The organism is Streptomyces sp. NPDC001222 (genome assembly GCF_042896945.1).
Taxonomy (GTDB): Bacteria; Actinomycetota; Actinomycetes; order Streptomycetales; family Streptomycetaceae; genus Streptomyces; species Streptomyces gibsoniae.
In genome coordinates, this window is sequence record NZ_JBIAXT010000047.1 from 1 (window position 1) to 51086 (window position 51086).

Here is a 51086-nt window from a genome sequence, read left to right on the forward strand (position 1 = left end):
GAATTCCACCGTGCCTGAGATGACGTAGAAGGATTCATCGGCACTCTTGTGCACGTGCGCGATCGGCCCGCCGCCCGGAGGCAACCAGCAATCGGTGAAGCCCAGGATGCCGCCGGTGGACTCGGCCGGTGCCAGGGTCGAGTAGACGTCGCCGGACATCCACTTGACCACGCCCTTCTCGGCGGGGACATGTACGACGCGCGGACGGAAGTAGTCCGCCATCTCGGTGTCGTTCGTCTCGGTGTTGTTGTCCGACGGTGCGGAACTCATGTCTTCTCCTTGGGGGTTCGGAGCGTTCGGGGAGTCAGCGGACGCCGTACTCGCGTGCCAACTGGGCGGCGGCTGCGATGCCGCCGGTGAAGGGCTCGCCGTGGCCGGGTAGCAGCACGCCCGCCGCCGGCAGTTCGTCGAGCCGGTCGAGAGCAGCGAGCGCGGCGCGGCTGTCGTGGGTGAAGCAGCGGCATACCAGCGTGGGCCCGCTGTGGCCGGAGAACGCGTCGGCGGTGACCAGGGCGTCACCGGTGAAGAGCAGCCCGTGGTCGGCGAAGAGGTACGCGGTGCTGCCGGGCGTGTGTCCGGCCATGACGACGGCCTGCGGGGCGCCCGGGAGGTCCTTCAGCACCCGGTCGGTGTCGAAGACCCGCGCCCCCTGCACGGCGGGGGCGGTGAAGGCTCCGGAGCGGGCCAGCTGGAGGGGGAGGGCGAGCGCGGAGGGCCGGCGCAGCAGGTAGGGGAGCATCGATCGCTCCGGCTTGGCATGGCGGTTCGCGCTCCGCGGGCCGTCGCACAGGATGCAGGCGTCCCGCTCGTGGATCCAGATGTCGGCGCCGTCCTTTTGGAGGGTGTGGGCCAGACCGGTGTGGTCGAGATGGCCGTGGGTCAGGAGCACGGCACGGATGTCGGCCAGAGGACGGCCGAGGTCGTCCAGCAGCGCGCCGAGCTGTTCCAGATGCGTGGGCAGCCCCGCGTCGACCAGGACGAGGCCGTCGGGGTCCTCGATCAGGTAGAAGTTGACGCCGTGATCACCGAGGCGATGGACGCCGGGTGCCACCTCGCAGGACGGGACATGAGAGCCTCCGGCTACGGAGCTGGATATATTCAATACAGCGGACTGTAACAGATTCAGAAGGTGTGTCGATGGCAGACGAGACGCCACGCCGGCCCTACAACTCCGAGCGTCGGCGCGAGGCCGCGCGCCGCAATCGTGCCGCGGTGCTGGAGGCCTGCCGCGAGCTGCTCTTCCGGGACGGCTTCCACGCCACGACCATCCGTGCGGTGGCCGAGCGGGCGGGTGTCTCGGCCGAGACGGTGTACAAGTCGTTCGGCGGCAAACCGGGCATGGTCAAGGCCCTGTGGGACATCACGCTGGCCGGCGACGACGCACCAGTGCCCATGGCGGACCGCCCCCAGACCCGCGAGATCCTGCGGACGGCGGACCCGGTCGCCAAGCTCCTGCTCTACGCCGCGTACGTGCGCGGCATCCATGAACGGGTGGCCGCGCTGTTCGCCCTGCTCACCGAGGCCGGGCCGGACGTCGGGGAAATCCTGGCGACCGCCGAGCGGGAGCGGCTGGCCGGCGTCACCGCGTTTGTCACGCACCTCGCCGAGGCCGGTGTGCTGCGTCCAGGGGTGGATCCGGCCCGCCTGGTGGATGCCGTCTGGGCGCTGGCCGGACCACAGCTGTTCACCCAGCTCACCGCGGGACGGGGCTGGTCGGCCGACGCCTACGAGGAATGGCTGGCCGACACGCTCACCGCCACGCTCCTGCCGCTGGCGTCCCGGGAGGAGTGAGCCGCGGGGCCGGTCGCGGCAGGACGGCGCCGAAAGGGCGAGAGCCGTCAGGCCACACAGTAGGTGCGCAGGCTGTCGACCGCGAGGTTGTACGCGGAGTGCAGCCGGTGGAGGGGTGGACTCGGACCAACAGTCGCTGATCTTCGCGGCTGACTGGCCACCGACCCGCCCACCATCAGCCCGAACAACCGAAACATCCCGCCAGAGAAACCGACGGACCGTCACGAAAAATCAGGCTGATCCCATCGGCGGCCTCATCCGATGGGATCAGCCTGCTAGTTGCTCACGGAAGCGACGGCAGAATCCTAGATCTCTTTGCCCTGGACGAACCTCGGGATGATTACGAGACTCCCGTCTTCCCGAACTGCCCACTTGATCGTCCCTGAGGTGATTGCCGCGTCAAAGGCCGCAGATCCGACGGCGGCAGGCTTCACGCCCAGATTCTCCGCGAGCGCCAGCTCCTGAGCGAGAGTCCCCGGCATGGTGTTGGGGAAAAGACAAACACCGCTGTTGTGCACCAACACAGCCGTGGTACCCGCCAGCACAGAGTACGTGTGGAGGCTGTCAACTGTGAGGTTATAGGCCGGGTGGAGCTGATGGTAACGGTGGACGCGGACCACCGTGACGGTCTCGCCGTTGCTGGTGCGCAGGGTATGGCCAGCCTTGAGGTCGCCCGCGTCGTTCCAGCGGTGGGCACTGGGTGACCAGAAGGGGTGGTGCTGTGTGGCGGTGATCCGTGCCTTGCCGACGTTGATGGTGATGTCGACGAAGTCGGTATCGTTTGGCGTGTAGATGGTACGAGTGACGGTGTGGCCTTCGGTACGACCCGTTTCGGGAGCGGTGGCGAGGACCACATCACCGATCCGGACGTCGTTGATCGTCTTGGTCGTGCCGTCAGCCGTCAGAACTCGCGTGGTACCGGGGAAGCTGTTGCGCTCGCACGCCTTGGCAATTGCCTCACAGCACGCGGCCAACGCGGCCGGCTACGTCGCCGACGCCCGCACCTACTCCGAGGACGCCCTCGGCTACGCCGCCGACGCCGCCAAGGCAGCTTCCGCCGCGGCCGCCTCACTGGCCCGCACCATCGACTACGACCAGCGTCTTTTCCTCGGCCTCGGCGGCGAGCCGCTGACCCGCCTGGCCGCAGGGGCTGTCGGCACCACGAGGCAGGTCCCGACGGCCGGCTCACTCCTGGACGGGCGGACATGTCCACCGGGCCCTTCGGAGAGGTGACGGCCGCGACCGCACGGCACCTCCATCACGCGTACGGGCGACGCACCGGCGGTGTGTCAACCGAGAAAGAACGAATCGTCAACACGACGTCGATGGGTCGTGGACGCTCCAACGGTTGGCTGGCCATGGCAACAGCACGGCCCATGGCTGCCCGCTTCGGCACCCGGGCATGCACGTTGTTGCCCACTCGGCCCGGCGCGTCCCGGCGCGCTGTGCGCAACGCCGGCTCGCATGGATACGACGGGAAGTCAAATGACGCGTTCCTACGCATCTCTCGGCCTGGCCGCAGCGGTGACTGGTGCCCTGTTGCTCACCGGATGCGGCAGCTCCGACAGCGGATCCGCGTCCACGGCCGCCAGTGTGCCTGCTTCGGCCCCCGCGGCGGCCGGATCCGCCGCTGCGAACGGGGGTGCCGGATCCAACGGTGCCGGGTCCACCGGCGCCGGGAGCGGAGCGCCGGCCGGTCAGCCGTCCCGGCTCACCCAGTACTGGACACGCACCCTTTTCGGCTCATCGGTCACATGATCTGCCGCTGCAGTGCAGTCATGGCTGTCGGGTCCACCACCGGCGGCAACCGACCACCCGCCCCGAACGGCGTGATCGCGGAGGTGGAAATGTTCGCGGTCCTGAAACACCACTGTGCCCTGCGCGAGACAGCAGCCGTCGTGCAGGGAACCGTCCGTCCTGAATCACCTGGGGATTTTGCGCAGGGTGTCGAGTGCGTAGTGCTGCCGGGACTTCACCGTGCCCTCCGGTATTCCCAGAACATACGCGGTCTCCTGAAGGGATCTGCCGCAGAGATATCGATGCACCAGCACCGCACGCTGCTCCTCGCAGGCTTTCCGCAACAACTGCACGACTTCCAGTCCGTCGAGCACGCTTCCGACGTGATCGTCCTGAACGGCTTCCGGACCGTCCGCGTCCGCGAACTCCCGCTGGGACGCGAACTTGCGGCTCTTGTCGATCAGCAGATTGGGCGCCACGGTGCGGAGCCAGCCCTGCACCGACCCGGTCGTGCAGGTGGTCGGCGTGCAGCCATGCCCGCAGGAATGTTTCTTGCACGATGTCCTCCGCCGCGTGACGGTCGTGCAGCAGACGTGTGACATAGGCGTGAAGCGGCTGCTTGTGGTTCGACACCAGTATTTCGAATGCCGATGACTGGGGCGCATTCATTGGGATTACGGGTTCTTGTCCATCGTCAAAGGTTGCTGCACCGCCGCAGCCTCGGTCCGAGATCCACGTGGTTACTACAGCTCTTGCGCAAGCATAATCCCTGACGTCGTCGAAAAGGCCCACCGGCCCGGTTCCGGCATTGCTGTTCTGTGCCGGTGGCGTTCGTATTCCATTTTTCCGGAGACGGAATCGCTGCGTCGGCGTCCGGTCCTTGACGGTGAAGGTCAGGCCGGGAAATATTGCGTACGCGTCGCGGGTTGAAAGCGGTGCCCAGCCCTCTCGTGATTGCCTGCGCCGAAGAATCGGGGCGGGCGCGTCATGCGTACGAGGCACTGGGCGGAGGACACCGTCCCGATGAGAACACCGCGCGTAAGCGGCCCGCCACAGCGTACGTTCACGTAAGCACCCATCTCGACGAAAAGTAGCATTCACAGCATGGTTGACTTTCCCCCTCGCATCGGACCTGCGCATGAGCTGCTGGGTCGAAAGCGGGAGATCACGGTGCTCAAGGAGTTCGTTGGCGCGGTGCGTCGCGGCCAGAGCCGGGCACTGATGCTGCGGGGTGAACCGGGTGTGGGCAAGACGGCCTTGCTGGAGCACCTGATGGAACAGGCCGAGGACTGCCGGGTGCTGCGAGCGGTGGGCGTCCAGTCGGAAATGGAGCTGACCTTCGCCGGTCTGCACCAGTTGCTCGGGCGCCGGCCGGAAGGACTCGACCGGCTGCCGGCACCGCAACACGAGGGCTGAGCGCGGCGTTCGGCATCACCGCAGGGCCGCCTCCGAATCGCTTCTTCATCGCTCTGGCGGTGCTGACCCTGCTGTCCGAGGCGGCGGAGGAGAAGCCGCTGATCTGCGTGGTGGACGACGAGCAGTGGCTCGACCGCGCCTCGGCGCAGGCACTGGCCTTCGTCGCGCGCCGGCTGGAGGTGGAGTCGGTCGGTCTGCTCTTCGCGGCACGCGAGGTCAGCGACGAACTGAGGGGGCTGCCCCAGCTCGTGGTCGAGGGACTGACCGAGGAGGACGCCGGTGGCGTGCTGGACTCGGTGTTCACCGGTGCGGTGGACTCCCGGGTGCGCGATCAGATCGTGAGCGAGACGCGGGGCAACCCCTTGGCCCTGCTGGAACTGTCGCGCCAGGTGACGCCGGCCGAACTGGCCGGCGGCTTCGCGCTGCCGGGCGTGCTTCCGCTCACGGGCCGGATCGAGGAGAGCTTCCGGCATCGCCTGGAGGCCCTGCCGATCCCGACCCGGCGGCTGCTCGTCCTCGCGGCGGCCGACCCCACGGGCGAGCCGTCACTGGTGTGGGAGGCGGCCGGGCGGCTCGGGATCGAAGCGGACGCGGCGACCCGCGCGGTGGAGGAACAGCTGGTCACGTTCGGGGTACGGGTCCAGTTCCGCCATCCCCTGGTGCGGTCGGCTGCCTATCGGTCCGCGTCGGTCCACGAAAGACAAGAGGCGCACCGGGCCCTGGCCGAGGCGACTGATCCGCGGACCGATCCGGACCGCCACGCCTGGCACCGCGCCCAGTCCACGTCCGGCCCGGACGAGGACGTCGCGGAGGAACTGGAGCGGTCGGCGGACCGGGCGCAGGCCCGAGGGGGGCTCGCCGCCGCGGCGGCCTTCCTCGAGCGTGCCGCCGTGCTGACGGCGGCGCCGGGTCCCCGCGCGCACCGTCTGCTCTGGGCCGCCCGGGTCAAGCGGGACGCGGGTGCTCTCGACGCCTCGCTCGGGTTGCTCAGCGCGGTGGAGGCCGCTCCCGACACCCGCATGGGCGCCGAGGTGGACCGTAACCGCGGCCAGATCGCCCTGGAGACGGGGCGTGGTACCGAGGCCGCGCGGCTGCTTCTCGGCGCGGCGCGGCGCCTGGAGGCGTTCGACGCCGCAGTGGCCCGGGAGACGTATCTCGACGCGCTCGTCGCCGCCATGTGGGCCGGCGTCCCCGAACGGGTGTCGGCTGCTGCGCACGCCGCGCGTTCGGCGGTCGACTCCGGGGACCCCGAGTGTGCGGTGGATGTCCTGCTGGATGCGCTCTCGACGCGCGTCACCGGGGGCTACGCCGCTGCTGCCCCCGCGTCGGCCCGAGCCATGGAACTGGTTCTGGCCGCGCACAAGCGCCCGGACGACACCGGTCCGTGGCTCCGGCTGAACCGGGCCCGGCCGAGCGTGACCCTGGCCATGGAACTGCGGGACGCCGATGCCTGGCTTCTGATCAGTGCCCGCCAGGTCGACTTCGCCCGGACGGCGGGCGCACTCGCGCAACTGCGCATCGCGCTCAACTACCACGCATGGACCTGCTTCGTGGCCGGTGACGGATCCACCGCGACCCTGCTGCTCCAGGAGGAGCGCTTGATCGCCGAGGCGATGAACGATGTCCCAGCGGTGCACACCAACATGCTGATCGCGGCCTGGCGGGGGGAGGTGGGCAGAGCCCGCGAAATGATCGACACGGAGAGGCGGCAGACGCACGCCCATGGCCTGGCCCGCTTCGCCACGCTGGCCGACTACGCCGGGGCCGTCATGGACAATGCGGCCGGCCGGCACGACGCCGCGTGCGCGGCCATGTGGCGCGCGTTCCAGCGCGAGGACCTGGCCTACGGACCACTGATCGTCCCTGAGCTGGCAGAGGCCGCGGCTCGCTCGGGTGACCTGGACCGGCTGAAGGCCGTGGGCGCGTGGCTCGGTGAGCGTACGCGCGTGGCACCGACTGCCTGGCTGCTGGGTATCGAGGCCCGGGTCAGTGCCCTGGCCGGGGAAGAGGACGCCGAGCGCCACTACCGCATGTCGGTGGAGCACCTCACCCGCACCGGACTGAGGACCGAGCTCGCCCGTACGCACCTGCTCTACGGCGAGTGGCTGCGCCGCAGGCACCGGCGGGGCGACGCACGTGTGCAGCTGCACCGTGCCCATGAGCTGTTCGCGGCCGTGGGGGCCGAAGTGTTCGCCACCCGTGCCCGCCGTGAACTGCTCGCCACCGGTGAGACGGCACGTCGGCGGCACGCCGCGACGCGTGGGGACCTCACGGAGCAGGGAACCCAGATCGCGGTGCTGGCCAGGGAGGGGTTGTCCAACCCCGAGATCGCTGCGAGGCTCTTTCTCAGTCCCCGCACGGTCCAGTACCACCTGCGCAAGGTGTTCGCCAAGCTGGGCATCAGCTCGCGAGCCCAGCTCGATCACGCGTTGTCCTCGAACGAGTCGGCCGAAGAGTCCTTGTGAGGCATGCCGGAGGCCGAGGACGTGCACGGTGCGTGCCATCGTCGGCCGGTGGCGTACTCCCGAGCCGGCCGAGTGAGGGGCAACCAGCCAGTCCGGCTGGCCACTGGCGGATGTGAACGGCGCCCGGTGCGGTAAGACTGCCCTCATTACCGTTGCCACCGGCCGTCAAGGGGGATCGGATGGCGGACCGGCCCGAGGAGCAAGAAGTGCGAATTCCCGTGACCCGACTCTGTCGGACCGCCTGTGCCTCCTTCTGTTCCGCGCACCCGACCGCAATCTGACGAACACCGGCTGGTACAAGGTTTTTTGCCCGGCGTCCACATCAGGAGCCAGGCGCAGGGCCGCACCGCTTATGTCTGATATATTCCTGGAAACGACCGGTCGCAGCGCCTCTCGCGAAGGCATCCGAAATGGTGGGTCCGGCACCGACCACTTGAGGATGCTCGCATCGCTGAGAATCGCTCCACAGGGGATGTCGAGTGCTCAGCAACTCCTCCGTGAATGGCGCCCGAGTCTGTTCGCCCACCTGACGGATCTGAAGCTGCCCTCCTATCGGGGAGAGCGGGGATTTCGCTTCGACACCTACGGGTATCGCGTGGGCGACGTCGTGTATGCGAATCAGTACTCGGATTCCATAAGCGGTGTCTCGGGCGGAGGGGGCGGGCCGGAGCCGACGGTTGCGCAGTTCGTCCTGTCCGGCTGGATCAGGTTCGAGAATCCCACTCGTTCTTTCACCGTCGGCCCCGGGCACATGTGCGTGAGGGACACCAGGGAGCCGTGGCGCTTCTGGTACGGGCCCGGGACGGTGCATCGATGGATCATGCTGCCGCGCCCTCTGATCATGAGCCACCTACGCACGCCGAGCCTGCTCGGGGCGGCAACCGTGGGCGCCAGTTCGTCCCCTGAGGCGAGAACCCTGATCTCCTATCTGGAAATGCTCAAGGCGCAGGATCAAAGGGCCCTGACCCCGGCCGGCCGGCGGGCGATCGAAGAATGCGCGGCGATCCTGCTGGCGGGAGTCGTATCCGGCACCACTGCGGCCGGCCGGCAGGAATCCGAGAACGCCACCTGCGAGGCGGCGCGGCTGGTGATCGACCGCAATCTGACGAAGGCTGACCTCTCTCCCGCCACCGTTGCACGCGACATGGGCATCTCGGTGAGGACTCTGCACCGCGCTTTCACCGCTGTCGACGACTCCGTCATGGGCTATGCGCGTCGCCGTCGCACGCAGGAGGCGCATGCCGAGCTGGTCAGGGCCGGCGGGGCGGCGAAGATCTCAGAGATCGCCGAGAAATGGAACTTCTCTGACTCGAGTCACTTCATCCGCCAGTTCAAGGAACTGTACGGCGAGACGCCCGCCGCCTATGCGAGGGGTGTACGGAGGGAATCGATGGAATAGACCCTTCCGTGCAATGGGTGAGCAGTACGGCGGGCCGATCCGCCGAGCTGGGGGCGGCTTGTCGGCGGGTGTAAAAGGAAGTCTGTTGAAAGAGACATTGCGGTTCGCCGTCCTCGGCCCGGTCAGGGCGTGGCGAGGAACGGACGAGATCGACCTCGGACCACGCGGAGACAGCCCTGGATCTCAGCCGCGCAAGCGGCGACGCCGCGACCACGGCACGTTCTCTCAACGCGGTCGGCTGGTACCACGCCCTGCTCGGACAGTACGAGCAGGCCCTGGTCCACTGCCGGGAGGCACTGCCCCTGCACCGGACGGCCTCCGACGTGTGCGGCTCGGCGGACACGCACGACAGCATCGGCTACGCACACCAGCAACTGGGGGAGTACGACCGGGCCGTCTCGGCCTACCGAGAAGCCCTTGCCCGCTGTCGCAGCAGCGACGTTCTGTACGGGAGCGCCGACACCCTCGGCCGGCTCGGCGACACCTACATGACCATGGGACGTCCGTGGGACGCGCGAGCCGCCTGGGGCGAGGCGTTGGACGTCTTCGACGCCCTGGGCCATGGCAGGGCCGACGAGATCCGGAACAAGATCAAGGAATCGCATGCGGACGGCTGACGGCACAGGACTCCTTCCCGCGCATCCCCCTCGCAAGATCCTGATGGCTCTGACCAGCCACACGCAGCTCGGCGACACCGGGCGCACCACGGGTTTCCATCTGCCGGAGGCCGCTCGTCCCTGGAAGATCTTCACCGATGCCGGCTATGTGATCGACCTCGTGTCCCCTCGGGGAGGCGGGCCCCCGATGCACGGGGCCGATGTCACCGACTCGGTCCAGATGGCCTTCCTCGACGACGCGTCCATCTCGGAGCAGCTGGCGAACACACGGCGCCCGGCCGAGGTCACGCCGAGCGACTACGAGGCGATCCTGTTCGTGGGCGGGCATGGTGCCATGTGGGATTTTCCCGGTGATGCGGCCCTGGCTCGCGTGACCAGGGATGTCTACGAGGGAGGCGGCGTCGTCGCTGCCGTGAGCCACGGTCTGGCGGCTCTGGTGGACGTCAGGCTCTCGGACGACTCCCATCTGATCGACGGCAAGCGGCTCACGGCCTTCACGAACGCGGAGGAGGAAGCCGTGGGACTGACCTCGGTGGTGCCCTTCCCGCTGCGGTCCAGGCTGGAGGAACGAGGCGGCAGGCACGCTGCTGTGTCGCACTTCGAAGCGAACGTCGTCGTCGACGGATCCCTGGTCACGGGGCAGAATCCGGCCTCCGCGGCCGGCGTCGGCAAAGCGACGGTCGCCGTGCTGTCGCAGCTGTCGGGTTGGGCAGCAGTGTGACGGTCGCTTCGGCTCCGGAGCGGGGCGTGCCCTCTCGGCACCTGGTCATCAAGCAGGAGATCGTCGTCGGCCACGGCAAGACCGTCCCCGCCGCCAAGGGCTGACCCGTCCTGGCCTCCCCCTGGTCAGGACAGAGCCTCGACGAGCTCTTTGGCGAGAGGACCCGAGGAAGCGGGGTTCTGCCCTGTGAAGAGGGTGCGGTCCACCACCGTGTACGGCTCCCAGGCGGGACCCCGCGAATACTGGGTGGGCAGCTTCTTCAACTCGTCCTCCAGCAGCCACTTGGCCTTGTCGGCGAAACCGACGCCGGCCTCCTCCTCGTTGCAGAACCCCGTCACACGGTAGTTCGCGAAGGGCGTGTCGCCGTTCGCGTCACGGGTCGCGAGGAGGGCGGCCGGGGCGTGGCAGACGATGCCGAGGGGGTTACCGGAGGCGAGTGCCTTGCGCAGCAGTGCTCCGGAGTCGGGGTCGACCGAGAGGTCTTCCATCGGCCCGTGGCCCCCGGGGTAGTAGACCGCGGCGTAGTCCTCGAGGCGCACTTCCTTGAGGGAGATGGGATGCCGCAGCTCGTCCGCCGACTCGATGACGGCCTCCTGCCGGAGGGCGTTCTCCTCGCCGCCAGCCATACGGGGCTCCAGGCTCATCGTGTCCACAACCGGGACGACACCCCGCGGAGTTGCCACGGTGACCTCGTGTCCGGCGTCGGTGAACACGGTGTACGGAGCCACGAACTCCTCGGCCCAGTACCCGGTGGGGTGTCGGTGCCCGTCCTTCAGGGTCCAGTAGCTCGCGCCGGTCAGGACGCAAAGGATCTTGGCCATGGGACGCTCCTTCCGGAAGACGTTGCGCTGGAATCCCTCCTAGATGATGTCGAGGCGGTCGAGGAACGATGTCGCGGCGGATGCGTCCCCCGTGATGCGGCAGTGGTCGCGCCAGGGCTTGCGGGTGGTGGCCCACGCGATGAAGTCGAGTGCCGTGCTGTGGACCTGGGTGGTGGCGTCCGCACCGGGTGCCACGGTCAGCTGCCCGTCCGGCCCGGTCGCGGGGAGGACGGTGACGGTGGTTGCGCCCGGCCCGGTCAGGTCGAGGACGAGGGGCCGGTCGACGGTGGCGGTGAGTTCGGGCCCCTGCATCTGAGGGAGGCCGGCGAGCATGAACTCGACGGCGGGGGCGACCTGGTCGTCGGTCGCGTCCGGCAGCGTGAACGGGAGGGGGCCGTCCGGGGCGAGCATGTCGTTGCGCAGGTGGCAGAAGACGTTGAACGCCATGGTGTTCGCCAGGAGGTGGCGCGGGTACGTCCCGAGCCCGGGCACGTCGACGGGCTCGTCGGCCCCGGGCGGTTCCTGGGCCGCCTCCAGGAGGTCCAGCTGCCGGGGGGTGCTGCGCCGCCACTCGTCGAGGACTTCGGCATGGCTCCGGCCACGGCGTTCGTCGACGCGCAGGTCGTGGTAGCGCTCGCGGTTCTTCGGCAGCGAGGGGTCGGGCGGCGGAGGGTCCACCGCCTCGGAGGCGAGGGCCGCGAGATGGGCCACCACGTCGATGACGCGCCAGCCGTCGCACGCCGACGGCAGCTCCCACTGCTCGTCACTCACCCGGGGGATGATCTCCGCCAGTTGCGCCGTGCTCGAACGCGCGGCGGCGAGGCCGGCACGGGTCATCGTTCCTCTCTCGCCTCCCTAGAAGGGACGGTCCGGTCAGGATGTGGCGTGGCGGGACACGCGGTAGGTCGCGGCGACGTCGGCGCGGCCGAGTCCGTCGTCGGCCGCGCGGTCGAGGCGTTCGCGTACGACTTCCGCGATGCCCAGGTGCAGGCCGGCGGCCCGGGCGGTGTCGGTGATCAGGCCGGCGTCCTTGTCCGCCGCTTCGAGGGGGAAGGAGGGGGTGTCGAGGTCGTCGTCGAGCATCTTCGGGCCCTTGTTCTGGACGTACGGGCTGTTGAGGCCGCTGCCGTCGATGACGTCGATGACCAGGTGAGGGTCCACCCCCAGGGTGTCGGCGAGGGTGAGGGACTCCGCGATGCCCTCGACGGTGGTCAGGACCCAGGCGTTGTAGGCGAGTTTGAGGCTGCTCGGTTGGCCGACCTCGTCGAGCCACACGGTGCGTGAGGCCACCGCGTCCAGGACCGGTCGTACCTTGTCCCGTGTCTCCTGCTGGGGGGAGGTGGCCAGGACGGTCAGGGTGCCGGCCACGGCCGGTTCCTTGGTGCCGAGAAGGGGGGCCTCGACGTACGGGACGTTCAGGCGGGTCGCCTGTTCCGCGAGCCGGCGACCCCCGTCCGGGGAGACCGTGCAGGTCTGCACCCACACCGGGTGGCCGCCCAGGCCGTCGCGCGCCTGGTCCATCACGTCGGCGACCACCTTCTCGTTCGCCAGCGCGGTCAGTACGACGTCGGCGCCCCGGCAGGCCTCGGCCGGTGTGTCGCACACCGTGGCGCCGACGTCGGCCAGCGGTTCGGCGCGGGCGCGGTTGCGGTTCCACGCCCGCAGCCCCAGTCCCGCCGCCGCGATGTTGCGTGCCATGGCCTCTCCCATGGTGCCCGTGCCGAGCACCGCGACCACGGGCCTCTGCTGTTCGGACGACGGCGTCCGGTTCGCTCTGCTCATCGTCGCGCCTCCATGCGCTCCGCGGGCGTGCGCGCCGCGACGTCCGGCGCGCATGACCGCGGTGTCGACTGCCGCAAGGTACCCGGGGGTTCAGGCGTCCTGGCCGACCCAGACGGTCTTGGCGTTCATGAACTCCCGCATGCCGAGGTCGGACAGCTCGCGTCCGTAGCCGCTGCGTTTGACGCCGCCGAAGGGGATCTCGGGGTAGCTGGTCGTGTTGCCGTTGATGAAGGCCATGCCCGACTGCACGTCGCGGACGAACAGTTCGCGTTCGTCCTGGTCCTCGCTCCACAGGTTGGACCCGAGGCCGTAGGGGTGGCCGTTGGCCTCCCGCAGGGCCTCCTCCAGGGAAGGGACCGTCCACACCTGCGCCACGGGGCCGAAGACCTCCTCGTGGTACATCTTCATCTCCGGCGTGATGCCGGTCAGCACGGTGGGCGGGTAGAACCAGCCGGGCCCGTCCGGGCGTTCGCCGCCGAGCAGCACCGTCGCGCCTTTGCTGACGGCGTCGTCGACGTAGGACTCCACGTCCCGCCGGCCGGACTCGGTGGCCAGCGGACCGACGTCGGTGCCCTCGTCCATCGGGTCGCCCATCACCAGCGAGTCCATCTTCGTCACGAACATCTCGATGAACGCGTCACCGATGTCCTGGTGCACGAAGAACCGCTTGCCGTTGATGCACGACTGCCCGTTGTTCAGGCACCGCGCCTTGACCGCGACATCGGTGGCCCGCTCCAGATTCGTGGAGGGCATGACGATGAACGGGTCCGAACCGCCCAGTTCGAGGACCACCTTCTTGACCTCGCTGCCGACGATGGTGGCCACCGACCGTCCCGCCGGTTCACTGCCGGTGAGCGTCGCGGCCGCCACCCGCGGGTCGCGCAGCACCTGCTCCACCCTTCCCGCGGAGATCAGCAGCGTCTGGAACACGTCGTCCGGGAAGCCCGCCTCACGGAAGAGTTCTTCCAGGTACAGGGCGCACTGCGGCACGTTCGAGGCGTGTTTGAGCAGCCCCACGTTCCCCGCCATCAGGGCGGGAGCGGCGAACCGCATGGCCTGCCACAACGGCAGGTTCCACGGCATCACCGCGAGCACCGGACCGATCGGCTGGTACGTCACGAAGGTCTGCTTCGCGCCCACGCGCCCGCTGTCACCGCTGAGGTCCCGCAGGAACGCGGGGCCCTCGGTGGCGTAGAAGCGCAGCCCGCGGACGCATTTGGCCACTTCCTCCTCCGCCGCACGGAAGGTCTTGCCCATCTCCGTGGTGATCATCCGGCTGACGCTCTCGATCTCCTTCTCCAGGCGCTCGGCCGCATGCTGCAGCCATCCCGCTCGTTCCTCGGGGCTCGTCAGCCGGTACGAGGCGGCCGCGGCCGCCGCCCGGGCGAGCTTGTCCTCCAGTTCCTCGGGACTCAGTTCGTCGAACCTCCTGAGGACCTCCCCTGTCACCGGACTCGTCGTTGCGATAGCCATGAATCCACCGTAGGACCACTTGACCAGACCGGCAATTCACCTGTTTGCCGCAATCTTGCCCGCCCCGCGCCCTCATTGCCGATCATCTGGCACGGACCGGAAATGCGTGGCAGGTGCAGCCACGCGACGATGGTGATATCCGCAGCGGCGGCCGCGGTGAGCGACGCCAGAACCCGTTTCCTGCGCAAGCCGCACGGCCCGGGCCGCTGTTCCGCTTGCCGGCGAGAGCGAGGCGCACGTGGTGCAGATGAGAGCAGCCCGGATGTACGGATACCGGGAACCCCTTCGCATCGAAGAGGTGCCCGTGCCCCGGCCCGGGCCGGACGAGATTCTCCTGAAGGTCGCCGCCACGGGAATGTGCCGAAGCGACTACCAACTCCTCGACGGCTATTTCAAGGGCCCGTTCCCCGTCGCGCTTCCCTACATCCCCGGGCATGAGGTCACGGGCCGAGTGGCCGGACTGGGCAGCGGCGTACCGAAGGAAGTGGGCTACTCGGAGGGCGACATGGTGGTCGTCAATCCCAGCTGGGGAGACGGCACGTGCCGGCAGTGTCGCGAAGGCAACGAGCAGTTGTGCAGCGGTAACGGCCGGTGGGTGGGCTTCGGCCCGCCCGGGGGCTTCGCCGAGTACATGGCCGTGGAGTACCGCCATGCGATCCCGGTCTCGGAGGACGCCGCGAAAGCGCCTGAGCTCCTGGCCCCCATGACCGACGCGGGCATGACCCCGTACCGAGGGATGAGAAAGCTCCGGGACGCAGGCAAGCTCGGCCCGGGACGCACCGTCGCCGTCACGGGCATCGGCGGGCTGGGCAGCTATGCGGTCCAGTACGCGAAACTGCTCGGGGGCGGCGCGACCGTGGTGGCACTCGCGCGCACGGACAGCAAACTGGACGTGGCGAAGGAGAACGGCGCGGACCACGCAATCAACGTCAGGGACAGGTCCGCCGACGCCATACAGGACGAACTGGAGCGGCTGACCGGCCGGAGAACGATCGACGCCATTCTGGACTGCGTCGGCAGCGAGGCGTCCGTGTCCATGGGGTTCGACCTGCTGGGCCCCGAAGGCGCGCTGGCGGCCGTAGGCCTCATGGGCCACCGCGTCGAGCACCGTCAGTTCCCCTTCGTCGGCATGGAACTGTCCTACCTGGGTTCCTTCTGGGGCAACCACATGGACCTCGTCGAGGTGCTCTCCCTCGCCGAAGCCGGCCTCGTCAGGCACAACGTCACCAAAGTGAGGCTCGAGGACATCAACGAGAACCTGGAGGCCCTGGGCCGCGGCGACGTCGTCGGACGCCAGGTCATCGTCTTCGAATGAAGCCCGCCGGGGGCGGCGTGGACGGTCTCCGGCGCGGGGGTGCGGCCTCTCCTCGTGGAGGACCAGCCGCACCCCCCTCGCACCGGGCGTCCGGCGGACCCGGGCGCCTTCTGTCTCACTTCACCGAGATCGTTTTACTGAGCAGCCTCATTGCGAGGCCCCGCGTGAGCGGATGTAGCGCCATCCGAAGTAGAGCACTCCCGACAGTCCTGCGACGGCACCGGCCCCGCACAGCGCTGTTGCCCACGCGGCCATGTCCTGTGTGATCCACAGCAGGCTCACCACGGCCAGTGCCACGGCGATCAGGAATCGCTCTCCATAGCCCGCGCCGCGGCCGGTCAGTCCCCGGTGGCCGTGCACTTGTAGGTCACGCCTTTCATTTTGATGTCCCGGTACCCGATCCGCAGGTTGACGGGCGCGACATCGCCGCCACCGCCACCGCCGCCGCTCTTTTTCTGGCAGTAATATCCGAGTGCCTCGAGCTTCTTGAGGTCGCTTTTCCTCTGGTACTCGTTGTACGCCTTGGTCATGGCGGCTTGCTTTTCCTGCGGCGTCACCTGCTTTGCCTTCGAGTACAGGTAGCACCCGATGCTGGCGCCGATTCCCACCCACGACGCGCCCTTGGCCAGCGCCTTGGTGAGGCCTGCGGCACCACTGCCGATTCCGATGACGGCGCAGATCTCGTCGGCCCCGGCGCGGAGTTGACCGTCCGTCGCCGTCTGTGCGACCGCCACGACTCTCTCGTTCCCCGTCGGAGCCGCGTATGCCGTGTTCGCGCCGATGCCGCATATCGTGCTGGTCGTGGCGCAGGCGATGACGGCGGAAATTCCCTTGCTTCGCATGTCCACGAAGTGGTTCCCCCAGTATTCAGAAATTGCTTGGTCAGAGCGAGAACGAGGCTACCAGTGGGGTCATGTGTAAGCAATGGTGAACTTTGCTTTGCCGGGTGGATTTCTTCGGGAAGCCGACTCTGTGGAATCGGATTAATCCCGCATAGTTGGTATGGCGCTTTTTGGGTGCTGATCGGGGTATTCCGAGGTGCGCGGAGCAAGGCCCGCCGCCGGGGCCAGGCACGCGAGGACTTCGTGCTGGAGACGGTGCACTGGGACGCTGGCACCGCCCGGCTGTTGCCCCGGCTGTTGAAGGGCCGCACACGCGGGCCGGTGTTCGTCACCCACCGCGCCGCCCGGGGTCGGGCAAGGTCGTCAGCCCGCGTGACGTGTGCCCGGACACCGGGCTGTCCGGCTGTCGCTGCGGATTCGGCAGTCATGCGTCCTTCAGTACCGCGTTCGGCAGGAATCCGGCATGACACCGCGAGATGCCAGGACCAGTGCGGGACGTGCCCGAGGTCGCGGCGAGGTGCCGCAAGGGCCGTGAGGCGGAGCACCGCGAGCGGTTCGCGGGGGCTCGCGGCCCGGCTGTCGGTGGCGAGCACCAGGGTGCCCGTGACCACTGCCTCACAAGCCCCACGCGGGACAACGCCGCCACCCGGTGTGAGGGGCGCTGTCCCGCGTGGGGCCGTGGATCACCGTCGCACCCGGGGGACTGGAGGAGACGGGCCGGCAGCTCAGCCGCCACCCGCAGGTCCGTTTCACCTCGGCCACGACGGGGCCGGCCAACCTCCTCGTGGCCGTCGCGGCGGCCGACCTCGACGCGCTCTACCACTTCCTGAACGACACCGTCGGGGCCCTCCCGCACGTCGCCACCCTCGAGGTCGCCCCCATCCTGACCGGGGTGAAAAGGACCGGCCTGGTCCGCCCGGGCAGCCTCTGAGCCGACCACATCCCGCCCACGACAACGCCCTCGCCGCCGTCTCCCCGTGCCCCGCCGCCTACACCGGCGCCAACTTGTCTGAACAAGTTTGGTTGCGGTTCTTCCGGTCGACAGGGGCGACCGATACCCATGTCCCGTTCGTGACGCCAGGTCAGACCGAAGTGCCGACACCATCCTTACGGCACCCTCATCTACGGGACGAGGTACACACATGCGACAGCGATGGAGAGCCCTCGGCGGGCTGCTCGCCCTCCTCGGCGCACTGCTCGTCGCCGCTCCCGCCCCCGCCCGGGCGGCGGGGAGCAGCGGCAATCTGATCGTCAACGGGGACGCGGAAGCCGGCGGCTACTGCACCGGCGACTGGGGCGCGGCCACGACCGTGCCCGGCTGGACCACCGAGGCCGGTGGCCCGGACGTCATGTGCTCCACCGTCGGGTCCTTCGGGCTGCCGGGCGACGGCAAGGCGCCCGGCAAGGCCTTCTTCGGGCCCGGCAACTTCGGTGACGGCGCGATGACGCAGACCGTGGACGTCTCCTCGGCGGCCTCGGCGATCGACGGTGGGGGAGTGAACTACAACCTCTCCGGCTGGCTCGGCGGCTGGACCGTCTACAGCGGCCATGTCGCGGTCGGTCTGCACTTCCACGACGCGAACGGCCGGCCGCTCGGCGCGACCGCCCCGCTGCCGACCGTCTCCGCGAGCGACCGGGGCCTGGCCACCAAGTTCCTCTCGCGCAGCGCCACCGGCGCGGTCCCTGCCGGAACCCGGTCCGTCCAGGTCGAGGTGCAGTTCCTGTCGACGTCCAACGAGACCGGTTACCTGGACAACCTCTCGCTCACCCTGAACACCCCGGTCGCGGCGCCCGCTCCGGTCGCTCCGCCGGTGTCGAAGGTGCCCGGCTACGACCACGTCTTCGTGGTCATGATGGAGAACACCGACTACTCCCAGATCATGAACGATCCGGCGGACACGCCCTACATCCACAGTCTGATGGACCAGGGCGCGACGCTGACCGACGCGCACGGCGTCTACCACCCCAGCGACGAGAACTACCTCGCCGTCGCCGGTGGCGACACCTACGTCAAGGGCGCCACCTACTGGCCCGACATCAACTCCCCCCAGCGCAACCTGGGTGACACCCTGGAGTCGGCCGGCAAGAGCTGGAAGGCCTATGAGCAGGGCATGGGCACGCCCTGCAACACCAGCACCGCCTACGACCGTTACTACGAGCCCGACGACGCGCCGTTCATCAACTACACCGACATCAGCGGCAACGCGTCCCGCTGTGCCGCGCACCTTTTCGACACGACGCAGCTGACCACCGACCTGAAGTCGGCCGCGACCACCCCGAACTTCTCCTGGATCGCCGCCGACGACTACTACGACGGCGAGGCCTCCGGCAACGGCAGCGCCACCAGCCTGAAGACTCAGGACGGCTGGCTGAAGCAGACCCTCGCCCCGGTGCTGGCCTCTCCCGCCTGGACCCAGCAGCGCTCGCTGCTCCTGCTGACCTGGGACGAGAGCGACAGCGAGGCGTACAACCACCTGGCCACCGTGGCCGTCGGCTCGCAGGGCACCGTCCCGGCCGGGACCAGCAGCCCGGACCACTACGACCACTACGGCATCGGCCGTACCGTCGAGGCGGCCCTCGGCCTGCCCGGCCTGACCGCCAACGACACCTACGCGACACCGCTGAACGCCGCCTTCGCACCGTCCACCGCCACACGGCCGACGCTCACCGGCACCCTGAACGCGGTCGCGAGCGGCGGTAACGTCACCTTCCGGTACGCGGTGCCGTCCGCCGCGCAGGTGAGTGCGAAGAACTGGATCGGTGTCTACCCGGCGGGGGTGACCCCGGGCCGGCAGTCCTCGCTGACCTGGTCCTACGCCCCCAACGCCAGCGGCGCGCTGACCTTCTCCACGGGGAAGCTCAACGGGGCGGGCACGTACGACGTGTACTACCTCGCCGACGACGGCTACTCGGTGCTGGCCGGGCCGTTCTCCCTGTCCGTCGGCTGATCGCCCGGTAGCGGTACGGGCCCGCGCTCCCCGCCCACCCGATGTCGCCGCCCGGCGGGACACCGGCGGCCGGGCGTGCAGGTCCGTACCCGCACCAGGACGAAGAGCCGACGAACTCACCCTTCACCGGTGCTCCCGGCGTGCTCCGCGCACAGGCACCCCACGCCCCGCTCGATCCACTCCCGCCCGGCCCATTCCGGATGACGCTCGATCAGCAACGCCCGCACCTCGGCCACGATCTCGTCCTCGCGCATCGCGGAGTCGCGCCGCCGCCAGGTCTCGTCGCGCAGTTCGCGCAGATGGTCACGGACGCCGGCGAGCACCTGCGGGCCGCCGAGGTCGCCATGCCCGGGCACGACCACCCGCGGCCCGGCGGTGAGCCCAGGTCGCGACGGCCGTGTGCGCGACCGAACCCGGTGCCGGGCATCCCGTAGGGCGACCGGCCTCCCGTGGCTTTGCCTCCTCTTTGCAACCCGGTTCCTGGCTGCCTCGTCTCTCCGCTCGATCCGTACGCCAGCCCGCCCGGAACGGCCGGGCCGACGAAAGAGAGCGATTCAATGCGCCGAACCGTCTTCTACGGCATGGCACTCGCCTGCACCGCCGTGCTGGCGGGCACCGTGCCCGCCTCCGCCCACGGGGCGAAGCCCAGCCCGGTCCCCACGGTCCGTCCCACCGCCACCGTCGCCCCGACGCGCAGCGCCTCGCCCACCCCCGCGCCGACCCGTGGCTCCGCGACTCCGAGTGCCGTGCCGACCGAGGCCTCCGCGGTCCCGAGCGCCGCGCCCGTCCGGGGGTCGTCCCGGGGCCAGGTCTCCGTCGTGCCGAAGGGCGCGCCCAACACCGGAGTGACGGCCTCGTCCTCTGACTCCGGGGCCGAGGGCGGGCTCATCGGCGGGGGCGCCGCCGCGGTGCTCGTCGCGGGTGGCGCGGCGGTCTTCGTCGTACGTCGCCGGCGGGCGACCGGGGCATGAGCCCCCTCTCCAGGCGCGCCCTCGCCACCGGGATGCTGGCCGCCCTGCTCGTGGGCTGCGGCGGTCCCGCATCCCACCGGACCGCGGACCCCGGCTCCGGCAGCGCACCGCCCCCTTCGCCGGCCTCCGCCAAGGCGGCGCAGAACCTGGCGCGTTCGGTGCCGGTACGGTTGCGGATCCCGGCCATCGGGGTAGACACCCCGGTCGTCCGGCTGGGGCTGGCGCCGGACGGCACGGTGCAGGTGCCACCGGTCACGGCACACGACCGTGCGGGCTGGTACCAGCACTCGCCGACGCCGGGCCAGGTCGGCCCGTCGGTCATCCTCGGCCATGTCACGGTCGGCGCCTACGGGGACGGGGTCTTCCGTCACCTCGCGGGGCTGCATCGGGGCGACCGGATCGAGACGCGTCTGGAGAACGGCACGACGGCGGTGTTCACCGTCAGCGCGGTCCGCACGGTCGCCAAGGCCGACTTTCCCGTCGACGACGTCTACGGGAACGTGGACCGCCCGGAGCTGCGGCTCATCACCTGCGGCGGCCCCCGCACCGGCGACGGATACCTCGACAACGTGATCGTCTTCGCCGCGCTGACCACCGAGCCGAAGACCCCGCACCCCTGACCCGAGGTCATGGATCCCGGACCGGCGGAACGTACGCCGTCGGCCCGGGGTCCTTTCCCGTGAGTGCCCTGACGACCCTGGAGAGCGTTGAAACGGTCCCGTGAGAGGGCGGCGTCCGAGCTGTTCGCCGCCCTCTACCCGCGCCTCGCCGGCTGGTGCCGCCGTCTCGTCGACGACGACGAGACGGCGCACGAGATCGCCTCGGAGGCCTTCACCCGGCTCTGGGCCCGCTGGACGTCAGTGGAGGAGCCCCGCGGCTTCCTCTACGTCACCGCGGCCAACCTCGTCCGGGACCACTGGCGCAAGCTGGAGCGCGAGCGCAGAGCCGTACGCCGGGTCACCTCGGAGGTGGCCGTGCGCCCCCACGCCGAGCAGGCCGATCCGTCGGTCCGTCTGCTGGTGCAGTCGCTGCCGGAACGACTGCGTGTCCCGATCCTGCTGCACTACTACGCTGACATGCCGATCCGGGAGGTGTCCGTGCTGACCGGGCGCAAGGAAGGAACCGTCAAGGCCGATCTCCACGCGGCCCGAGAACTGCTCCGCGTCCATCTGAGGAGAAGCCTTGACCACACGCTTTGACGACGGCCCCGACGGCCCGGAGTTCGGGCCCGACGACCCCCTCGCGGTGATCCTCCGGCCCGCCTCCGAACATCTCGGCCCGCCCCCCGGCCGCTACGAGGCGATCCGCCGGGCCGCGGCCCGCCGCCGGGTGCTGCGCGCGGCGGCCGGGGCCGGCGTGACCTGCGCCGTCGCCGTCCTCATCGGGCTCGGGGTCCAGCTGACGACGCCTCAGTCACCGGCGTCCCCCGTGGTCCCGCTCGCGCCGCCGCCCGTCGGCGGGCGTACGCCGCCGCCCACCCCGTCGGCGTCCCCCTCGGTGACGAGGCCGCCCGGACCCGCGAGCCCCGAGCCCACCAGGACGCACCGGTCCGGCGCGTCCGTCACCCCGACCAGCGCGGCGGTCCCCACCCGCAGGCCGTCGGCGACACCGACCCCGGTGCGGGCCGAGCCGTCGGCGAGCGCGACCACCCTCGTCCCCGGACCCGGGCGCGGCACCCGGCGGTAGCCCGGCTCCGGCCTCTCCGGGCCGCCCGGGGGTGGCTGACCGCCACCCCTCTTTTGAACATGTTCAACTCATGAGTACGCTCCATCATGAGCGACAGAGCCGCCCTCGTGAAGGGCATTCGCGCCTGGCTGGTCTTGTTCGTCGTCTGCCTCGTGCTCAGCGGGGCCACGGCCTTCCCCCTGGTGCACGAACTGCACTGGGCCGAGGACCTGCTCAGGTCCCTGTCGGTGCCACGGCATCTTCCCGGCCTCATGGACTGGATCGAGCGGGTACGGCAGGGGATCGACGCCACCGACGCCCGCTACCCCTTCGTGCTGTACGGCACGGACTGGCTGGCGTTCGCCCACCTCGTGATCGCGGTCGCCTTCTACGGGCCCTACCGCGATCCGGTCCGCAACATCTGGGTCGTCGAGTTCGGGATCATCGCCTGCGTGGGGATCATCCCGCTCGCCCTGATCTGCGGACCGATCCGTGGGATCCCCTCCTGGTGGTCCGTGATCGACATGTCGTTCGGGGTCTTCGGCGTGCTCCCGCTCTACGTGGTGCGCAGGAAGATCAAGCGGCTGGAGGGGCTGACGGCACCGGCCCCGGTGGCCCCTCGCGCCGTGGCCGTCGGCGAGTGAACGACGTGGCCCGCGGTCGGCTGCCCAGGCCCCGAAGGACCTCAGTGCCCGCGCACCGCGTGCAGGGCGTCGAGGCGGTTGGTCGTGATCGAGTCCACGCCCAGGCCGAGAAGGCGCCGTATCGAACGGCGGGTGTCGGGGGTCCACACGGACAGCAGATGGCCGCCCCGGTGCACCCGGGCCGCCAGCTCCGCGCTCACCAGGGGGAAGCGGTAGTTCAGCCAGCGCGGGCGCACCGCGTCCAGCACGGCGGGCCGCGGCGGGGCGAGGGTCGTCCAGGTCAGGGCGATCTCCGCCGCGGCGTCGGCGGCCCGGACCGCCAGCATGGTCTGCGCCCCCGCGCAGTAGTACACCCGGTCCTGGGCGCCGCACTCCCGGACCACGTTCACGATCCGGCGCACGGCCCGGGCCGAGGGGCCGCCGGGCAGGTCGATCATCACCCGGCTTCCGTCGGTCGCGGCCAGCGCGTCCGCCAGCGTCGGCACCCCGCCCGCCGTGAGCCCCTGCACCTCGGCGCAGGAGAGCGCGGCGAGCGGCCGGTCCCGCTCCCACAGCCGCTTCAGGCTCGCGTCGTGCAGCAGGACGGGAACGCCGTCCCGGGTGAGCCGGACGTCGATCTCGACCGCGTCCGCGCCCCGTCGGAGCGCGGAACGCAGCGAGCCGATCGTGTTCTCGCGGTGGTGGTAGGGGTCGCCGCGATGGGCCACGGCAGTCACGGTGCGCATGAGGCTCATTGTGGCGGTGGGGTCAGGGTGCGAGCCAGGCAGTGGTGTAGGTGTCGATCTCGGCCGCCAGCTTCTTCTTGCCGGTGTCGTCGAGGAAGGACGCCTCCACCGCGTTCTTGGCGAGACCGGCGAGTCCCCGCTCGTCGAGGTCCAGCAGCCGTGCGGCGACCGCGTACTCGTTGTTGAGGTCCGTGCCGAACATCGGCGGGTCGTCCGAGTTGATCGTCACGAGGACACCGGCCCGCACGAACTCCCGCAGGGGGTGCTCGTCGAGGGTGCTGACGGCGCGCGTGGCGATGTTGGAGGTCGGGCAGACCTCCAGCGCGATGCGGTGCTCGGCGAGGTGCGCGAGCAGCTTGGGGTCCTGGGCGGAGCTGGTGCCGTGCCCGATGCGCTCGGCGCGCAGCTCGACGAGGGCGTCCCAGACCGTCTGCGGTCCGGTCGTCTCACCCGCGTGCGGCACGGACCGCAGACCGGCCGCGATGGCCTGGTCGAAGTACGGCTTGAACTGCGGCCGGGGGACACCGATCTCGGGTCCGCCGAGCCCGAACGAGATGAGTCCCTCGGGGCGCAGCCGGTCGTCGGTGGCCAGCCGGGTCGTCTCCTCCGCGGACTCCAGGCCCGCCTCGCCCGGGATGTCGAAGCACCAGCGCAGCACGGTCCCGAACTCGGCCTCCGCCGCCTTGCGGGCGTCCTCGATCGCGTCCATGAACGCGCGCTCGTCGATGCCGCGCCGCGTGGAGGAGAAGGGGGTGATGGTCAGCTCGGCGTAGCGGACCTGCTGCCGGGCCATGTCACGGGCGATCTCGTACGTCAGCAGACGCACGTCCTCGGGGGTCCGGATGAGGTCGACGACGGACAGGTACACCTCGATGAAGTGGGCGAAGTCCGTGAAGGTGAAGTAGTCGGCCAGGGCCTCGGGGTCGGTGGGCACCTTGGAGTCGGGGTGGCGCGCGGCCAGCTCCGCGACGATACGGGGGGAGGCGGAGCCGACGTGGTGCACGTGCAGTTCGGCCTTGGGCAGTCCGGCGATGAAGGCGTGCAGGTCGCGCACGGCACCGGTGTCGCGGTGGTCGGTCAAGGTTCCTCCCCGGAACGGCGCCCCGGCGCCTGGTGAGGGCGGGACGCGGGTGATCGGCTGATCGATGACTCGGGGACGATCCTAGGCATATGGTCCGGCCCTTCGGACAGGGGCCGTCCGGTCGCGGCCGGGCGGGGGCGACTGCAGCGGCGGTGGGGGCCGGGCCTTAGCATGACGGTCCTAAGGATGAGGGGGGCTGGTCGTGGCCGAGGACATACGTGGGGGACAGGACGCCGCAGGGGGTGCGGACGATCCGTGGGCGCCGCCGGAGCGGAAGGTGTCGATGGACAAGCCCCCCGCCGCGCCGCCGCTGCCCGGTGAGCCCCCGATGGGCGGGACCCTGTCCTCCTTCCACGACCACCGGACGATGGGCGGGGCGGTGCCGCCGGGGGCCGGGTTCGCACCGCTCGGTTCCGGCGTGACGGGCGGCGGCCCCGGACCGGCGGGCGCTGCCCCGGGTCCGGTCGACGGGGGCTTCCCCGTGCCACCGCCGCCGATCGCGCCCGCGGAGCCCGGCGCCTCCGCGTACGCCACCCCGGCCGGCTACGGCTACCCCGCGCCCCCGGGCTACGCCGGCTACGGCTGGCCCGGGATGCCCGCGCCCCCGCGCAACGGGCTCGGGGTCGCCGCCATGGTGCTGGGCATCCTCGCGGTGTGTCTGTTCTGCCTGTACGGCGTGGTCTCCGTGATCCTCGGCATTCTCGCGGTGATCTTCGGGATCAAGGGCCGCAAGCGGGCGGAGGCCGGGGAGGCCGACAACCGAGGTCAGGCCCTCGCGGGCTTCATCCTCGGCATCGTCGGGATCGTCCTCGGCCTGGCCGTGATCGTGCTGATGGTCATCGGGATCACGATGGCGATCAACCATGCCCCGTCCTCCGACGACCCCTACGTAGGGGACGCCCTCAGCGTCTCGGCACCCGCGCTGTTCCACGGCTGACCCGGCCGGTCCCGGCTCCCCTCCGCCGCGGGGAGCAGCGCGGCTACCAGGGCTGATCACGATGCGTCGAGCATCGACGGAGGGGAGAAAGTCATGTCGAACGCCAGTCCGGGGGGCGGCGGATCCGGACCGCCACAACAACCACCGCCGCAGCCGACGCCCGGCCACGGGTACCCGCGGTCCGGCCCGGGGTACGGACACCCGCAGCCCGGGCCGTCCTACCCGGCCGCGCCACCCGTGGCGCCCGGCTACGCCGTGCCCGCCCAGCCGAGCAACGGCACGGGCACCACGGGGCTGGTCCTGGGCATCATCGGCCTGGTCTGCAGCCTGACCTTCATCCTGTGGTTCTTCGGGGTCGTCCTCGGCATCCTGGCGATCATCTTCGGCGCGGTCGGCCGGGGGAAGGTCAAGCGCGGTGAGGCCACCAACCAGGGCGCGGCGACCGCCGGGCTGGTCTGCGGAATCGTGGCGACCGTGGTGCTGCCGCTGCTGGGCGTCCTGGCCTTCGCGACCTTCGTGGGATCGGCCAACACGTTCTGAACGGGGCCGCCTGAGGCGAGGAAGGGGCCGTCCCGGCGGGGCGGCCCCTTCCTCATGCCGTCCGTGCCCGCAGCCGCTCCCGCGCCTCCATCAGCGCGAACCCCAGCAGATTCGCACCCCGCCAGCGCTCCGGATCCGCCGCGGCCTCGTCGCCCGCGGCGAGCCCGATGCCCCACACCCGGTCCACGGGGCTCGCCTCGACCAGCACCCGGTCGCCCGTGCCCAGCAGAAACGCCCGCAGATCCTCGTGCGCCGCGAACTTGTGGACGCTGCCCTCGACCACGATCGCGAACCGCTCCCGTGCCCATATCGTCTCGTCGAAGCCGCGCACCAGCCGGCCCGCCCGCTTGGCGAGCGCCGGGTTCGGCGCGTCGAGGGCCCTGCGCTGCGCGTCCGCGTCGCCGAAGAGGCGCGCCTTCGACGCCATCATCCAGTGCTCAGCCGTCGCGTACTCCACACCGTCCACGGTGAACGGCGACGGCCACCACTGACTCAGACAGCTCGTCCCGATCCGTCCGTCCGCGCGCGCCCGGTGGCCCCAGAAATGCAGATACCTGACCCTCGCCCCCGCGTGGACGGCCCTGACCAGGGATTCCCGAGAATCGATCTTCTCCATGCCATCGGAGTCTGGCAGGCACCACTGACACTCCGTCCCTCCTTTTTCGTCGGCACTCGACACCTGGTCGACAGATTCCGTCGCGTAACCAAAAGGCAACAACGGAATCACTTGTTGGAGTCCATCTGCTCTGTCAGGATCGGCACTCAAATCGAGCCGGAGCTACGCCAGCCCCCGCGTGAACGCGGGCCGGCGGCGGAGGAGAGCGCTATGCACAACCCGGGCAACGCCGACGGCGCCGACGCCCGCCGAAGGGCGCGGGACGACATAGGGACACGTTTCGCGGACGGCGCACAGTACATCGCGGGCCGGCCGGCCAGGGGCACGTCGGGCCGTACGCACGCGGTGGTCGACCCGTCCACGGGCGACGAGGTGTACGCCTACGAACTGGCCGGCGCCGAGGACGTCGACCGCGCCGTGGCCGCCGCCCGCGCCGCCTTCCCCGAGTGGGCCGGCGCGACCCCGGGCGAGCGCTCCGACGCGCTGCACCGCTTCGCCGCCGTCCTCGCCGACCAGGCGGATGACCTCGCCCGCTTCGAGTCCCTCCAGTGCGGCAAGCCCCTGAAGCTGACCCGGGAGTTCGACGTGCCGGGCACGATCGACAACACGGCCTTCTTCGCCGGTGCCGCCCGGCATCTTCAGGGGCAGTCGGCCGGTGAGTACTCCGGCGACCACACCTCCTACGTCCGCCGCGAGGCCATCGGCGTCGTCGGCTCCGTCGCGCCCTGGAACTACCCCCTCCAGATGGCCGCCTGGAAGATCCTTCCGGCGATCGCCGCGGGCAACACCATCGTGCTGAAGCCCGCCGAGCTGACCCCGCTCACATCGCTGTTGTTCGCCCGGGCCGCCACCGAGGCGGGCATCCCGGACGGTGTGATCAACATCGTCACCGGGACCGGGAAGGAGGCCGGCGAGCGTCTCGTCGGCCACCCGGACGTCGCCATGACCTCGTTCACCGGCTCCACCGCCGTCGGCAAGCGGGTGGCCGAGATCGCCACCGCCACCGTCAAGCGGCTGCATCTGGAACTGGGCGGCAAGGCCCCCTTCGTCGTCTTCGACGACGCCGACCTGGAGGCCGCCGCGCACGGCGCCGTAGCGGGCGCGCTCATCAACACCGGGCAGGACTGCACGGCCGCCACGCGCGCGTATGTGCAACGGCCCCTCTACGAGGAGTTCGTCTCCCGGACGGCTGCCCTCATGGAGAGCGTCCGGCTCGGCGACCCCTTCGCACCGGGCACCGACCTCGGCCCGCTGATCTCCCACGTCCAGCGTGACCGGGTGGCCGCCTTCGTGGACCGGGCGCGCTCCTACGCGCGCGTGGTCACCGGCGGCGAGGCACCGGGGGGCGACCTCGCCAAGGGCGCCTACTTCCGGCCCACGCTGATCGCCGACGCCGCGCAGGACAGCGAGGTCGTCCAGTCCGAGATCTTCGGTCCGGTCCTGGTGGTCCTGCCATTCGACTCCGACGACGACGGCATCCGGCTCGCCAACGACACCCCCTACGGCCTCGCCGCCTCCGCCTGGAGCCGGGACGTCTACCGGGCGAACCGCGCCACCCGCGAGATCAAGGCGGGCTGCGTCTGGGTCAACGACCACATCCCGATCATCAGCGAGATGCCTCACGGCGGATACCGCGCGTCCGGCTTCGGCAAGGACATGTCCACGTATTCGTTCGAGGAATACACGCAGATCAAGCACGTAATGTTCGACAACACGGCGGTGGCCCGCAAGGACTGGCACCGCACGATCTTCGGGGACCGATAGACCGTACCCGGCCGCCCATCACGGCCCATTTTCCCGAAAGGGCACCACGCGCATGGAGCAGTACGAGCCCGACCGCCTGTCCTTGGCCCAAGTGGCCGCCACGCGGCGCAGCTTCCGCAACGGCAGGGCCTCCCTCACCCGCCGTTCGCTGCTGCGCGCCACCGCCGGCGGCGCGCTCGCGGTCGGCGGACTCGGGGCGCTGAGCGCCTGCGGGATACCCGCGGCCGACAAGAACCCGGGCGGCATGTCCGCCGAGGACCACTCGGCCAAGGAGAAGGCCGTCAACTTCTCCAACTGGCCCGAGTACATCGACGTGGACGACAAGACCAAGCGGCACCCCACGCTCGACTCGTTCGCCCGCCAGAGCGGCATCCAGGTCAAGTACACCGAGGACATCAACGACAACGACGAGTTCTTCGGCAAGATCCAGCCGGAGCTCGCCGCGGGTCAGGACACCGGCCGCGACCTGATCGTCCTCACCGACTGGCTGGCCGCCCGGATGATCCGGCTCGGGTACGTCCAGAAACTGGACGCGTCCAATCTGCCGCATGCCTTCGCCAACCTGTCGGACCAGTTCCGCGCCCCTGACTGGGATCCGGGACGCGCGTACTCCTATCCCTGGCAGGGCATCTCGACCGTCATCGCCTACAACAAGAAGGCGCTCGACGGCGTCGAGGTGAAGTCGATCTCCGACCTGCTCGACAACCCCAAGCTCAAGGGCCGTGTCGGCTTCCTCACCGAGATGCGCGACAGCATCGGCATGACCATGCTCGACATGGGCAAGGACCCGGCCAAGTTCACCGACGACGACTACGACGCGGTGATCGACCGCCTCCAGAAGGCCGTCGACAAGGGCCAGATCCGCCGCTTCACCGGCAACGACTACACCTCGGACCTCACCAAGGGCGACTTCGCCGCGTGCGTGGCGTGGGGCGGCGACATCGTCCAACTCCAGGCGGACAACCCCGACGTCGGCTACATCATCCCCGACAGCGGCTACATGACGTCGACCGACAACATGCTGATCCCCAACAAGGCACGTCACAAGACGAACGCCGAGCGGCTCATCGACTTCTTCTACGAGCCGGAGCCGGCCGCCGAGCTCGCCGCGTACGTCAACTACGTGAGCCCCGTCGCGGGAGTGCAACCCTATCTTGCGAGGATCGACAAGGCGGCGGCGAGCAACCCGCTGATTCTCCCCGACAAGGCCATGCAGGCGAAGTCCCATGCCTTCCGCGCGCTGACGCAGAAGGAAGAGACGGCCTACCAGCAGAAGTTCTCGAAGCTCACAGGGGCGTGACGACCATGACGACACCAGACAACAGCGGCGACGTCCGCCTCTCGGGGATCAGCAAGACCTACGGCTCCTTCACAGCCGTGCACCCGCTGGACCTGACCGTGCCGCAGGGCTCCTTCTTCGCCCTGCTCGGCGCCTCCGGCTGCGGCAAGACCACCACCCTGCGCATGATCGCCGGCCTGGAGGAGCCCACCGGGGGCACCGTGCGCCTCGGCGACCAGGAAGTGACGCATCTGCCGCCGTACAAGCGGCCGGTGAACACGGTCTTCCAGTCCTACGCCCTCTTCCCGCACCTCGACATCTTCGAGAACGTCGCCTTCGGTCTGCGCCGGCGCGGCGTCAAGTCGGTGAAGAAGCAGGTCGAGGACATGCTCGACCTGGTGCAGCTCGGCGAGCAGGCGCGCAAGAAGCCGCACCAGCTCTCCGGTGGCCAGCAGCAGCGGGTGGCCGTGGCCCGGGCGCTCATCAACCACCCCAAGGTGCTCCTCCTCGACGAGCCCCTCGGCGCCCTGGACCTGAAGCTGCGCCGCCAGATGCAGTTGGAGCTCAAGCGCATCCAGACCGAGGTCGGCATCACCTTCATCCATGTCACGCACGACCAGGAGGAGGCCATGACCATGGCCGACACGGTCGCCGTGATGAACGCCGGCCGCGTCGAACAGCTCGGCTCGCCCACCGACCTCTACGAGAACCCGCAGACCACGTTCGTCGCCAACTTCCTCGGCACCTCGAACCTGATCGAGGCCGAGGTGGACGGCAAGAGCGGCGACGAGATCGTCCTCAAGGCGGGCGGCGGCAAGCTCGCGCTGCCCGAGGCCCGATGTTCGGCGCCGACGAGGACCGGCGGCAAGGTGCTGGTCGGGGTGCGCCCGGAGAAGATCTCCCTCACCCATGCCGACGACGCGGGGGAGATACCCGACGGCCGCAACCGCATCACCGGCAAGATCGCCGACTCCAGCTTCATCGGAGTCTCGACGCAGTACGTGATCGACAGCCCCGTCTGCCCCGAGTTCGAGGTCTACGCCCAGAACATCGACCGCGACCCCCGCCTGGTGCCCGGGGCCGAGGTCGTCCTGCACTGGAACCCGGCGCACACCTTCGGCCTGGACGCGGCGCAGGACATCGACGCCGGCGTGGAGACCGTCGAGGAGGAGGCCGCCTAATGGCCACTGTCACCGAGGCGCCCCCACCTCTCGCGCCCACCGCTTCCGAGACCGAGCCCCCGCGCAGACGGGGCCGTCTAACGCCGTACTGGCTGCTGCTGCCCGGCCTCCTCTGGCTGGTCGTCTTCTTCGCGCTGCCGATGGTCTACCAGGCCTCAACGTCCGTGCAGACGGGCTCCCTTGAGCAGGGCTACAAGGTCACCTGGCACTTCGCGACCTACTGGGACGCGCTGAGTCAGTACTGGCCGCAGTTCGTCCGCTCGGTCCTCTACGCGGCCGCCGCGACCGTGCTGTGTCTACTGCTCGGCTATCCGCTCGCGTACCTCATCGCCTTCCGCGCGGGCCGCTGGCGCAACCTGATCATGGTCCTGGTGATCGCCCCGTTCTTCACCAGCTTCCTGATCCGCACCCTGGCCTGGAAGACGATCCTCGCGGACAACGGCCCGGTCGTCGGCGCCCTCGGCACACTGCACGTCCTGGACGTCACCAACTGGCTCGGCTGGACCGCCGGCGACCGCGTCCTCGCCACACCGCTCGCGGTGGTGTGCGGTCTGACGTACAACTTCCTGCCGTTCATGATCCTGCCGCTCTACACCTCGCTGGAGCGCATCGACGGACGCCTCCACGAGGCGGCGGGCGATCTGTACGCCAAGCCCATCACGACCTTCCGGAAGGTCACCTTCCCGCTGTCGATGCCGGGTGTGGTCTCCGGCACGCTGCTGACCTTCATCCCGGCGGCCGGTGACTACGTCAACGCCGATCTGCTCGGCTCCACGGACACCCGCATGGTCGGAAACGTCATCCAGACGCAGTTCCTGCGCATTCTCGACTATCCGACGGCCGCGGCGCTCTCCTTCATCCTCATGGCCGCGATCCTCATCATGGTCACGGTCTACATTCGCAGGTCCGGGACGGAGGATCTGGTCTAAATGGCCTTCGTACACTGGCTCAAGCGCAATCTCGTCGTTCTCGGCGGACTGCTGACGCTCGGATATCTCCTGCTGCCGAACGTCATCGTCACGGTGTTCTCCTTCAACAAACCGAAGGGGCGTTTCAACTACGAGTGGCAGCAGTTCTCCCTGGACGCATGGAAGAACCCGTGCGGTGTCGCCGACATGTGCGGCTCGCTGTCGGTCAGCCTCCAGATCGCGGTCTGGGCGACGCTCGGCGCCACCGTCCTCGGCACGATGATCGCCTTCGCGCTGGTGCGCTACCGCTTCCGCGCCCGCGGCGCCGTGAACTCACTGATCTTCCTGCCGATGGCGATGCCCGAGGTCGTCATGGCGGCCTCGCTGCTCACCCTCTTCCTCAACATGGGTGCGCAGCTCGGCTTCTGGACGATCCTGATCGCGCACATCATGTTCTGTCTCAGCTTCGTCGTCACCGCGGTCAAGGCGCGCGTGATGTCGATGGACCCGCGCCTGGAGCAGGCGGCCCAGGATCTCTACGCCGGCCCCGTGCAGACCTTCCTGCGCGTCACCCTGCCCATCGCGGCCCCCGGAATCGCCGCGGGCGCGCTGCTCGCCTTCGCGCTCTCCTTCGACGATTTCATCATCACCAATTTCAACGCGGGTTCGACCGTCACCTTCCCCATGTTCGTCTGGGGATCGGCGCAGCGCGGAACGCCCGTTCAGATCAATGTCATCGGTACGACGATGTTCGTCGTCGCCGTACTGTTCGTCCTCGTCTCCATGGTCATCGGCAACCGCCGAAATCGCCAGAAGGCGTAAACCGCCCCGTGTAATGCACCGGTAGGGAGTTGAAATCATGGCCCCAAGCGCCATGACCCGTTGGACCAAGTCACTTTCCGAAGCACAGCCGGTCCCGTACTGGCTGGAAGACCCCGGCAAGCCCCACCCCGAGCCCGCCCTCACCGGCACCGAGACCTGCGACCTGCTGGTCGTCGGCGGCGGCTACAGCGGACTGTGGACCGCGCTCATCGCCAAGGAGCGCGACCCGCAGCGGGATGTGGTGCTGGTGGAGGGCCGCGAGGCGGGCTGGGCCGCCTCGGGCCGCAACGGCGGCTTCTGCGCCGCCTCCCTCACGCATGGACTCGCCAATGGTCTGGCCCGCTGGCCGGACGACATCCACAAGCTGGAGGAGCTCGGCGCCCGCAACCTGGACGAGATCGAGAAGGCCGTCGCCCGCCACGATCTCGACTGCGACTTCGAGCGCACCGGCGAGATCGACGTGGCGACCGAGACGTACCAGGCGTGGGAACTGCGGGACTGGTACGACGAGATGCAGCGCAAGGGTCTCGCCGGGGGCACCGAGTTCCTGGACGCGGACGCGGTACGGGAGCAGGTCGACTCACCGACCTTCCTCGCCGGGCTGTACGACCGCCGGGGCGTGGCCATGGTCCATCCGGCCAAGCTCGCCTGGGGCCTCAAGCGCGCCTGCCTGCGCCTGGGTGTCCGGATCTACGAGCACACGCCCGCACTCACCCTGCGGGCGTACGGTGCCGGCATGAGCGTACGCACCCCGTACGGCCAGGTCCGTGCGCGCCGGGTCGCGCTCGGCACCAACATCTTCCCGAGTCTGGTGCGGCGCGTGCGTTCGTACACCATCCCGGTCTACGACTACGCGCTGATGACCGAGCCGCTCACCGACGTGCAGCTGGCGTCGATCGGCTGGAAGAACCGCCAGGGGCTCGGGGACTCGGCCAACCAGTTCCACTACTTCCGGCTCTCGGCCGACAACCGCATTCTGTGGGGCGGCTACGACGCCATCTACCCGTACGGCAAGCGGGTGCGCGCCGAGTACGACGACCGCCCGGAGACGTACGCCAAGCTGGCGGGGCACTTCTTCACCTGCTTCCCGCAGCTGGAGGGCGTCCGCTTCACCCACGCGTGGGGTGGCGCGATCGACACCTGCTCGCGTTTCTCGGCGTTCTTCGGGACGGCCCACCAGGGGAAGGTGGCGTACGCGGCCGGGTTCACCGGGCTCGGCGTCGGGGCCACCCGCTTCGGCGCGGACGTGATGCTGGACCTGCTGGCGGGGGAGCGCACGGAACGGACCGAGCTGGCGATGGTCCGCAAGAAGCCGCTGCCCTTCCCGCCCGAGCCCTTGGCCTGGACGGGCATCGCGCTCACCAAGTGGTCGCTGGCCCGGGCCGACGCGCACGGCGGACGGCGCAACCTCTGGCTGAAGACGATGGACCGTCTGGGGCTGGGCTTCGACAGCTGACCCGCCTCCGGCGGGCGTACCCCCCGCCGGAGGTCTGGACGACCGGTGGATCTCCGGGGTCGGTCTATGCCGCCCCGGACCGAGGACGGCTGCCTCGGCCGAGCAGAGGGCCGAGGACGAGCCGTAGTGCGCACAGCAGCACCGCGCTCAGACACCAACTGCCCAGCACGTCGAGGGGCCAGTGGTAGCCATGGCGGACCAGACCGAAAGCGACGGCCAGATTGAGGGCCGCGCAGAGGGCGAGAAGTCCGCGACGGGCGTACGCGGCGGTCAGCCACGGCCACAGCACCAGCGCCGCCGCGCCGTAGGCGATCGCCGCCGTGGCGGTGTGCCCCGAGGGATAGAAGCCCGTCGCCGGGCCCATGACGGGTGGGCCCGGCCGGGCGATCAGGTCCTTCAGCGGCACGATCAACGCGGGCAGGACCGCCGTGAGCCCGGCCGCCGAGACGGGCGGCAGCCACCAGCGGGGCGCCCCCGCCCGCCGGGCACGCCAGGCCGCCCAGCAGAGGGCGATGACCAGGACGGGGACGGCGACCGTGATGTTCCCCAGGTCCGCGAGCAGCCCCGAGACCCGGTCCGGACGGACCACGTCCCGGTCGATCCGCTGGTCCGCCCGCGCGAGCGGCCCATGGGCGACGACCTGCCAGGTGATCAGGAGAAAGAGCAGCCCCGCGGCGGCCAGGACGACGGCCGGCCACCCCGGAAGGGACGGCCGGTCATGGGGCGGGGGAGGCGTGGAGCTGGGGTCCTGCGCTGGGGAGAGCGGCACCGGGACAGCTTCGCAGGGACGGCTTGCGGTGGACGCACCTGGGGTTCTCCGCGCGGAAAGCAGGTCGGCCGCCCCGGAACAGGGGGGGAGTTCCGAGGCGGCCGTCCGGATCGGGGGTGCCGCCCGCCCCGGGGGGTGTGGGGCGTGCGGCCGTCCGATCGGTGAGGAGATCCGGAACTGGAGGCTCCGGGTGTGTGCGCGAGGGCACGACCAGGTCGAAGCTGGGGAGGCCCGGCCCGGTGCCGTCCACAGTCCCCTGTGGACGGGTGTATCTCTCATCTGCCGAGAAACCTACGGCAGGAAAAACCGCTGCGACAGCCGGAATCGCGTCTTGCCATCCACCTCCCACACCTTCTTCACACGCTCTGACCGCCGCCGCCCCGGCCCCGGAATCCTGACGGAGGAACGGGGCCGGGGCGGAGAGGCGCATGAGGTGCTCGGCCGGTGTCCGGGACGCGGTCTCACCCCGCCCGGCGGAGGCGTCCGGCCTGCTCAGGCCGGCTGCTCAGATGCGGGCGAACGCCTGCTCGATGATGTCGAGGCCCTCGTTCAGCAGGTCCTGGCCGATCACCAGCGGGGGCAGGAAGCGGAGCACGTTGCCGTAGGTGCCACAGGTCAGGACCAGCAGGCCCTCCTGGTGGCAGGCCTTGGCCAGCGCGGCGGTCGCCTCCGGGTTCGGCTCCTTGGTGGCGCGGTCCTTGACCAGCTCGACCGCGATCATCGCGCCACGGCCGCGGATGTCGCCGATCACGTCGAACTTCTCGGCCATCGCCGTCAGGCGGGCCTTCATGGTCTCTTCGATCTCCTTCGCCTTGGCGTTGAGATCGAACTCCTTCATCGTCTCGATCGCACCGAGCGCACCCGCGCAGGCGACCGGGTTGCCGCCGTAGGTGCCGCCCAGGCCGCCGGCGTGCGCGGCGTCCATGATCTCGGCGCGGCCGGTCACGGCGGCCAGCGGCAGACCGCCGGCGATGCCCTTGGCGGTGGTGATCAGGTCCGGGACGATGCCCTCGTCCTCGCACGCGAACCACTGGCCGGTGCGGCAGAAGCCGGACTGGATCTCGTCGGCGACGAAGACGATGCCGTTGTCGGTGGCGAACTGGCGCAGCGCGGGCAGGAAGCCCTTCGCCGGCTCGATGAAGCCGCCCTCGCCGAGCACCGGCTCGATGATGATCGCGGCCACGTTGTCGGCGCCGACCTGCTTGGTGATCTGGTCGATGGCCTGGGCGGCGGCCTCGGGACCGCAGTTCTCCGGACCGGTCGGCCAGCGGTAGGCGTACGCCAGCGGCATGCGGTAGACCTCGGGCGCGAACGGGCCGAAGCCCTGCTTGTACGGCATGTTCTTGGCGGTGAGCGCCATCGTCAGGTTCGTCCGGCCGTGGTAGCCGTGGTCGAAGACCACGACCGCCTGGCGCTTGGTGTACGCGCGGGCGATCTTCACGGCGTTCTCGACGGCCTCGGCGCCCGAGTTGAACAGCGCGGACTTCTTGGCGTGGTCACCCGGCGTGAGCTCGGCCAGCGCCTCGGCGACGGCCACGTAGCCCTCGTACGGCGTGACCATGAAACAGGTGTGGGTGAAGTCCGCGAGCTGGGCGGAGGCGCGGCGGACGACGGCCTCGGCGGAGGCGCCGACCGAGGTCACGGCGATGCCGGAGCCGAAGTCGATCAGGCGGTTGCCGTCGACGTCCTCGATGATCCCGCCGCCCGCACGCTTCGTGAAGACCGGCAGCGTGGAGCCCACGCCCTGAGCGACCACGGCGGTACGGCGGGCCTGCAGTTCCTGCGACTTCGGGCCGGGGATGGCGGTGACGACGCGACGCTCCTGCGGAAGTGCGCTCATGGGGGCTCCCTGATGATCGTGCGAACCGAACCGGACGACGGGGTGCACCGGTGTTCCGGTGGACGGGGTTCCGGGCGGGGTGTTTTTCGGACGCTTGCCTTCTTTTCTCGCAGGCTAGAGGCGGTGGTGGGGGGTGGGCATGCTCCATGTGGGCGCCTTGCGCGCCGCTCCTTGTCCGCTGTGGACATAGCGGGGAACGCGACGGAGCGGGACGCATCACCGCAGGCCCGGCGCCGTATGCGGTGAACTCCCCGTGGAGCGCGTTAGATTGACTCGCTGATGGTGGACGGTGCGGCTGGTCAGGGGGCGACGGCGATGGACAGCGACGGGACGCAGGACGCGCGGAGCACACGGGCCACTTCCGTGCCGCGTCCGGCGGGGCCGCCGGAGCATCCGGGAAGCCCACAGGTGCCGCCCAGGCCCGCCGTGGCGCCGGAGATGCCTCCTCTGCCCGACGGTACCGCCTTCCTCGCCTGGGTGCGGGCCGCACGGCCCCAGGCCGCGCCGGGCGTCTGGCGCTTCGGCCACCGGCCACGCCCGGACCAGGAGCCGGAGCAGATCCCGGCCCGGCAGCTGCTGAGCGGCGCGGTGATCGCTTTCCTGGTCGGCTGGCTGCTGTGGTCGCTGCTGTCCAACGGCTACCTCGGCGACTGGTGGATCCTGCCCCTGTATCTGCTGACCCCGGGCTCCTGGCGGCAGAGCGGCGACCACAGCGAGTTCTTCAATCTGCTCCTCTGGGACGGCTACGACCTGCTCATCGTGGTCGGGGTCATGCTGGCGGTGGGCCGGCTGGGTCGTTGGGGCGAGGTCTGGCGCCGCTTCCTGGCGCCCCGCCTGAAGCGCGGCGAACCCGAGCCGCCCCCGCCCGCCCCCGAGGACGACCCCGCCCAGTGGAACCAGCTCCGGGCCGCGGGCGCCCACGACGCCGCCGACCGGCTCGCCGCCGAGGCGCGCGCCGGGCTGATGCGGGACGTCGACCACGCCCGGATCGCCCGCGCCTGGCAGGGCGTCCTGAACGGCCGCCACAGTCTGGCCACGTTCACCGGCACGGTCCTGAAGGACGGCGCCGCCTCCTGTCTGCACCCGTCCGGGGAGCGTGACCTGCCCGCCCGGCTCGCCCGGCACGACCTGATGACCGGCCAGGTACGCCTCGGCACCACCGTCGACGACCCGCGCAACCCCTACGGCTACCGCGGCACCGGACTCGCCCTCGGCCCCGAGCTGCTGGGCACCTCCCTGGTCGCCGTCGGGCCCGCCGGCTCCGGCAAGACCGGCTCGGTGGTGTGGCCGCTCGCCGAGTCGCTGTGCCTGCACGCGCTCGCCGGGCGGGCCGCCGTGGTCGTCGTCGGCGCGGCCGGGGCCGGACTCGGACCGGCGGACGCCTACGACGTCGTCGTCCGCATCGGCCATCCCGAGTCGGTGTACGACCTGGACCTCTACGGCGGGACCACCGACCCCGACGAGGCGGCGGCCGTGCTGGCCGAGGCCCTCGTGGGGGACCTCGCCGAGCCGCAGCACGGCGGGGACAGCCGCCGCTCGGCCACCGTGCTCGCCCAGCTTCTCGGGCCGTTTCTGGCCGTCCACGGCCGTTTCCCCTCGGTGCCCGAGCTGCGGCAGCTCCTCGACGGCACGCCCGGCCCGCTGGCCGCCCTGCGCAAGGCGCTGGTGGACTCCGGGCAGGAGTCGCTGCTGCGGGAGCTGGACGCACGGGAGCGGCAGGCGCGGAACCCCGGTGATGTGGGCGGTGTCCTCGCCGACCGGGTCGCGCTGCTCGACAGGCCCGCCTTCGCGTCCTTCTTCGACACCTCCGGACAGACCCGGCCCTTCTCACTGCGCGCCCTGGACCACCCGGTGCGGGTCCGTATCGACCTGCCCGAGCGTGGTCACGCGGACGCCTCGCGGATCCTGGCGCGGCTGGTGCTCGCCCAGTTCACGGCCAGCGTCGCGGTGCGCGAGGACCGCTCGCTGTTCGCCTGCCTGGTGCTCGACGACGCGACCGGCGTGGTGACCCCGGAGGTCGTCCGGGGCATCCAGCGGCTGCGGTCCGCGAACGCCGGGACCGTGCTCACCCTGCGCACCCTCGACGATGTGCCCCGGCCGCTGCGCGGGCCGCTGCTCGGCGCCGTCGGGTGCCGGATGGCGCTGTCCGGGCTCACTCCGTGGGACGGGCAGGACTTCGCCGAGGTGTGGGGCAAGGAGTGGATCGAGGCCCGGGACGTCACCGACCGGCAGATCATCGCGGAGACCCCCGCGGGCAAGGCCCTGCACATGCTGCGCCGCGTGATCACCGGCCGTGCGCCGACCGCGCGCGCGGTGACCGTCCGCCAGGTCGAGCGCGAGCGCTGGTCCGCGTCGGAGCTGGCGCACGCGGTGCCCCCGGGCCATGCGGTGCTGTCCCTGACCACCGTGCAGGGCGAGCACGCCCCGCCGCTCCTGGTGAACCTGCGCGGCTGAGGTCTTCGCGCGGGGTGTCCGGAAATCCCGGGCAGGTGGACCGGATATACGGGCACGGTCGGACCGTACGGTGAGGCAGAATCGACACAGGTCGTTCATACGCGGCGGCCAAAGCATCACCAGGCTCACACCGTCCGTGCCCGTCATGGACTCCGTGAAGAACTCCCGTCCGTGCAGACCGAAGGCCCCATGCCCCTCACGCTCGCCTCGCTCGTCCACCACTCCGCGCTCAAGCTCACCGTGCGCGCGGGCGAGGACCGTCTCGACGTCCCCGTCCGCTGGGCCCACGTCAGCGAACTCGCCGACCCCGTGCCCTACATGGAGGGCGGGGAGCTGCTGCTGATCACGGCGCTCAAGCTGGACACCGAGGACCCGGCGGCCATGCGGCGCTATGTGAAGCGGCTGGTGGGCGCGGGCGTCGTCGGCCTCGGGTTCGCCGTCGGCGTGAACTACGACGAGATCCCCGAGGCGCTCCTCGACGCGGCACGGGAGGAGGGGCTGCCCCTCCTGGAGGTGCCCCGGCGCACCCCCTTCCTCGCCATCAGCAAGGCCGTCTCCGCCGCCATCGCCGCCGACCAGTACCGGGCGGTGACCGCGGGGTTCGCCGCCCAGCGGGAGCTGACCCGGCAGGCCCTCAGCGACGGCCCCGAGGGGCTGCTCGCCGCGCTCGCCCAGCAGGTCGACGGTTGGGCCGCGCTCTACGACGCGTCCGGCGCCGTCGTCGCGGCGGCACCCGAGTGGGCGGGGCGGCGCGCCGCCCGGCTGACCGCCGACGTGGAGCGGCTGCGGGAGCGGCCCGCGCCCGCGAGTTCCGTGGTCGGCGGCCCCAGCGGCGAGGACCGGGTCGAGCTGCACTCCCTGGGCACCGGACGCCGCCCCCGGGCCGCGCTCGCCGTGGGCACGGCCGCCGCCCTGGGCACCGCCGAGCGGTACGCGGTCCACTCCGCCATCGCCCTGCTGACCCTGACCACCGAGCGCTCCCGGTCCCTGCACGCCGCAGAGCAGCGCCTCGGCACGGCCGTGCTGCGGATGCTGCTCGCCGGTGAGCCCGACCATGCGCGGGCGGTGGCCGGGGACCTGTACGGCACGCTGCTGGACGCACCGTTCCGGCTGATCCTCGCCGAGTCGGCGTCCGCGTCCGCGGCCCGGGCGCACGCCGACGGCCACGCGCGCGTGGCGCCCGCGCCACCGGCCGCGGCGGCGCTCGCGGCGGCCGAGACGGACGGCGATCCGCTGGACGGGCTCGCGGAGACCGTGGAGTCCGCCGCGGCGCGCTCCGGGGAGTCCGTCCTCGTCGTACCCGACGGGGAACGGCTGGTCGTGCTCGCCGGGGACGGCGGCGCGGCCGTCGCCGCGTGCCAGAGTTACGCGCTGGCGGTGCAGGCGGCCCGGGCCGCGACCCGGGATCAGCCGGCCGCCGAAGAGGACGAGCTGGTGGTGGGGGTGTCCGCGCCCGCCGGTCCGATCGCCGCGGCGGCCGCGTACAAGCAGGCCGAACAGGCCCTGTCGGTGGCCCGGCGGCGCGGCCGGTCGCTGGTCGAGCACGAGGAACTGGCCGCCGGATCGGTGGTGCCGCTGCTCCAGGACGACGCGGTACGCGCCTTCGCGGACGGTCTGCTGCGTGCGCTGCGCGAACACGACGCGACGGGCCGGGGAGACCTGGTGGCCTCGCTGCGGGCCTGGCTGTCCCGGCACGGCCAGTGGGACGCGGCGGCGGCCGACCTCGGCGTCCACCGGCACACCCTGCGGTACCGGATGCGGCGCGTCGAGGAGATCCTCGGACGCTCCCTCGACGATCCGGACGTACGGATGGAGCTGTGGCTCGCGCTGAAGGCGACGGCGTCGGCGGGGGAGTGACGACCACCCGACCCCGGCTGTACAACCCGTACTAGCACCGCCCGGCACTGCTACTTCCCGGACAAACGATCCTCCGCCGCTCCGGCCCTACCGTGGAGCACGAACGTGCAGCACAACCCATCTCCGAAGGGCCGGGACTCGATCATGACCTCCACCCACGCCTTCTGGCTCGCCGGCCGCCAGGCCACCGGTGAGACCACCTTCGACGTCACCTCCCCGTGGGACGGCCGACTGGTCGCCAAGGTCAGCGTGCCGACCGAGGCCCAGGTCGAGGAGGCCGTGGCCGCCGCGTACGCCGTGCGGGACGAGTTCGCCGCCACCCCGGCCCATGTCCGCGCCGCCGCCCTCGACCATGTCTCGAAGCGGCTGGCCGAGCGGACCGAGGAGATCGCGCAGCTGATCTCCGCCGAGAACGGCAAGCCCATCAAGTGGGCCCGGGGCGAGGTCGGCCGTGCCGTCTCCGTCTTCCGGTTCGCGGCCGAGGAGGCCCGACGCTTCAACGGCGGCGAGGCCCAGCGCCTGGACACCGACGCGGGCGGCCAGGGCCGCCTCGCGCTGACCCGCCGCTTCCCCAAGGGCGTCGTCCTCGGTATCGCGCCGTTCAACTTCCCGCTGAACCTGTGCGCCCACAAGGTCGCCCCGGCGATCGCCGTCGGCGCCCCGATCATCCTCAAGCCGGCCCCCGCCACCCCGCTGTCCGGCCTGATCATCGGCGACCTGCTGGCCGAGACCGAGCTGCCCGCCGGTTCCTGGTCGATCCTCCCGGTCACCAACGACCGCATGCCCGCCCTGGTCCAGGACGAGCGTCTGCCGGTCATCTCCTTCACGGGCTCCGACAAGGTCGGCTACGCGATCATGGACTCGGTGCCGCGCAAGCACTGCACCCTGGAGCTGGGCGGCAACGGCGCGGCCGTCGTCCTCGGTGACTACGCGAGCGACGCGGACCTGGACTGGGCCGCCACCCGCATCGCCACCTTCTCCAACTACCAGGGCGGCCAGTCCTGCATCTCCGTGCAGCGGGTGATCGCCGACGCCGCGGTCTACGACCGGCTGCTGCCGCGCATCGTCGCCGCCGTCGAGTCCCAGGTCACCGGTGACCCCTCCGACGACGCCACGGACGTCGGCCCGCTGGTCAGCGAGGACGCGGCCAAGCGCGTGGAGTCCTGGGTCGACGAGGCCGTCGGCGCGGGCGCGAAGCTGCTGACCGGTGGCAAGCGGGACGGCGCCTCGTACGCGCCGACCGTCCTGACCGAGGTGCCGGCCGAGGTCACCCTCTCCTGCGAGGAGGTCTTCGGACCGGTCCTCACCGTGCAGAAGGCGGACGGCGAGGCGGCGGCGTTCGCGGCCGTCAACGACTCCAAGTACGGCCTCCAGGCGGGCGTGTTCACGCACGACCTCCAGGTCGCCTTCCGCGCCCACCGGGCCCTCGAGGTCGGCGGTGTCGTCGTCGGCGACGTGCCCTCCTACCGCGCCGACCAGATGCCGTACGGCGGCGTCAAGCAGTCCGGCGTCGGCCGCGAGGGCGTGAAGTTCGCGATGGACGACTACACCTACGAGCGTGTGCTGGTCCTGACGGGCCTGGCTCTCTGAGCCACCCCGCACCACACCGACGGCCGGAGCCCGCTGTGCGGGGGCTCCGGCCGTCGGCGTACATCCGGTGACACTTCGGGGGTCAGGGCAGGAGGACTGCCTTGCCGTGGTTGCGGCGGGCCTCCAGGTCCGTGTGCGCCTGTGCCGCTTCCGCCAGGGGATAGGTGCGCCAGATCGGCACGGAGAGCTTGCCCGCGGCGGCCGACTGCACCAGCTCGGGCAGGGAGTTCCCGGCCTGGTCGGCACTGCCGGCGCTGAAGCGGACGCCGTGTTGCGCGGCGGACATGTCGGCGATGGTGATGACGCGCGCGCTGTCACCGGTCAGGGCGACGGAGTCGGCGAGCACGCCGGCGCCGGAGGCGTCGAAGACGAAGTCGACTCCTCGGCCCGCCGCGTCCTTCACCCGCTCCACCCAGCCGTCGCCGTAGCGGACCGCGGTGGCTCCCAGCCCGGTGACACGCTCGATGTCGTGCTCGCCGGCCGTTCCGATGACGGAGATGCCGCGGGCGACGGCCAGTTGCACCGCGGCGGTGCCCACGCTGCCGCCGGCGCCATGGATGAGCAGGGTCTGCCCCTCTTCCACACCCAGCTGCGCAAGGACACGGGACGCGGTCCGGGCGACCGTGACCAGCGAGGCGGCGGCCTCCCACGACACGCTCGCGGGCTTGGCCACCGGCCGGTCGAGCAGGGCGTACTCGCTGTAGCTGCCGCCGACGGCGGTACCGAGGACCTCGTCGCCCACGGCCGCGTCGGCTCCCTCGCCGACGGCGTCGACGACACCGGCCGCGTCCAGGCCGGGGATCACGGGAAAGCGCGCGGGAACGGTGCCGGCCATCAGACCGGATCGGATCTTCAGGTCGATCGGGTTCACGGAGGCGGCCCGCACCCGGATCCGGACCTGGCCGGGACCGGGCTCCGGCGCGGTGACCTCCGTCAGCCGCAGCACCTCGGGGGCGCCGTACTCGGAGAAGGTGATCGCTGTGGACATCGGTGTCTCCTCAGAGGGCGGGGTAGTCGGTGTAACCCCGGTGGTCGCCGCCGTAGAAGGTCTCCGGGTCCGGGGTGTTGAACGGACCGCCGGCGGCCAGACGCCGGGGCAGGTCGGGGTTGGCCAGGAACAGCGCGCCGTAGGCCACCATGTCCGCGCTGCCGTCCTCGATCAGCTTCAGCGCGTCGGGGCCGGTGACGTCGGGGTACGTGAACGGGTTGATGACGAACGTGCCGGCCCAGGCCTTGCGCAGCCGCGCGGTCAGGTCGCGGTCCGGGCCCTCCAGCAGGTGCAGATAGGCCAGTCCCAGGCCGGAGATCCGGTCCAGCAGGGCGGCGTAGACCTCGCCCGGGTTGTCCTCGGACATGTCGTTGTACGGGTTTCCGGGCGAGATCCGCAGACCGAGCCGTTGGCTGCCGATCGCCTCGGCCACGGCCGTGACGATCTCGGCGGCGAAGCGGATCCGGCCCTCGGTGTCGCCGCCCCAGCCGTCGGTGCGCCGGTTGGTGTTGGGCGCGAGGAACTGGTGGATCAGATAGCCGTTGGCGCCGTGGATCTCCACGCCGTCGAACCCGGCCTCGATGGCGTTGCGTGCCGCGGCGGCGAAGTCGTCGATCGTCTGCCGGATCTCCGCCTCGCTCAGCTCCCTCGGCGTCACGAAGTCCTTCGGCCCCTCGTGGGTGAAGACCTGGCCCTCGGCGGCCACCGCCGACGGCGCCACCGGCACCAGACCGTCGGGCAACAGGCTCGGGTGGCCGATCCGCCCGGTGTGCATCAGCTGGGCGAAGATCACCCCGCCCTCGCGGTGCACGGCGTCGGTCACCGTCCGCCAGGCCTGCACCTGCCCGGACGTGTGCAGCCCGGGGGTGTCGGGGTAGCCCTGACCGACCGGCGAGGGCTGGATGCCCTCCGTGACGATCAGCCCGGCGGCGGCGCGCTGCGCGTAGTACGTCGCCATCAGCTCCGTCGGCTCGGCGCCGGGCCCATAGGCGCGGCTGCGGGTCATCGGCGCCATCACGACACGGTTCGCCAGGTGCCTGCCGCCCAGGACGATCGGATCGAAAGCAGTGGTCATGGGTCTCTTCCTCGGGATGAGTGATGCTCCGCGGCCCCCGGCGTTCCGGTGTCGCGGCAGCGATTGCCTGTCCGAACAAGTAAATCACCTGTCCGAACAGGTAAATCTCTTGCGCTCATTCCGAAGGACGGGTGTGAAGAGCGTCACAAACCCATGGTTCGGCCATGTCTCCGCGAAGTGCGGGATGGTTCGGCGCAGGCCGTCGACCCGGAGGTAGGATGAAGCTGCTCGGGCAGGAAAGTGAGAAAGAGATGGCGCAGTTCACGCCGGAGGTCGGCAAGGCCACCGTCCCGGTTCCGGCCGCGGCCGGCGGCGGGCCGCTCAGTCACGCGATCTTCCGTCTGGCCCGGCTGCACCGCATGTTCGCGGGACAGCTGCTGCGCCGCATCGGCCTGCATCCGGGCCAGGAGCTGGTCATGATGCACCTGTGGGAACTCGGCCCCCAGCGTCAGACCGACCTGGTGCGGCTGATGGACTCCGACGCCGCCACCATGACCCGCACCGTCCGGCGCCTGGAGCAGGCCGGCTTCGTCCGCCGCCGCCCCTCGCCCACGGACAAGCGCGCGGCGCTCATCGAGCCGACGCCGGCCAGTCATGCCCTGCGCCATGAGGTCGAGCGCGTCTGGAGCCAGCTGGAGGATCTCGTGGCCGCGGATCTCTCCGCCGACGAACGGGCCGACGCCCTGCTGACCCTGGAGCGCCTGGAGCGCAATCTGGTCCAGGCCGCCGCCGACCCGGCGGCCCAGCCTAGCCAATGACAATCATTTCCAGATAAGGTGCCGGAAGGAGGGGCCCGGCGCCGATGCCTTCCGGTGCCGGGTCCCTTCCGTGCGGGGGGATCGGCCGAGTGCCCGGTCGACTTGACACCGAGGCGCACACGGCGGACGCCCGCTGAGGCGTATATCCCGGCGCACGGTTGCGCGAGGACTGGTGAGGTCCGCCGGATTGGGGTACCAACGATCGAGTAGCACCGGTCAGTAACGTACGCCCGCAAGATCGCCGTACGGCCCCCTTGGCCGTCCTGCGGCATCTTGCCCGGCGTGCGCCCCATCAGCCACGATTCGCGGCGAGGTGAGCCTCATGTCCGCACCAACAGCCCCCACCCCCAAGCCCACCGTCACTGAGCGAGAGGCCCGCCAGGTGGCGGAGGCCGCGCGCGAGCAGCACTGGCGCAAGCCCAGCTTCGCCAAGGAGCTCTTCCTCGGCCGTCTCCGGCTGGACCTGATCCACCCCCACCCGATGCCCGCCGAGGAGGACGCCCAGCGCGGCGAGGAGTTCCTCGCCAAGCTGCGCGACTTCTGCGAGACCCAGATCGACGCCGCCCGGATCGAGCGCGAGGCGCGGATCCCCGACGAGACGATCAACGGGCTCAAGGAACTCGGCGCCCTCGGCATGAAGATCGATACGAAATACGGCGGTCTCGGCCTCACCCAGGTGTACTACAACAAGGCACTCGCCCTGGTGGGCACCGCGAGCCCCGCGATCGGCGCGCTGCTCTCCGCGCATCAGTCGATCGGAGTACCGCAGCCGCTGAAACTGTTCGGCACCCAGGAGCAGCGGGACACGTTCCTGCCGCGCTGCGCCCGTACCGACATATCGGCGTTCCTGCTCACCGAGCCGGACGTCGGATCCGACCCGGCCCGCCTGGCCACCACGGCCGTGCCGGACGGGGACGACTACGTCCTCGACGGGGTCAAGCTGTGGACCACCAACGGCGTGGTCGCCGACTTGCTCGTCGTCATGGCGCGCGTACCCCGGTCCGAGGGTCACAAGGGTGGGATCACGGCGTTCGTCGTCGAGGCCGCCTCCGAGGGCATCACCGTCGAGAACCGCAACGCCTTCATGGGCCTGCGCGGCCTGGAGAACGGCGTCACCCGCTTCCACCGGGTGCGGGTCCCGGCCACCCACCGGATCGGCCCGGAGGGCGCCGGCCTGAAGATCGCGCTCACCACCCTGAACACCGGCCGGCTCTCGCTGCCCGCCATGTGCGTCGGCGCGGGCAAGTGGTGTCTGAAGATCGCCCGTGAGTGGTCGGGAGCCCGCGAGCAGTGGGGCAAGCCGGTCGCGCTGCACGAGGCGGTAGGCGCGAAGATCTCCTTCATCGCGGCGACCACCTTCGCCCTGGAGGCCGTCGTCGACCTGTCGTCGCAGATGGCCGACGAGGACCGCAACGACATCCGTATCGAGGCCGCCCTCGCCAAGCTCTTCGGCTCTGAGATGAGCTGTCTGATGGCCGACGAACTGGTCCAGATCCGCGGCGGCCGGGGCTTCGAGACGGCGGAGTCCCTCAAGGCCCGCGGCGAGCGTGCGGTCCCGGCCGAGCAGATGCTGCGCGACCTGCGCATCAACCGCATCTTCGAGGGCTCCACCGAGATCATGCACCTGCTGATCGCCCGGGAGGCCGTGGACGCCCACCTGTCCGTGGCCGGTGACCTGATCGACCCGGACAAGTCCCTGTCCGACAAGGCGAAGGCGGGCGCCAACGCCGGTGTCTTCTACGCCAAATGGCTGCCGAAACTGCTCGCCGGACAGGGCCAGATCCCGGGCGCCTACGGCGAGTTCCACCAGGACGTCGACCTCTCCGGGCATCTGCGCTTCGTCGAGCGCAGCGCCCGTAAGCTCGCCCGGTCCACGTTCTACGGCATGTCCCGTTGGCAGGGCCGGATGGAGACCAAGCAGGGCTTCCTGGGCCGGGTCGTGGACATCGGCGCCGAGCTGTTCGCGATGAGCGCGGCCTGTGTGCGCGCCGAGCATCTGCGCAGGAGCGGACAGCACGGGCGCGAGGCGTACCAGCTCGCCGACGCCTTCTGCCGGCAGTCCCGGATCCGCGTCGACGAGCTGTTCGGCAGGCTGTGGAGCAACACCGACGACCTCGACCGCAAGGTGGTCAAGGGCGTGCTGACCGGTACGTACGAATGGCTGGAACAGGGGATCGTCGACCCGTCGGGCGAGGGCCCGTGGATCGCGGACGCCCGTCCGGGCGAGTCCTCCCGCCCGGATGCGCGGAGGAAGATCCCGAAGAGCTGATCCACCCGCGTACGAAGGGCGAAGGCCCGGCCGCTCCGGTGAGGTGCGGCCGGGCCTTCGCGTGGGTGCCGGGGTCAGCGGGTGCAGAATCCGAGGCCCCTGAGGGCGTCGTTGATCTGCCTGCCCTGGGCCTCGGTGGTCGTGACGTCCTTGTACGTGAAGCGCCGCGCCGCCGACCGGTCGAGGTCCCGGGCACGGCCGTTGATGGCGCCGCACTGGTCGCGTGCGGCGTCCACGGCCTTGTCCTCGTACTTCACGACGCCCGGGTTGGCTGCGGCGAGGGCCCGGAGCAGCCCCGCGCGCTCGGCGGGGGTCGGGTCGGGCGGTATGCCGAGCGCCCGCGCGGTGGCGCGGGGCGTCCGGCTCACCCGGGTCTTCCGGTGGCTGCCGTGGCCCTTCGTGCCTCCGTGGTGCTTCGGGCCGCTGCTGTGGCCCGAGCAGGCGGCGAGCGTCAGCACGGCTGTCGCCAGGACGGTCAGATGGCGGATGCGCATGGTTCCCCCGAAACATGTGTGGTCTTCGGGCACACGGGTGGTCGTGAGTAACGCGTGTGCCGTGAGCGACGACGCGCCCTCCGGGCACGCGGTTCCCACCGGGTGAGGGACACCCTGTCCTCCCGGTCACCCGGTGCGGCAACAATGGAGGGATGAGCGACAGTCCAGCCCCTCTTGCCGACCCCCATCTCGTCTTCGATCCCGTGGACGGAGTGCGGGACGTCGTGATCCTCGGCTCCACCGGCTCGATCGGCACCCAGGCCATCGACCTCGTGCTGCGCAACCCCGAACGGTTCAAGGTCACCGCGCTCTCCGCCAACGGCGGCCGGGTCGGACTGCTCGCCGAGCAGGCCCACCGGCTGCGCGTACGCACGGTGGCGGTCGCCCGCGAGGACGTCGTACCGGCCCTGCGCGAGGCCCTGAGCGCCCGGTACGGCCCCGGGGAGCCGCTCCCCGAGATCCTCTCCGGCCCCGACGCGGCCACCCGGCTCGCCGCCTCCGACTGCCACACCGTCCTCAACGGCATCACCGGTTCCATCGGCCTCGCGCCCACCCTCGCCGCCCTGGAGGCGGGCCGCACCCTCGCGCTCGCCAACAAGGAGTCGCTCATCGTCGGCGGCCCGCTGGTGAAGGCCCTGGCCAAGCCCGGACAGATCATCCCGGTCGACTCCGAGCACGCCGCGCTCTTCCAGGCCCTCGCCGCCGGCACCCGCGCGGACGTGCGCAAGCTCGTGGTCACCGCCTCCGGCGGCCCCTTCCGCGGCCGCAGCCGCGCCGAGCTGGCCCATGTCACGCCGCAGGACGCGCTCGCCCACCCCACCTGGGCCATGGGTCCGGTCATCACGATCAACTCCGCGACCCTCGTGAACAAGGGCCTCGAAGTGATCGAGGCCCATCTGCTCTACGACATTCCCTTCGATCGCATTGAGGTGGTCGTCCATCCCCAGTCGTATGTCCACTCGATGGTGGAGTTCACGGATGGATCGACGCTGGCGCAGGCGACGCCCCCCGATATGCGGGGGCCGATCGCCATCGGTCTCGGCTGGCCCGAGCGGGTGCCCGACGCGGCCCCCGCCTTCGACTGGACCAAGGCGTCGACCTGGGAATTCTTCCCGCTGGACAACGAGGCGTTCCCCTCGGTCGGACTCGCCCGGCACGTGGGAGAGCTCGCGGGCACGGCCCCGGCGGTGTTCAATGCGGCCAATGAGGAGTGCGTCGACGCGTTCCTGAACGGCGCACTGCCGTATCTCGGGATCATGGAGACGGTGACACGGGTGGTGGAGGAGCACGGCACCCCCCGTACGGGAACTTCCCTGACCGTCGCGGACGTCCTCGAAGCGGAGACCTGGGCGCGTGCCCGGGCAAGAGAACTGACGGCGCGGACGGCAACTGCGGAGGCTCGTGCATGACGACCCTGATGATGATCCTCGGCATAGTCGTCTTCGTGCTCGGACTGTTGATCTCGATCGCCTGGCACGAGCTGGGGCATCTTTCGACGGCCAAGCTCTTCGGCATCCGGGTGCCGCAGTACATGGTCGGGTTCGGCCCGACCATCTGGTCTCGCAAGAAGGGCGATACCGAGTACGGCATCAAGGCGGTCCCGCTCGGCGGCTACATCCGCATGATCGGCATGTTCCCGCCGGGCCCGGACGGCCGGATCGAGGCCCGTTCCACCTCGCCGTGGCGCGGGATGATCGAGGACGCCCGGGCGCAGTCCTTCGAGGAACTGCTGCCGGGTGACGAGGACCGCCTCTTCTACACGCGCAAGCCGTGGAAGCGGGTCATCGTCATGTTCGCGGGCCCCTTCATGAATCTGGTGCTCGCCGTGGCGGTCTTCCTCGGCGTGATGATGACCTTCGGCGTCCAGACCCAGACCACCACGGTCTCCAAGGTCTCCGACTGCGTCATCCAGCAGAGCGAGAACCGGACGAAGTGCGAGAAGGGCGACGCGGCCACGCCCGCCCAGGCTGCCGGCCTCAAGCCGGGGGACAAGATCGTCCGCTTCGACGGCAGGGACGTGGCGGACTGGTCCACCCTCCAGAACGACATCCGCGCCAACCCCGGCAAGGACGTCACGCTCACCGTCGAGCGCAAGGGGCAGCAGGTCGACCTGCACACCCACCTGATCAAGAACCAGGTCAGCAAGACGGACGGCAACGGCGGCTATGTCGAGGGCAAGTACGTCTACGCCGGCTTCCTCGGTTTCACACCGGCCACCGGCATCGTCCCCCAGTCCCTCGGCCAGTCCGCGCAGCGCATGGGCGACATGATGCAGAACGGCGTGGAGTCCCTGGTCTCCCTGCCCGGCAAGATCCCCGGCCTGTGGGACGCGGCCTTCGGCAACGCCCCGCGCCAGCCGGACTCCCCGATGGGCGTCGTCGGCGCGGCCCGTGTCGGCGGCGAGGTGTTCACCCTGAACATCCCGCCGTCCCAGCAGATCGCGATGATGCTGCTGCTCGTCGCGGGCTTCAACCTCTCGCTGTTCCTGTTCAACATGCTCCCGCTGCTCCCGCTGGACGGCGGACACATCGCGGGCGCCCTGTGGGAGTCGCTGCGCCGCACCCTGGCCAGGGTGCTGCGCCGTCCCGACCCGGGCCCCTTCGACGTGGCGAAGCTGATGCCGGTGGCGTACGTGGTGGCCGGGATCTTTATCTGCTTCACCTTGCTCGTCCTGGTCGCGGACGTGGTTAACCCGGTGAAAATCTCCTAGCCACACGGCGTTGGCGGCGGCCGGGAAGACTGTCTTCCCGGCCGCCGCCCTTTGGGTGGGTTTAACGGGCGGTGATGTGCTGCCGTCCACGCGCGTGGCGTAATCTCGGGGCTTGGAGCCCGCCGATTCGGGACCGGACCTTGATCCACAACTTGGGGTTGCACAGCAGATGACTGCGATTTCACTCGGCATGCCGTCCGTTCCGACCAAGCTCGCCGAGCGCCGGAAGAGCCGGCAGATCCAGGTCGGATCTGTGGCGGTGGGCGGCGACGCGCCGGTGTCGGTGCAGTCGATGACGACGACGCGTACGTCGGACATCGGTGCCACGTTGCAGCAGATCGCGGAGCTGACGGCGACGGGCTGCCA

49 protein-coding genes and 4 pseudogenes are annotated in these 51086 nt (G+C 70.4%); 33 read left to right on the forward strand and 20 right to left on the reverse strand.

The window, feature by feature from the left end:
• A pseudogene (locus ACFY2Z_RS37540) lies at positions 1 to 270 on the reverse strand (hypothetical protein); the annotation flags it as partial.
• Between the two features lie 34 nt (positions 271 to 304).
• Positions 305 to 1051: an MBL fold metallo-hydrolase gene (locus ACFY2Z_RS37545; protein ID WP_390748482.1), complete on the reverse strand. Its 747-nt coding sequence runs from the start codon at positions 1049 to 1051 to the stop codon at positions 305 to 307.
• 86 nt (positions 1052 to 1137) lie between these two features.
• On the opposite strand from ACFY2Z_RS37545, the gene ACFY2Z_RS37550 reads away from it, so the two are divergent.
• Positions 1138 to 1791 (forward strand): TetR/AcrR family transcriptional regulator, encoded by a 654-nt coding sequence (locus tag ACFY2Z_RS37550; protein WP_390748483.1) that lies wholly within the window; start codon positions 1138 to 1140, stop codon positions 1789 to 1791.
• A gap of 305 nt (positions 1792 to 2096) precedes the next feature.
• Here the strand turns inward: ACFY2Z_RS37550 and ACFY2Z_RS37555 are convergent, their stop codons facing one another.
• Positions 2097 to 2765, reverse strand: coding sequence for a polymorphic toxin-type HINT domain-containing protein (locus ACFY2Z_RS37555; protein ID WP_390748484.1), 669 nt, complete (start codon positions 2763 to 2765; stop codon positions 2097 to 2099).
• Here ACFY2Z_RS37555 and ACFY2Z_RS37560 point away from each other — a divergent pair.
• Entirely contained in the window at positions 2737 to 3024 is a 288-nt protein-coding gene (locus ACFY2Z_RS37560) for a hypothetical protein (protein ID WP_390748485.1), read from the forward strand. The genes ACFY2Z_RS37555 and ACFY2Z_RS37560 overlap by 29 nt on opposite strands.
• A 689-nt stretch (positions 3025 to 3713) precedes the next feature.
• Here the strand turns inward: ACFY2Z_RS37560 and ACFY2Z_RS37565 are convergent.
• Together ACFY2Z_RS37565 and ACFY2Z_RS37570 are read right to left on the reverse strand one after the other, a co-directional pair.
• Positions 3714 to 4028 carry a sigma-70 family RNA polymerase sigma factor gene (locus tag ACFY2Z_RS37565; protein WP_390748486.1) on the reverse strand — a complete coding sequence of 105 codons (315 nt, stop codon included), beginning with the start codon at positions 4026 to 4028 and terminating at the stop codon, positions 3714 to 3716.
• Positions 4029 to 4092: 64 nt separating this feature from the next.
• Positions 4093 to 4668: pseudogene (locus ACFY2Z_RS37570) on the reverse strand (hypothetical protein); the annotation flags it as partial.
• On the opposite strand from ACFY2Z_RS37570, the gene ACFY2Z_RS37575 reads away from it, so the two are divergent.
• From ACFY2Z_RS37575 to ACFY2Z_RS37600, 6 genes and pseudogenes are all read left to right on the forward strand, one after another.
• Positions 4633 to 4944, forward strand: a complete 312-nt coding sequence (locus tag ACFY2Z_RS37575) for an ATP-binding protein (protein ID WP_390748487.1) — start codon at positions 4633 to 4635, stop codon at positions 4942 to 4944. The pseudogene ACFY2Z_RS37570 and the gene ACFY2Z_RS37575 sit on opposite strands and share 36 nt — an antisense overlap.
• Before the next feature lie 59 nt (positions 4945 to 5003).
• The gene (locus tag ACFY2Z_RS37580) at positions 5004 to 7409 is read left to right on the forward strand and encodes a LuxR C-terminal-related transcriptional regulator (protein ID WP_390748488.1); all 2406 of its coding nucleotides are present in this window, start codon (positions 5004 to 5006) and stop codon (positions 7407 to 7409) included.
• A gap of 439 nt (positions 7410 to 7848) precedes the next feature.
• Positions 7849 to 8808, forward strand: a complete 960-nt coding sequence (locus ACFY2Z_RS37585; RefSeq protein ID WP_390748489.1) for a helix-turn-helix domain-containing protein — start codon at positions 7849 to 7851, stop codon at positions 8806 to 8808.
• A 176-nt stretch (positions 8809 to 8984) separates the two neighbouring features.
• A pseudogene (locus tag ACFY2Z_RS37590) lies at positions 8985 to 9113 on the forward strand (tetratricopeptide repeat protein); the annotation flags it as partial.
• An 18-nt stretch (positions 9114 to 9131) separates the two neighbouring features.
• Complete coding sequence (locus tag ACFY2Z_RS37595; protein WP_390748490.1) at positions 9132 to 9425, forward strand: tetratricopeptide repeat protein; 294 nt, start codon at positions 9132 to 9134, stop codon at positions 9423 to 9425.
• Positions 9412 to 10146 (forward strand): type 1 glutamine amidotransferase domain-containing protein, encoded by a 735-nt coding sequence (locus tag ACFY2Z_RS37600; protein ID WP_390748491.1) that lies wholly within the window; start codon positions 9412 to 9414, stop codon positions 10144 to 10146. Before ACFY2Z_RS37595 ends, ACFY2Z_RS37600 begins: the two co-directional genes overlap by 14 nt.
• A 125-nt stretch (positions 10147 to 10271) precedes the next feature.
• Here ACFY2Z_RS37600 and ACFY2Z_RS37605 read toward each other — a convergent pair whose 3' ends face one another.
• From ACFY2Z_RS37605 to ACFY2Z_RS37620, 4 genes are all read right to left on the reverse strand, one after another.
• Complete coding sequence (locus ACFY2Z_RS37605; RefSeq protein WP_390748492.1) at positions 10272 to 10967, reverse strand: type 1 glutamine amidotransferase domain-containing protein; 696 nt, start codon at positions 10965 to 10967, stop codon at positions 10272 to 10274.
• Between the two features lie 39 nt (positions 10968 to 11006).
• The gene (locus ACFY2Z_RS37610; RefSeq protein ID WP_390748493.1) at positions 11007 to 11804 is read right to left on the reverse strand and encodes a maleylpyruvate isomerase family mycothiol-dependent enzyme; all 798 of its coding nucleotides are present in this window, start codon (positions 11802 to 11804) and stop codon (positions 11007 to 11009) included.
• A 36-nt stretch (positions 11805 to 11840) separates the two neighbouring features.
• The gene (locus ACFY2Z_RS37615) at positions 11841 to 12749 is read right to left on the reverse strand and encodes an NAD(P)-dependent oxidoreductase (protein ID WP_390748494.1); all 909 of its coding nucleotides are present in this window, start codon (positions 12747 to 12749) and stop codon (positions 11841 to 11843) included.
• A gap of 90 nt (positions 12750 to 12839) precedes the next feature.
• On the reverse strand, positions 12840 to 14222 hold the full coding sequence (locus ACFY2Z_RS37620; RefSeq protein WP_390748495.1) for an NADP-dependent succinic semialdehyde dehydrogenase: 1383 nt from the start codon (positions 14220 to 14222) through the stop codon (positions 12840 to 12842).
• Positions 14223 to 14469: 247 nt separating this feature from the next.
• Between ACFY2Z_RS37620 and ACFY2Z_RS37625 the strand changes: the two genes are divergently transcribed.
• On the forward strand, positions 14470 to 15537 hold the full coding sequence (locus ACFY2Z_RS37625; protein WP_390748527.1) for an NAD(P)-dependent alcohol dehydrogenase: 1068 nt from the start codon (positions 14470 to 14472) through the stop codon (positions 15535 to 15537).
• 147 nt (positions 15538 to 15684) lie between these two features.
• Here ACFY2Z_RS37625 and ACFY2Z_RS37630 read toward each other — a convergent pair whose 3' ends face one another.
• Positions 15685 to 15897, reverse strand: a complete 213-nt coding sequence (locus ACFY2Z_RS37630) for a hypothetical protein (protein ID WP_390748496.1) — start codon at positions 15895 to 15897, stop codon at positions 15685 to 15687.
• Positions 15876 to 16379 (reverse strand): hypothetical protein, encoded by a 504-nt coding sequence (locus tag ACFY2Z_RS37635; RefSeq protein WP_390748528.1) that lies wholly within the window; start codon positions 16377 to 16379, stop codon positions 15876 to 15878. The genes ACFY2Z_RS37630 and ACFY2Z_RS37635 overlap by 22 nt, the downstream gene beginning before the upstream one ends.
• A gap of 192 nt (positions 16380 to 16571) precedes the next feature.
• Here ACFY2Z_RS37635 and ACFY2Z_RS37640 point away from each other — a divergent pair.
• The 3 genes and pseudogenes from ACFY2Z_RS37640 to ACFY2Z_RS37650 form a co-directional block, all read left to right on the forward strand.
• Positions 16572 to 16780 (forward strand): annotated as a pseudogene (locus tag ACFY2Z_RS37640) (site-specific integrase); the annotation flags it as partial.
• A gap of 269 nt (positions 16781 to 17049) precedes the next feature.
• Complete coding sequence (locus ACFY2Z_RS37645; protein WP_390748497.1) at positions 17050 to 17310, forward strand: Lrp/AsnC ligand binding domain-containing protein; 261 nt, start codon at positions 17050 to 17052, stop codon at positions 17308 to 17310.
• Between the two features lie 211 nt (positions 17311 to 17521).
• Positions 17522 to 19327: an alkaline phosphatase family protein gene (locus ACFY2Z_RS37650; protein ID WP_390748498.1), complete on the forward strand. Its 1806-nt coding sequence runs from the start codon at positions 17522 to 17524 to the stop codon at positions 19325 to 19327.
• Between the two features lie 116 nt (positions 19328 to 19443).
• Here ACFY2Z_RS37650 and ACFY2Z_RS37655 read toward each other — a convergent pair whose 3' ends face one another.
• Positions 19444 to 19683, reverse strand: coding sequence for a hypothetical protein (locus ACFY2Z_RS37655; RefSeq protein WP_390748499.1), 240 nt, complete (start codon positions 19681 to 19683; stop codon positions 19444 to 19446).
• A gap of 201 nt (positions 19684 to 19884) precedes the next feature.
• Between ACFY2Z_RS37655 and ACFY2Z_RS37660 the strand changes: the two genes are divergently transcribed.
• The 5 genes from ACFY2Z_RS37660 (at position 19885) to ACFY2Z_RS37680 (ending at position 22607) form a co-directional block, all read left to right on the forward strand.
• Positions 19885 to 20298 carry a sortase-dependent protein gene (locus tag ACFY2Z_RS37660; protein ID WP_390748500.1) on the forward strand — a complete coding sequence of 138 codons (414 nt, stop codon included), beginning with the start codon at positions 19885 to 19887 and terminating at the stop codon, positions 20296 to 20298.
• Complete coding sequence (locus ACFY2Z_RS37665; RefSeq protein ID WP_390748501.1) at positions 20295 to 20918, forward strand: class F sortase; 624 nt, start codon at positions 20295 to 20297, stop codon at positions 20916 to 20918. The genes ACFY2Z_RS37660 and ACFY2Z_RS37665 overlap by 4 nt, the downstream gene beginning before the upstream one ends.
• 87 nt (positions 20919 to 21005) lie before the next feature.
• Positions 21006 to 21497: an RNA polymerase sigma factor gene (locus ACFY2Z_RS37670; protein WP_390748502.1), complete on the forward strand. Its 492-nt coding sequence runs from the start codon at positions 21006 to 21008 to the stop codon at positions 21495 to 21497.
• Positions 21481 to 21984 carry a hypothetical protein gene (locus ACFY2Z_RS37675; RefSeq protein ID WP_390748503.1) on the forward strand — a complete coding sequence of 168 codons (504 nt, stop codon included), beginning with the start codon at positions 21481 to 21483 and terminating at the stop codon, positions 21982 to 21984. Before ACFY2Z_RS37670 ends, ACFY2Z_RS37675 begins: the two co-directional genes overlap by 17 nt.
• 86 nt (positions 21985 to 22070) lie before the next feature.
• Entirely contained in the window at positions 22071 to 22607 is a 537-nt protein-coding gene (locus tag ACFY2Z_RS37680) for a hypothetical protein (protein WP_390748504.1), read from the forward strand.
• Between the two features lie 41 nt (positions 22608 to 22648).
• Here the strand turns inward: ACFY2Z_RS37680 and ACFY2Z_RS37685 are convergent, their stop codons facing one another.
• Positions 22649 to 23332: a glycerophosphodiester phosphodiesterase gene (locus tag ACFY2Z_RS37685; RefSeq protein ID WP_390748505.1), complete on the reverse strand. Its 684-nt coding sequence runs from the start codon at positions 23330 to 23332 to the stop codon at positions 22649 to 22651.
• Between the two features lie 22 nt (positions 23333 to 23354).
• A complete protein-coding gene (locus ACFY2Z_RS37690) occupies positions 23355 to 24467 on the reverse strand; it encodes an adenosine deaminase (RefSeq protein WP_390748529.1) in 1113 nt (370 codons plus the stop codon).
• Positions 24468 to 24615: 148 nt separating this feature from the next.
• Here ACFY2Z_RS37690 and ACFY2Z_RS37695 point away from each other — a divergent pair, with 148 nt between their 5' ends.
• Together ACFY2Z_RS37695 and ACFY2Z_RS37700 are read left to right on the forward strand one after the other, a co-directional pair.
• Positions 24616 to 25350, forward strand: a complete 735-nt coding sequence (locus ACFY2Z_RS37695) for a DUF4190 domain-containing protein (RefSeq protein WP_390748506.1) — start codon at positions 24616 to 24618, stop codon at positions 25348 to 25350.
• A gap of 93 nt (positions 25351 to 25443) precedes the next feature.
• Positions 25444 to 25890, forward strand: a complete 447-nt coding sequence (locus ACFY2Z_RS37700; protein ID WP_390748507.1) for a DUF4190 domain-containing protein — start codon at positions 25444 to 25446, stop codon at positions 25888 to 25890.
• Between the two features lie 52 nt (positions 25891 to 25942).
• Here the strand turns inward: ACFY2Z_RS37700 and ACFY2Z_RS37705 are convergent, their stop codons facing one another.
• Positions 25943 to 26506: an NADAR family protein gene (locus tag ACFY2Z_RS37705; protein WP_390748508.1), complete on the reverse strand. Its 564-nt coding sequence runs from the start codon at positions 26504 to 26506 to the stop codon at positions 25943 to 25945.
• A gap of 210 nt (positions 26507 to 26716) precedes the next feature.
• On the opposite strand from ACFY2Z_RS37705, the gene ACFY2Z_RS37710 reads away from it, so the two are divergent.
• From ACFY2Z_RS37710 to ACFY2Z_RS37735, 6 genes are read left to right on the forward strand one after another with little or no spacing between them, the layout of a single operon-like run.
• Positions 26717 to 28270 (forward strand): gamma-aminobutyraldehyde dehydrogenase, encoded by a 1554-nt coding sequence (locus ACFY2Z_RS37710; RefSeq protein ID WP_390748509.1) that lies wholly within the window; start codon positions 26717 to 26719, stop codon positions 28268 to 28270.
• 52 nt (positions 28271 to 28322) lie between these two features.
• The gene (locus tag ACFY2Z_RS37715; RefSeq protein WP_390748510.1) at positions 28323 to 29570 is read left to right on the forward strand and encodes a PotD/PotF family extracellular solute-binding protein; all 1248 of its coding nucleotides are present in this window, start codon (positions 28323 to 28325) and stop codon (positions 29568 to 29570) included.
• Positions 29567 to 30730 (forward strand): ABC transporter ATP-binding protein, encoded by a 1164-nt coding sequence (locus ACFY2Z_RS37720; RefSeq protein WP_390748511.1) that lies wholly within the window; start codon positions 29567 to 29569, stop codon positions 30728 to 30730. Before ACFY2Z_RS37715 ends, ACFY2Z_RS37720 begins: the two co-directional genes overlap by 4 nt.
• Positions 30730 to 31659 (forward strand): ABC transporter permease, encoded by a 930-nt coding sequence (locus ACFY2Z_RS37725; protein WP_390748512.1) that lies wholly within the window; start codon positions 30730 to 30732, stop codon positions 31657 to 31659. The genes ACFY2Z_RS37720 and ACFY2Z_RS37725 overlap by 1 nt, the downstream gene beginning before the upstream one ends.
• The gene (locus ACFY2Z_RS37730) at positions 31660 to 32460 is read left to right on the forward strand and encodes an ABC transporter permease (RefSeq protein ID WP_390748513.1); all 801 of its coding nucleotides are present in this window, start codon (positions 31660 to 31662) and stop codon (positions 32458 to 32460) included.
• 37 nt (positions 32461 to 32497) lie between these two features.
• Positions 32498 to 33916, forward strand: a complete 1419-nt coding sequence (locus tag ACFY2Z_RS37735) for an NAD(P)/FAD-dependent oxidoreductase (RefSeq protein WP_390748514.1) — start codon at positions 32498 to 32500, stop codon at positions 33914 to 33916.
• Between the two features lie 64 nt (positions 33917 to 33980).
• On the opposite strand, the gene ACFY2Z_RS37740 is transcribed toward ACFY2Z_RS37735, so the two are convergent.
• Together ACFY2Z_RS37740 and gabT are read right to left on the reverse strand one after the other, a co-directional pair.
• Positions 33981 to 34685, reverse strand: coding sequence for a phosphatase PAP2 family protein (locus ACFY2Z_RS37740; protein ID WP_390748515.1), 705 nt, complete (start codon positions 34683 to 34685; stop codon positions 33981 to 33983).
• 505 nt (positions 34686 to 35190) lie between these two features.
• A complete protein-coding gene (gabT, locus tag ACFY2Z_RS37745; protein ID WP_390748516.1) occupies positions 35191 to 36525 on the reverse strand; it encodes a 4-aminobutyrate--2-oxoglutarate transaminase in 1335 nt (444 codons plus the stop codon).
• 315 nt (positions 36526 to 36840) lie between these two features.
• Between gabT and ACFY2Z_RS37750 the strand changes: the two genes are divergently transcribed.
• From ACFY2Z_RS37750 to ACFY2Z_RS37760, 3 genes are all read left to right on the forward strand, one after another.
• A complete protein-coding gene (locus tag ACFY2Z_RS37750) occupies positions 36841 to 38979 on the forward strand; it encodes an ATP-binding protein (RefSeq protein ID WP_390748517.1) in 2139 nt (712 codons plus the stop codon).
• A gap of 189 nt (positions 38980 to 39168) precedes the next feature.
• Positions 39169 to 40836, forward strand: a complete 1668-nt coding sequence (locus tag ACFY2Z_RS37755; protein WP_390748530.1) for a PucR family transcriptional regulator — start codon at positions 39169 to 39171, stop codon at positions 40834 to 40836.
• 144 nt (positions 40837 to 40980) lie between these two features.
• Positions 40981 to 42426: an aldehyde dehydrogenase family protein gene (locus ACFY2Z_RS37760; protein ID WP_390748518.1), complete on the forward strand. Its 1446-nt coding sequence runs from the start codon at positions 40981 to 40983 to the stop codon at positions 42424 to 42426.
• Between the two features lie 82 nt (positions 42427 to 42508).
• Here the strand turns inward: ACFY2Z_RS37760 and ACFY2Z_RS37765 are convergent, their stop codons facing one another.
• The gene (locus ACFY2Z_RS37765) at positions 42509 to 43414 is read right to left on the reverse strand and encodes an NADP-dependent oxidoreductase (RefSeq protein WP_390748519.1); all 906 of its coding nucleotides are present in this window, start codon (positions 43412 to 43414) and stop codon (positions 42509 to 42511) included.
• 10 nt (positions 43415 to 43424) lie between these two features.
• The gene (locus tag ACFY2Z_RS37770) at positions 43425 to 44489 is read right to left on the reverse strand and encodes an alkene reductase (protein ID WP_390748520.1); all 1065 of its coding nucleotides are present in this window, start codon (positions 44487 to 44489) and stop codon (positions 43425 to 43427) included.
• A 251-nt stretch (positions 44490 to 44740) separates the two neighbouring features.
• On the opposite strand from ACFY2Z_RS37770, the gene ACFY2Z_RS37775 reads away from it, so the two are divergent.
• Both ACFY2Z_RS37775 and ACFY2Z_RS37780 read left to right on the forward strand, forming a co-directional pair.
• A complete protein-coding gene (locus ACFY2Z_RS37775) occupies positions 44741 to 45247 on the forward strand; it encodes a MarR family winged helix-turn-helix transcriptional regulator (protein WP_390748521.1) in 507 nt (168 codons plus the stop codon).
• Positions 45248 to 45569: 322 nt separating this feature from the next.
• Positions 45570 to 47516, forward strand: a complete 1947-nt coding sequence (locus ACFY2Z_RS37780) for an acyl-CoA dehydrogenase family protein (protein ID WP_390748522.1) — start codon at positions 45570 to 45572, stop codon at positions 47514 to 47516.
• Positions 47517 to 47590: 74 nt separating this feature from the next.
• Here ACFY2Z_RS37780 and ACFY2Z_RS37785 read toward each other — a convergent pair whose 3' ends face one another.
• Complete coding sequence (locus ACFY2Z_RS37785) at positions 47591 to 48010, reverse strand: hypothetical protein (protein WP_390748523.1); 420 nt, start codon at positions 48008 to 48010, stop codon at positions 47591 to 47593.
• A 152-nt stretch (positions 48011 to 48162) separates the two neighbouring features.
• On the opposite strand from ACFY2Z_RS37785, the gene dxr reads away from it, so the two are divergent.
• From dxr to ACFY2Z_RS37800, 3 genes are all read left to right on the forward strand, one after another.
• Positions 48163 to 49419, forward strand: a complete 1257-nt coding sequence (dxr, locus tag ACFY2Z_RS37790) for a 1-deoxy-D-xylulose-5-phosphate reductoisomerase (protein ID WP_390748524.1) — start codon at positions 48163 to 48165, stop codon at positions 49417 to 49419.
• Positions 49416 to 50720, forward strand: a complete 1305-nt coding sequence (locus ACFY2Z_RS37795; protein ID WP_390748525.1) for a M50 family metallopeptidase — start codon at positions 49416 to 49418, stop codon at positions 50718 to 50720. The genes dxr and ACFY2Z_RS37795 overlap by 4 nt, the downstream gene beginning before the upstream one ends.
• 169 nt (positions 50721 to 50889) lie before the next feature.
• A partial coding sequence (locus ACFY2Z_RS37800; RefSeq protein ID WP_390748526.1) for a flavodoxin-dependent (E)-4-hydroxy-3-methylbut-2-enyl-diphosphate synthase occupies positions 50890 to 51086 on the forward strand: 197 nt, incomplete at its 3' end.

Excerpts from the sequence above, each read along its gene's own strand:
- ACFY2Z_RS37700 (WP_390748507.1), top strand. The coding sequence starts at position 25,444 with ATGTCGAACGCCAGTCCGGGGGGCGGCGGATCCGGACCGCCACAACAA.
- ACFY2Z_RS37625 (WP_390748527.1), top strand. The coding sequence starts at position 14,470 with ATGAGAGCAGCCCGGATGTACGGATACCGGGAACCCCTTCGCATCGAA.
- ACFY2Z_RS37585 (WP_390748489.1), top strand. The coding sequence starts at position 7,849 with ATGCTCGCATCGCTGAGAATCGCTCCACAGGGGATGTCGAGTGCTCAG.
- ACFY2Z_RS37755 (WP_390748530.1), top strand. The coding sequence starts at position 39,169 with ATGCCCCTCACGCTCGCCTCGCTCGTCCACCACTCCGCGCTCAAGCTC.
- ACFY2Z_RS37705 (WP_390748508.1), bottom strand. The coding sequence starts at position 26,506 with ATGGAGAAGATCGATTCTCGGGAATCCCTGGTCAGGGCCGTCCACGCG.
- ACFY2Z_RS37765 (WP_390748519.1), bottom strand. The coding sequence starts at position 43,414 with ATGTCCACAGCGATCACCTTCTCCGAGTACGGCGCCCCCGAGGTGCTG.
- ACFY2Z_RS37610 (WP_390748493.1), bottom strand. The coding sequence starts at position 11,804 with ATGACCCGTGCCGGCCTCGCCGCCGCGCGTTCGAGCACGGCGCAACTG.
- ACFY2Z_RS37760 (WP_390748518.1), top strand. The coding sequence starts at position 40,981 with ATGACCTCCACCCACGCCTTCTGGCTCGCCGGCCGCCAGGCCACCGGT.
- ACFY2Z_RS37735 (WP_390748514.1), top strand. The coding sequence starts at position 32,498 with ATGGCCCCAAGCGCCATGACCCGTTGGACCAAGTCACTTTCCGAAGCA.
- ACFY2Z_RS37775 (WP_390748521.1), top strand. The coding sequence starts at position 44,741 with ATGGCGCAGTTCACGCCGGAGGTCGGCAAGGCCACCGTCCCGGTTCCG.
- ACFY2Z_RS37725 (WP_390748512.1), top strand. The coding sequence starts at position 30,730 with ATGGCCACTGTCACCGAGGCGCCCCCACCTCTCGCGCCCACCGCTTCC.
- ACFY2Z_RS37620 (WP_390748495.1), bottom strand. The coding sequence starts at position 14,222 with ATGGCTATCGCAACGACGAGTCCGGTGACAGGGGAGGTCCTCAGGAGG.
- ACFY2Z_RS37780 (WP_390748522.1), top strand. The coding sequence starts at position 45,570 with ATGTCCGCACCAACAGCCCCCACCCCCAAGCCCACCGTCACTGAGCGA.
- ACFY2Z_RS37550 (WP_390748483.1), top strand. The coding sequence starts at position 1,138 with ATGGCAGACGAGACGCCACGCCGGCCCTACAACTCCGAGCGTCGGCGC.
- ACFY2Z_RS37600 (WP_390748491.1), top strand. The coding sequence starts at position 9,412 with ATGCGGACGGCTGACGGCACAGGACTCCTTCCCGCGCATCCCCCTCGC.
- ACFY2Z_RS37795 (WP_390748525.1), top strand. The coding sequence starts at position 49,416 with ATGACGACCCTGATGATGATCCTCGGCATAGTCGTCTTCGTGCTCGGA.
- ACFY2Z_RS37710 (WP_390748509.1), top strand. The coding sequence starts at position 26,717 with ATGCACAACCCGGGCAACGCCGACGGCGCCGACGCCCGCCGAAGGGCG.
- ACFY2Z_RS37615 (WP_390748494.1), bottom strand. The coding sequence starts at position 12,749 with ATGAGCAGAGCGAACCGGACGCCGTCGTCCGAACAGCAGAGGCCCGTG.
- ACFY2Z_RS37770 (WP_390748520.1), bottom strand. The coding sequence starts at position 44,489 with ATGACCACTGCTTTCGATCCGATCGTCCTGGGCGGCAGGCACCTGGCG.
- ACFY2Z_RS37575 (WP_390748487.1), top strand. The coding sequence starts at position 4,633 with ATGGTTGACTTTCCCCCTCGCATCGGACCTGCGCATGAGCTGCTGGGT.
- ACFY2Z_RS37605 (WP_390748492.1), bottom strand. The coding sequence starts at position 10,967 with ATGGCCAAGATCCTTTGCGTCCTGACCGGCGCGAGCTACTGGACCCTG.
- ACFY2Z_RS37665 (WP_390748501.1), top strand. The coding sequence starts at position 20,295 with ATGAGCCCCCTCTCCAGGCGCGCCCTCGCCACCGGGATGCTGGCCGCC.
- ACFY2Z_RS37660 (WP_390748500.1), top strand. The coding sequence starts at position 19,885 with ATGCGCCGAACCGTCTTCTACGGCATGGCACTCGCCTGCACCGCCGTG.
- ACFY2Z_RS37730 (WP_390748513.1), top strand. The coding sequence starts at position 31,660 with ATGGCCTTCGTACACTGGCTCAAGCGCAATCTCGTCGTTCTCGGCGGA.
- gabT (WP_390748516.1), bottom strand. The coding sequence starts at position 36,525 with ATGAGCGCACTTCCGCAGGAGCGTCGCGTCGTCACCGCCATCCCCGGC.
- ACFY2Z_RS37635 (WP_390748528.1), bottom strand. The coding sequence starts at position 16,379 with ATGCGAAGCAAGGGAATTTCCGCCGTCATCGCCTGCGCCACGACCAGC.
- ACFY2Z_RS37715 (WP_390748510.1), top strand. The coding sequence starts at position 28,323 with ATGGAGCAGTACGAGCCCGACCGCCTGTCCTTGGCCCAAGTGGCCGCC.
- ACFY2Z_RS37650 (WP_390748498.1), top strand. The coding sequence starts at position 17,522 with ATGCGACAGCGATGGAGAGCCCTCGGCGGGCTGCTCGCCCTCCTCGGC.
- ACFY2Z_RS37685 (WP_390748505.1), bottom strand. The coding sequence starts at position 23,332 with ATGCGCACCGTGACTGCCGTGGCCCATCGCGGCGACCCCTACCACCAC.
- dxr (WP_390748524.1), top strand. The coding sequence starts at position 48,163 with ATGAGCGACAGTCCAGCCCCTCTTGCCGACCCCCATCTCGTCTTCGAT.
- ACFY2Z_RS37680 (WP_390748504.1), top strand. The coding sequence starts at position 22,071 with ATGAGCGACAGAGCCGCCCTCGTGAAGGGCATTCGCGCCTGGCTGGTC.
- ACFY2Z_RS37785 (WP_390748523.1), bottom strand. The coding sequence starts at position 48,010 with ATGCGCATCCGCCATCTGACCGTCCTGGCGACAGCCGTGCTGACGCTC.
- ACFY2Z_RS37750 (WP_390748517.1), top strand. The coding sequence starts at position 36,841 with ATGGACAGCGACGGGACGCAGGACGCGCGGAGCACACGGGCCACTTCC.